The sequence below is a fragment of the Sphaerochaeta sp. UBA5849 genome (assembly GCA_002432715.1).
Taxonomy (GTDB): Bacteria; Spirochaetota; Spirochaetia; order Sphaerochaetales; family Sphaerochaetaceae; genus Sphaerochaeta.
The window spans coordinates 1-42,896 of the sequence record DJGJ01000022.1 but is presented as its reverse complement, the minus strand read 5'-3'; the positions used below and the strand labels follow the sequence as shown (position 1 = coordinate 42,896).

Below are 42,896 nucleotides of genomic sequence, written 5' to 3'. Positions count from 1 at the left end.
GAGGGCTTGGTAGCGGAAAGCAGCTACGGGGATCCCCAGTCCCCGCTGAGGTGGACAACCAAGAGCCTGAGGAACCTGAGTGACGCCCTGGGGGGAAAGGGCTTTGCGGTTTCCTTCTCGAAGGTCAGGCAGATGCTCAACGACCTCGGCTACAGCCTGCAGCTGAACCAAAAGATGCTTCAAGTGGGAGAACCCCATCCTGACAGGGATGAGCAGTTCCGGCATATAAGCGAGACGGCCAAGGCGTTCATGTCCGAGGGGCTTCCGGTAATCTCCATCGATTGCAAGAACCAGGGGGCCGAGTATGCCAAGTCAGGACAGCCTGTGAAGGTCGCCCCGTACGGGGTGTACGACATAGCTGGGAACGAAGGGTTCATCAACCTGGGCATCAGTTCCGACACGGCCAGGTTCGCAGTGAATTCCGTCAGGCAGTGGTGGTACGAGATGGGGATGGCCCGGTACCCTGCGGCAAGCAAGCTTTACACCGCCGACGGCGGGATGAGCAACGGGAGCAGGCACGGCAGATGATGGGGCCTTTTGCCTATGTACTATACCCGTTTCTTTGGCTCTGCCAGCACCTGCTGTCCGGCCGGATGTCTTCTTTTGAAGCTGTGCCGGCCGTCATCGCTTTTTCAAGGACAAGATATCCAATCCAAAGGTCAGGGATATCACAGCAACCCAAGAAGCCCTCTTGTCATTACAAGAGGGTAACAGATAGGCTACAACTCTTGGAAGAGTGTAGAAAAACATGCAACTCACGGTTGCAACCCAAGCCAAATGCGATACAATGGCAAAAGGCAAACGCCGGAGGTTCCCATGATTTCAGTCCACCCTGTATCCACCAAGCATGATTGGAAGCTCTTCTTTGACTTTCCCAATCGTTTATATACAGACAATCCCTACTATGTCCCAACCTTGTTGCTTGATGAGAAGTGGAACTTCAACCCCAAGAAGAACCCTGCATTCGAGTATTGTGAGACCATTGCTTTCCTTGCCAGGAAAGACGGCAAGGTTGTCGGCCGGGTTGCCGGCCTTATCAACCACAAGCTCAACAAAATCAAAAATCAGGCATACATGCGCTTCACCCGCTACGATGTCATCGACGACATCGAGGTCAGCCGGCTTCTCTTCGATGCTGTCTTGGCCTGGGGCAGGCAGAAAGGCATGAATACCGTCATCGGCCCGATCGGTTTTTCAGACTTGGACAAGCAGGGCCTGCTGGTGGAAGGGTTCGACCAAATCGGGATGTTCATCACCCTGTACAACCATCCCTACTACCATGAGCATCTCACACAACTGGGATTTACCAAGGATATCGACTGGGTGGAGTACAAGGTTTTTGTACCCCCGAAGCCGGACCCCCGCATCGAGCGGATATGCGAATTTGCACAGAAACGGCACGGCTATCGACTGCTCTCCTTCTCAAAGAAAAAGGAGGTCATGCCCTATGCCCACCAGATGTTCCATATGTACAATGAGTCGTTTGCAAAGCTCTACGGCTTCTGCCCTCTCAGTGATGGACAGATTGATATGGCCATCAAGCAGTTTTTCAGCCTGATCAGCCTGGAGTACATCTTCGTCGTGGTCGATGCACAGCAGTCGGTCATCGGCTTCGGCATCATGGTGCCGTCCCTCTCAAAACCCCTCCAGGCCTCCCGGGGACGGATCTTCCCCTTGGGATTCCTGCATATTCTGAAAGCCTTGAAAACACATCAGGTACTGGACATGTATCTCATTGCCGTTAAACCGGAGTATTTTGGAAGGGGCGTCAATGCAATCATCATGAACGAGGGCATCAAGCGAGCCATCGCCAACGGTGTATTGTATGCGGAGACCGGCCCTGAACTGGAGGACAACAACAATGTACAGACGCAGTGGAAGAGCTTTCATACCGAGCAACACAAGCGACGAAGGTGCTATATTCGTTCCCTTGACTGAGAATTTGGTACACTGAGCACTCAAGAAGCGATATTTCCCTGGAGTTTATTTTTTTACTTCTTACAAAACTTGCCGTATACTACAGCAAACAGAGGGAGAGGAAAGGTGAAAATTCAGAAACAACAGGCTATGCGAACAGTCCTTTACGGGCTCGCACCGCTTTGCGTTGCCGCACTCTATTTTTTTGGTTGGCGGTTTATCGCCACCCTTGCAGTCGTTACCGCCACAGGACTTGCATGCGAATGGCTTATGTTCAAGCGATATGGATTCAAGGTGACCGAGTCGCTGTTTGTATCCTGCACGCTGTTCGCGCTTTCGCTGCCTCCGACCATACCCCTTTGGATAGCAGCCACGGGTATCGCTTTCGGTATCATTTTCGGGAAAATGGTCTTCGGAGGCTTTGGAAAGAATATCTTCAATCCCGCCATTACCGCCCGGGCATTCGTCTACATCAGCTTCGGCTTTCCCATGACGGCAGCTTTTGTCGGAAATGCCGTTTCCCTCGGTTTCTTCCCTGCAGGGTTGGGATCGTGGCTCAGCAAGGCTGACAGTGTCTCTGCTGCAACCCCGCTTGTCACCGGGAGCGAATCGCTTCTTGACCTGTTTTTGGGCTTTACCAGCGGCAGTTTTGGTGAAACCAGTGCGGTGTTGATACTTCTTGGAGGCCTGTACATAGTCTACAAGAAGGCCGCAAACTGGAAAATAGTCGCCTCCTCACTGATTTCGTTCATCCTGCTGCAAACCATCTTCTGGGCAAGCGGACTGCAGATTGCAACCGAGCACGGCTTGGCATCGGTCTCATCCCCCCTCACAGCCCTCTTCTCGGGCAGCTTCCTCTTGGCAGCCTTTTTCATGATCACCGACCCGGTGTCGGCTTCCCAGTCGACCGATACCGGCAAATGGATCTACGGAGCACTCTTCGGCTTTTTGACCGTATTGATACGCACCTTCTCCACTTGGATCGAGGGCGTGACATTTGCCATTCTCATCGCCAATATGTTCGCCCCCCTGCTTGACACCATGCTTAAAAGTGCAAAAGCAAAGAAGAAGCAGAAACGCGCACAGGGAGGTGCTGCATGAGTGTGCAAAAAACATTTTACAAAGATCGCATCTACCCTCTGCTGTTTATGTTCCTGATTACCTTTTTCTGCATTCTGTTGACAGCAGGCATTCATCTGGCAACACAGGACCGGGCCAACGCAAATGAACTTTCCTTTACCAGGAAAGCCGTTCTCGATGCAGCCGGAATCACCTATGTGAACACTACGGCCGGCATTGAGGAAGCTTACCTGAAGCGTGTTGAGGAAGCCGACGGCTATTTCACAACCTCAGGCTCCGACGGCAAACGGTTCATAATCCCGCTTGAAGGACCGGGGCTGTGGGGTACCATCTCCATCATGGTCGGGTTCGAAGAGGACCTGCAAACATTCACCGGAGTCGCCATCGTAAGCCAGAATGAGACACCGGGTTTGGGAGCCCGCATTGAGGAGCCTTGGTTCACAGACCAATTCAGAGGCAAGCGGCCACCTTTTACCTTGGTGGAAGAAGGGACTGCAACAGCCTCCAATGAAGTGGATGCAATAACCGGTGCAACCCGCACCTCGGAATATTTCAGGAACCTTGCAAACCAGGCTGCAGATGCCGCCAAGCGCATCGTAAGAGGAGAGTGACATGGCCAAGAACAAAGTACGGAAAACCTTCCTGGAACCACTGGGGAAAAACAATCCGGTGTTCGTCCAGATATTGGGCATCTGCTCCACCCTCGCCGTAACAAACAAGCTGCAGAACACCATGGTCATGACGCTGGGCGTACTGTTCACCACCGCCCTTTCCAGCTGGACCATTTCACTGATGCGCAACCATATCCCATCACGAATCCGCATGATGGTGGAAACCATGGTCATTGCAACGTTTGTCATCATCGTCGACATCGTGCTCAAGGCTTTTTATCCGGAGATGTGGAAACAGCTTGGACCTTATGTCGGACTGATCATCACAAACTGCATCGTCATGGGCCGTGTTGAAGCCTTTGCGCTGCAGAACAAGCCCATGCTCTCTCTTGTCGATGGCCTTGCATCCGGTCTGGGGTACGCGTACGTGCTGCTTGCCATCGCCTTTGTCAGAGAACTTTTGGGAACAGGAAGCCTCTGGGGCTACAGGATTCTGGGAAGTTGGTGGACGAACTGGTCGATCATGATCATGCCCCCGGGAGGGTTCTTCGTCCTTGCCATCCTGATTTGGATCATTCGCGAAACAATCATGAAGGAGGCCAGCCATGCATGACGCTCTACTTCCTCTGTCCGTATTCTTTGCCTCGATTTTCACCAGCAACATCCTGTTGACCAATTATCTGGGCACCTGTTCGTTCCTCTCGGTCTCAAAGGAGATGAAGACCTCGTTGGGGTTGGGGGTCGCCGTCATATTCGTCATGGCCACCACCACACCGCTGAACTGGCTGGTGTATGAGTACCTGCTGCTTCCTTTTGGGTTGGAATACCTTCGCTTCATAGTGTTCATCATCGTCATCGCCGCCTTCGTGCAGCTCACCGAGATGGCCATCGAGCGATACAGCGAGCCGCTGTACCAATCATTGGGCATTTTCCTGCCCCTGATCACCGTCAACTGTGCAATCCTGGGTGTCAGCTTGTTCATGGTCATTCGAGAGTATTCATTCTTTACATCCTTCGTATTCGGACTTGGAAGCGGCATCGGTTGGTTTGTCGCCATCATCGCAATGGCCGGCATCCGGGTGAAGCTGAAGAACGCCAAGGTTGTGCCCGCCTTGGAGGGCCCCGGCATCACCCTGATAATCGCTGGATTCATGGCCATGGCATTCATGGGCTTCTCCGGCATGATCGCCGTATCATAAGGAGAAGCGTATGGTCATCACCCTTCTGATAAGCATCGCTGTCATCAGTCTCATCTCGGTGTTCCTTGCCCTCTTGATGGTCATCGCCGATGCCACCATCGGCAACTACGGAATCGTCAGGATTTCCATCAATGATGGAACGAAGGAGCTTGAGGTGAAAGGCGGCCAACCGCTGCTCAAGGCATTGAACCAGGAAGGCGTGTTCATTCCTTCGGCCTGCGGCGGACGGGGCTCCTGCGGCTTGTGCAAGGTTCGCGTAGTCCAAGGAGGCGGAGAGTATCTGCCCACCGAGCTGCCCTTCATCAGCGAGGATGAGAAAAAACAGCAGGTCAGACTCTCCTGCCAGTTCAAGGTGAAGGCGGATGTCGCCATCGTCATTCCCGAGGAGCTGTTCTCGGTCAGGGAGTTCATCACAAGGGTCGAACGCATCCGCGACCTCACCCATGACATCAAGGAGGTGACGCTGCGCCTCAAGGACGGTGAGACCATCACGCCGTTGGCCGGCCAATACATCCAGTTTAAAGTTCCTGAGTATGAGAACACCGAAGAGAGCGTGTATCGTGCATATTCGGTTGCATCGCCACCGGATGACAATACGAGGGTGGAACTGGAAATTCGCTTGGTTCCCAATGGGATTTGCACCACCTACGTGCATACAATCCTCAAGGAAGGTGATGAGGTGACCATCAACGGTCCATATGGTGAGTTTTATCTGCGTGAAAGCGACCGGAACATCATCTTCATCGCCGGAGGATCGGGCATGGCTCCTATCAAGTCGATTCTGATGGATATGGCCCAAAAAGGAATCAACCGCAAAGCCATGTACTTCTTTGGTGCCCGATCAAAGCGGGACCTCTTTCTCCTTGATGAGATGCATGCCTTGGAGCAACGTTTGCCGAACTTCACGTTCGTGCCCGCTCTCAGCGAGCCGGCTGCAGAGGACAATTGGGAGGGAGAAACCGGTCTTATCACCGATGTGGTCAGGCGCATGGTCAAGGACGGCCCCAACAGCGAGGCGTACCTGTGCGGAAGCCCGGGGATGATCAACGCCTGTATGGCTGTTCTCACCGAGCTGAACGTAGCGCCTGAGAACATTTTCTACGACAAGTTCTCATGACAAGGAGCCGATGATGAAGCAGACGCCCGAGTATGATAAGATTCAGCAGCAGATGAAGAAAGGTGTCATCACCTTGGATGGGTTCCTCGGTGATGATACGCGCAACCTTGTCGATATCATTGCCAGCGACAGCATGACGGTCAGCAGATTGAAGACAACCTGCAAGGCAATAGCCGAACGCATGGAGTATTTCAGGGAATTGGGCCTCGGAGGGCTCGGCGAGTTTATCTCTGTAGATAATGCGTTCGATGTGAAGGTTGATTCCGTACGAGGTCTTCTGCCCTCCCCCTTCGGAGGAAAAGGCATGTACGGGAAGATCAATACGACGGTTGTGAACAAGAAGACCGGCAGATCAATCGTCTACACCGACCTGCACATCCACTTCATCGCCGACCATTGCTTTTTTGAAGGCAAAGGGTCTCCATTCAGGCTTGAACCGGAGGACTTGGTGGAGATACTCGAGGTGCCCGAAACAACAGAATAGGCTATGCGAGAAGCGAGATCTGGGGTCCTGAATTGATAGGCAAACGCCAACCAATGATTGAGAGCGTTGCACAAATCTGGTACGATGCAGGACGGAGGATTCAATGAACAATTTGGCAGTCATTTCACTTGGAGGATCCATCATTGCACCGGACAAGGTGGACACCGCCTTTCTCAGGCAGCTCAATGAGGCTCTCAGAACATACTTGATTGAAGACAGGAGCAGGAAAATCATCTTGGTATGCGGAGGAGGATCCCCGGCAAGGGTGTATCAGCAAGCGATGAGGGAAATCCGGGAGGATGTCGACAGCGAAGAGCTCGATTGGCTGGGTATCCGTGCGACCCACATCAACGGCCAGCTGGTCAAAGCGATGCTCAGCGAGTTTTGTACAGACAACCTCATCACCGACCCGACCGGACATATTAATTTCCGGGGGCAGGTTTTGGTTGCCGCCGGTTGGAAGCCCGGCTTCTCAACCGACAACGATGCGGTCATCCTGGCGGAGCGCTTTGAAGGCAGGCTCATCATCAACCTCAGCAATATCGCCAAGGTCTATACCGACGACCCGAAGAAGAATCCCGATGCAAAGCCTCTGGATTCGATCAGCTGGGCAGACTATAGAACGATGGTGGGTAATCAATGGACTCCCGGCAAAAGCACTCCTTTCGATCCGATTGCCAGCAAGCGTGCCGAAAAGATGCACATGAAGGTTGTCTGCGCCGACGGAAGGAACATCCGGAACACCATGGACATTCTCTATGGAAGGCCGTTCCTGGGTACGGTTATTGGTGACGAGAACGCTTAAGCGACAAGAAATACGGCAGGGGTGATGCAAAATCCTGCGGGAAAGGATTCTCCTGGGTAAAATCAGGTATCCAGGAGACATTCTCCCCCAACTCCTGTACAAAGCCTTCCTCGATTCCCAAATTCTCAAGTGCCGAGAGCAGAGCATCATACTCTTCTTCACTGATAGGGGGGAATGATGCATTTCCCAGGGGAGGCTCAAACTGCACCATCAAGGAGAGATAGGCACACTCCTTCAACTCCCGGGCAAAGTACTCAAGGACGGTAAAGCTGGCCTGTATGGCTGTTGGAAAGACCAAATGCCGAACCAACAAGCCTTTGAGGTTGCCCTTCTCATCCACATAGGTGGCAGGATGCCTTTGCTTGAGAAATTCCATGACCGGCAGAATATCATCGGCATAACGTCTCAAACCGCAGAAGGTTGCACCAACATCAGGATCCAGGGTTTTCACATCGATCAGATACACATCGACATAGGGATCGATCAGGGCCAAACCCTCAATCGACTCGAACCCTGAACTGTTCCATACGACATCCAGCTCCAAGCCCTTTGAACGGGCAAGGCGCAGTGCCTCGATGATTGAAGGGATGAAATGAGTACCGGTTACCATGTTGAGGTTGGTCGCTCCCATCCCCTGCAGCTCCAGCATGATGACAGCCAGCTCCTCAATGCTCAACTCAATGCCTATGGGCTGTGCTGCAGTGGAAATCTGATGATTCTGGCAGTAGGCACACATGAGGGGGCAACCGCTGAAGAAAATCATGCCGGACCCCTTCTCTCCGGTGATGGGGGGTTCCTCGCCTTTGTGCAGCCCTGCCCAAGCCACCCTCACGTCGGATGTCTGGCTGCATCTTCCCTTCTGTTTTGCAAGTCTATCGACCTTGCACCTAATCGGGCAGAGAGTACAGGGCCGGTACGCGCCCATCACCTGTTTTTCCATCACCATATTCATGAACGCAGTGTACCGAAAAGGCAACGTTCATGCATAGAGTCCCTGCACCGCCATATTTTTTATATCCCTCTATATTATTCCGTATTAGGACTGGTTATATCGTATAGTATAGGTAAGTAATGGACAGCTGTATCGAAACGCTTGACCCAACAGCACAAATTCATCACTCTTATGGCATGGCATTACGAGATTTCCTGAAACGCACTCCTCTACAAAACAAAGAGGAAGAACGTTACATCCTCTCCATCGATGGAGGCGGGATGCGCGGGATTGTACCCTCGGTTCTGCTTGCCAAACTTTCGGCCTTGCTAGAGGAGATGGGTGACAACCGACCGCTCTATGCCCATTTTGATTTGATAGCAGGAACTTCCACCGGGGGCTTGCTTGCCCTGGCCCTCAGCGCACCGGTGGAAAGGACCAATTTGATTGCCGACACCAGGTACATCTCCTATATCTACCGGCAGGAAGAACAGACTTTTTTGCAGCGACTGCGCAGGCAGCGGGGAAAGGAGAGCCTTTCTGGAACACTGCCGTTTGGAGTAGATACCAACACCCTCCAAACCCTGTACCTCAAACATGGCAAGCAAATTTTCCCTAAAAACCAAGGACGGATTTTCAGCCAGATTTTCATTGATAAATATGATTGCGAGCCTTTGGAACGGTTTTTAAAGCAGACGTTCAAGGATATCCCGCTCTCGGATGCCGTCGTACCGACCATGGTGATGTGTTATGAAGCTTCCACCGGAAGGCCCTTTGTCATGAGCTCAAGCGATTCGCACGGCTTTCTGTTTTGGGAAGCAGCAAGGGCGACCAGCGCAGCCCCGACTTTTTTCAGGCCCGCATACCTGTACGACCGTCAGGAACTCACCATGCAGACCTTCATCGATGGCGGCGTAGTGGCGAATAATCCATGCCTCTACGCCTATACGGAGGCCAAGCGTCTCTACCCGAATGCCAAAAAGTTTCACATCCTCTCCTTATCCACAGCCAGCAGTGATTTCACCTTTACCGTCAGCGGTGCAGGTACCGGCGTGATAGGCTGGATCGACCCTGCAAAGGGAGCCCCCATCCAGAAAATCTATGCTACAGCACAGATGCAGGTCGTCGACCACATCGCCCGGCAGATACCGGACCTTTCCTATACCAGGATCCATGGAAAGCTTGGTGAAGAGTACAAGCTGGATGCAACCAGCACGCTCGCACTTGCCTCAATGAGCAAGGGAGCCGAAAAAATCTACGAGGAGCATCAAGAGAGCATTCGCGAATATGCCAAGCTTTTAGCAGCAAGAACAAGCTTCGACCAGCTCACACTCGGTCCCAAGGAAGTCGCACCGCCCCAACAGCAGCTGCCTTCCCCGCAAGAGCCACCCGTTGATGACAGTCCAGCACTGTCCTCCTACTACTCGTTTTTGCAGCGCTACCAGATTGAAGAAACCCCGACACGGGAGCGAACCGTATGAGCTCCCACCCCAAGCAGATTGAGCTTGAGGCAGTCCTGCGCAGGTTGTGCGACGACCTTGACCACTATCTCGAGGATACCTACGGAGACCGCTATCCTTTGCATCCGAACAGGCCGGCAAGGGGAAAAGCGGCAAGCGTCGCCTACGACGGGCTCTTCTCCACCGGGACGCAGTTCACCCTGGGCTATGGCAGCGACCACGGCCGCGGCTACTTGGTTTCGGTGGAAATCCGCACGCTTTCGACAGTCAAGCAGGAAGACCGAAAGGCCATCGAGCGATCGGCCATAGCGTATCTGCGCTCGATCATCCCCACCTATTTTCCCGATCGGAAGATCGAGGTGAAACGGGACGGCAACGTCTATAAGCTCGTTGGTGATTTCTCGCTGGGCAATTCCAGCAATTGAGCCAAACCCATCCGCAAACATTCGTCAGCCTGCCTTACAAAACGCTTGAAGTCCTTTGGGCGACGGCCAAGCCCGTCATCGCTGACTACCTTGAGAATGCTGCAAGACAATCCAAGCACCTGGCATGCCCGTGCAACAGCAAAGCCTTCCATATCGCTTGCCTGAAGGCCCAACTCTTCAGAGAGATATGGATTCTGTTCGCGATAGGAGCGAAGCAGAAACCGGTCCGCCGTGCCCAAAACCACTTGCTTGAAACCGGACAGCGCTGGAGCATAAAGATCGATGGTAGAGGCCGCAACCTTGGAATTTTCATCGAAGGTCTGGCCTCGCTGAAGAGCAAAGGCGCGAAGGTCCAAGTCGTACTGTACCACCTTTGTCGCTACAAACCCATCCCCGATTGCCAGTCCTGCATCGATCGCCCCTGCATACCCGAGCAGCACAACCGAAGAGGGAGCATAGGTATGGACAGCTTGCATGGCGGCCAGGGCGCTTTGCACCTTTCCCACACCGAGGGTAAGCCCAACAACTTCACGGCCGGCGAGCACAAGCGGCTCACCCAGCTTTGTTAGCACTCCTTCCAATTCTCGTTTTGTTGCACCAAGCACCAGGACATCAGCTTTCATATGGCTTTCTATCTTTTTGCCAGTTCGACAAGTACAGGTGAAACAGAAATCCCATGACGCATCTCATAGCCCGCCTCTATTGTTCTTTCAATCGCCTTAGAGGTGAAAGAGACGGCAAGCTCGACAGCACTTTGGAAGGACTCCTTACCAAGCAGGAATCCCAAGAGCAGGCTGGCGAACAAATCCCCGCACCCAGGGTAGGAAGCATTGAATCTCTGGTAGGGCACCACGTATGAGGCTCCGTCTGCATAACAGGCAACCACGTTTGCCTCCCGGCAGGGAACACTGGTGATGGCAACCTTGGAACCAGTGGCAAGAGCAAGTTCCCTTGCCCACGCCAGCGCGGTCCCTGTCTCGAATTGTTCTTGATACGGACGGCCGAGCAACAGCGCCGCTTCGGTGGTGTTGGGGGTGATGACGTCGGCACAGCAAACCAACTGCTGCATGGCCGTCACCTGCTGGTCGGTAACCGGTCCATACAAACTTCCACCGTCGCCGAGAACCGGGTCGACAAGGGTCAGGGCAGCAGGCTGGTCCTGAATGAACTGCTTGATCAAAGCGACCTGGCCGGCGCTCCCGAGAAAGCCTGAGTAGATTGCATCAAAGCGCAGGCCAAGATTTTTCCACGCATCGAGAATCCCCTCGATGTCAGCACTCGTATCCCTGAAATAATAGGAAGAAAACCCATCGGTCTGGCTGGACAGCAGGGCGGTGGGAAGCGGACACGCTTCAACTCCCATCACCTCTAGAACAGGCAGGACAACGGTCAGCGAGCTCTTTGCATAACAGCTCAAATCGTGGATGGCGGCACAGGTGGGTTGCATGAATCCACACTACCGCACATCTGCAAACTAGGCAATATATGCTATACTCGGCGTAGTGGAGGTATCTATGCTTTTCTATGACAGTATGCATCATATAATCATCGCCGATGACCAGATCAATCCTCTGGCCTTCCCCCTGCCTTCCCAAACAGAGTTGCACCAAGAACTATCGACCATGATTCTTTCTTCCTCGGGATGGCGGAAAGTATTTGCGAAAAGCGGCGATGAAGAGGATGCAGGCTGTGAAGTAAGCAACCCTTCTGCGATGCTGACTGCACTTGCAGCGCTTGCCCTTGCCCGCAAGCTCGGTGTGCCCTCTGCACAGAAGGAAGCGGTACGTACCGGAAAATATGCAAATTCCGAGATACAAACAACCATTCTTGTCGGCCTCGATGCCAGGCCTACAGGTCGAATCCTTGGTGATATCGTCTGTCGCACGCTCACCGCCTTAGGGTGCAAGGTGCGCTATCTGTTCATCTGTGCAGCCCCCCAGATCATGGCGGACTGCAATCTCCATCCAAACGAAGCCGACGCATTCTTCTATGTCTCGGCAAGCCACAACCCGATCGGGCACAACGGCTTCAAGTTCGGCAAGGATGGAGGAGTATACTCCCTTGCAGAGGCTGATGAGCTCGCCGAAATCTACAAAGACATACTGACACAGGAGAGCGGAGCCCCATCTTACCTGCAGCACCTTACCGAAACCATGGATCCAACGTTGTATCGGAAGGTCTTGGAGCAGGTGGATTATGAACGTACAAGGAGCCTTGAGCGCTATGAGACATTTGTCCTGACCACGGCGGCCAAAAGTACGGATGCTTCGGACCACGACCGCTTCCGCCAGGGCTTGCTGCAGGCACATCAGAAGGAAGCGCTCTCGGTACTGGGCGAGCTCAACGGCAGTGCACGATCTGCCAGCATCGACAAGCATCTGCTCTCCTCTCTTGGCTTGAAGGTCATGTTGATCAACAATCGGCCGGGGGATGTGGTCCATGCCATCGTCCCCGAAGGCGAAAACCTCGAACTGTGCAGAACCACCCTCGAAGAGCTGTATGCAAAGGATCATTCATACCGTCTCGGCTATGTACCCGACAACGATGGGGACCGAGGCAACCTTGTATATATCTCAGAGCAGAGCGACAAGGCACACATCCTGGAAGCCCAAAGCGTATTCGCCTTGGTGGTGCTTGCAGAACTCTCGCAGACGAGGTTGCAGAATCCGGAGAAGCTTTTGGCCACCGTAGTGAACGGACCGACTTCCATGCGCATCGAGCACATCGCCCAAGCCTTCGATGCGGAAGTCTTCCGCTGCGAAGTGGGAGAGTCGAATGTTGTGGAACTTGCCAGAATGAAGCGGGAGCAAGGGTATCTGGTACCGGTGCTTGGGGAAGGCTCGAACGGAGGGAATATCACCCACCCGGCCAAGGTTCGCGATCCGTTGAACACCCTGCTCAGCTTGGTCAAACTTTTAAGGAACCGCGATATCGCCAAGCTTTGGTTTCTCGCTCTCGGCAAACAAGTCCCCCGATTCATCACGCTGGACAGCCTGATCGCCAGCCTTCCGGTCTACACCACTACAGGCTCCTTCTCCAAGGAAGGGAAAATGCAGGTAAAGCAAAGCCATCGGATTCTCAAGAATCGGTACGAGGTCTTGTTTCTCAGTGATTGGGAACTACGCAAGAACGAACTATCAGCGATGGGTATCTGCTCCTACACCATCTTTCAGACCGAGGGAACGAACAGCTATGAAGGGATGGGTGAAGCCTTCCGCCACGGTGCATTCAATGGAGGGTACAAGGTGGCCCTCAAGAACAAGGATGGAGTGATCACCGACTATCTGTGGATGCGCGGCAGCAAGACCGAACCGGTGTTTCGAGTGGTTGTCGACTGTCAAGGGGATGATGAGAGCCGGTATGAGTATCTGCTTGCATGGCATCGCAGCCTGATCCAGCGAGCCGACGAAGCCTAGCCTTCAGCCTGCCAGATCTCATTTGCAAGACCCAAAAGTGTCTCCTCCCTGCGGGCGGGTGGTGAAAGTTCACACTCCCAAACCACCAATACGTGGTACCCCATCTGAAGCAGTGATGCAAGCACATATTGGTCACGCTCCCTGTTTCTCAGAAGCTTTTGTTCCCAAAACGGACGGTTTGTCTTGGGAAGTGTGAAATGCTTGCATCCTTGATGGGCGTGCCAAAAACAGCCGTTGATGAAAATCACGGTCTTGTATTTGGGAAGTACAATATCAGGTTTCCCTGGTAGGCGGGTATCGTGGATGCGATAGCGAAACCCTTGGCGGAAAAGGAAGGTGCGCACGGCCAATTCCGCCTTGGTATCCTTTGCCTTGATGCCGGCCATGATCCTGCTTCGTTTCTCGACGGAAAAACAATCGCTCACGACCGGCCTCCCGCTACAGGCTCAAGCCGGCGATGGCAGCCCCGATGATAGGAGAGTCGTCGATGCGCACAAAGCGGTAGTAACGCTTGTGCTCAAGCTGCAGATAGGTGTGCAGGTAGTATTCGGTATACTGTTTCAGATACTCGGTCTTGTAGAAGGTGGTGCCGTCTGCATTGATGCACACCGGCTTTCTGGGATCGGTTCCCGCTCCGCTCTTGAGCACGGTGGCGGCAAGATTTGCAGCAGTGAGTTTGGCAGCACGGGCAATGACTGCGTCGATGATCATCCACAAGGCGATTGCATCGTCCTCGTTGCCATCAGTGCAGGCAACCAAGGCATAGTTCGTATTGAACGGCATTTCAAGGTAATTGCTCATCACCGTCGTACTGACCGTACCCAGTTGCTCGAACCGCTTGGCAAACGTTGCACTGAGCACGCCTTCGGCGATCGCCTTCTGAATGACCAGGGTGCTCAACGGACCGAGGTAGGCTCCGCTGATCATCTTCTCCAGATGATACTGTTCGGGCTGCTTGGTGGAGTCAAAATATTCACGGTCGAGCCTGCCGGGGCAGAAGTCGAAATTCCCCGACTCGATGTTGATGATCTGGTTCTTTCCATCAAACAGTCCGAGCTTGGAGATATTGCTGTTTCGTTCTACATAGGCGGTATTGGTGCCGGTACCAAGGATGAATCCGATGAAGCCGCTGTAGGGGATATCGCCTGCAGCACTCTGGCCGGCAAGCAGGGTGGCGACCGTGTCATTGAGAACCGCCACCTTCTTCCTTGATACATCGTAGCCGCGTCTTTCCAGTTCAGCGAGCATGCCGGCCCCCACCTTCTTTCCGATTACCTCGGGCGCCTTGATCTCCTTGGAGAAGACCAAGGGGATTCCATCATGGTCTTGCGTGATGGCGGCTGCATAGGAGAAGCAAAATCCAATCTTGTCGCTCTTGTCGATCAGCCGCTCCACCTCATCGGCAAGGGTGCTGAAAAACTGCCGGGCGCTCACCTCTTCCTTCACCCCGGGCATCGAAACCTTCTTGAAATCCTCAATAAGAGCCTTGCCCTGTGCATCGAAGGTGACCAGACAAGTCCGTAAATTCGTTCCACCTGCATCCAGGACGATCACAGGCTCGCCCTTGGCTAGCGTGAGCGCCACCTCGGTGTAGGTTGGAATCATTTTCAGGGAGCTGCCGCTCTCCTGCTCAAGACCCTTCTCCATCTCGCTCAAAAATGTTGCGAGCAATGTCTTCATATCGACTGATGCAGGATCTATTCCCCACTTGGTAAGAAATGCTGTGGTCTTCTGGACGCAATCGGACATGATCTCTCCTTTTTGGAGATGAGGGCGGACCTACACACCCTTCTCCTCACCATTGATTTTTAATGCGAGCGGTTTTACCGCAAAGTATCCCTCTTCGTCGGAGTGTAACATAAAAGTACCCTCAACACGAACAGGGGTGCTCACTCTTCTTCCTTGTACCGTCACATCGGTCACCACGGTGATGGCCGGAATTTTCCCGCTGGTCACCACATCGGCCATCAGGCTGGAAAGGTTTGCCCCTTCACCCCACTGGGTGACCATCGCTCCTTTGAGGACTGCATGACCCACTTCCCACTGATGAACTGTCAGATACTGAATCGCTATATCATTGAGCGGCCCTCGTGCAGAGTTGAGCAGGCTTGTAAAGAAGGAAGGGTTCGGTTGGCGGGTTCTCATGAATACCGCAAGATAGGTACCGATATCCGAATTCTGAAAAGTCAAAAGATTGGGAAGCGATTCATTGGCCCTGAAATGCAAGGTGGAACCCGGCAAGTCCAAGGGCGGTGAGTTCAAGAAGGCTGCGATGTTGCAGATGGCGGAGTCGGTAATAGCCGCAATGGCCACGGTAACATCATTGGCGGTAGGATTCTTCGCTCCCAACGGCATTGCTAGACTTATCAGAATGAGAATCAGGGCTGCTTTCATGATTGTCCTTTTTTGGTATCATAAGCTACGGATACAAAGAGAACAACCAGAACAGAGAAAAAAGACAGAGCGAGGTGAATGTGGTACAATCAGTGCATGAGTTACCATTCGAACCAAACAACCATCTTCTGGTATGACTTGGAAACCTTCGGCCTGGACAGCAGGTACGACCGAATTGCACAGTTCGCAGGCCAGCGTACCGATCTCGACCTCAATCCTATCGGGGAGCCCATAGTCCTGTACTGCAAACTCAGCGACGACTACCTGCCCGACCCGCTCTCCTGTACCATAACCTCGATCACGCCGCAGGAGGTGAACAAGAAAGGCCTCTGCGAAAGTGATCTGATCGAGCGCATCAATGCCGAGTTTTCCAAACCCAACACCGTCACAGCAGGTTTCAACACCATCCGATTTGACGATGAGTTCATCCGCAATGCCCTCTACCGTAATTTTCTCGACCCCTACAAGCGTGAGTGGGACAACAATTGCAGCCGCTGGGATATCATCGATTTGGTGCGTGCGGCATACGACCTCAGGCCCGAAGGAATCACCTGGCCTCCCCGCAAGGAGGAGACCGGCAATCCAACCTTCCGCCTGGTTGCCTTGACCGAAGCCAATAATATCGAGCAGGTCGGGGCCCATGACGCCCTGGTCGATGTGCGGGCCACCATCGCCATTGCCGCCCTGATCAAGGAGAAGCAGCCCAAGTTGTACAACTATTATTTCGCCTTGCGAAAAAAAACACAGGTAAAAAAGATTGTGCAGACTCCGTTCGGCGATCCGGTGCTCTACACCGCGGCGTTCTTCAGCAAGAATGAGGGTTGTTCACGTCTCATCACTCCCATCACCCACATGAAGAGCAACGCAAACGCCATCATCTGTTTCGATTTGAGCAAGGATACTGCTCCTTTGCTGCAGGCAACCGAAGAGACGCTGTTGAAAACCGAAGGTGTGTTCACCCTCTCGATCAACAAGTGTCCGTTTGTCTCCCCGTTGAACGTCCTGACCGACCAACTGGCCATCAAACTGGGAATCGACAAGAATCTGGCCCTCTATAGGCACCAGCAGATCATCAATCAACCAAAACTGCTCATGACAGCCCGAAATGTCGTCGAAACGTATGAGGGCGTCGACGATGTGGACTTCCAGCTCTACGACCGGTTCTTCGGTGATGCCGACCAGAAACGGTTCAACATCATCCGTCAGGCAGAGCCCAAGGAGAAGCTTTCGTTGCACCTTGATTTTGAAGACAGCCGGGTGGCACCCATGCTGTTCAGGCATGTAGGACGCAACTGGAGTGAAGTCCTCAATGATGAGCAGAAACGCAAGTGGAGAAGTTTTTGTGCAAATCGCACCCTCAACCCGCCGGGTAGCATAAAGATGAACTGGAATTTCTTCAAGCGAAAGATTGAAGAAAAATTGGCAAGTACGGAAATCTCAGCCGAGGAGAAACGCGTACTTGCCGATTTGAAGAGGTATGGGGAAGAACTGGAGCAACGGATCTTCGGCTAGAGCAGCTTCATCTGTTTGGCTACCGACACGAAGGCGTCGACGGCTGTCTCAATATCCTCTTGGGTATGGACGGCCGACAGCTGCACCCTGATCCTCGCCCTTCCCTGGGGAACGACCGGATAACAGAATCCAATGACGTAGATACCCCGCCCAAGCAGGGCGTCGGCCATAGCAACCGCCTTGTTCTCATCATATACCATGACCGGTACAATGGCGGTCTCTCCTTTGACCAGGTCAAAACCCGCTGCTTCCATGAGGGTGCGGAAGTGCCTGGCATTGCGCATGGTCAGGTCCTTATAGGAGTTCCCCTGCTCCAGGATATCCAAAACCTTGAGCGTCCCGCCGCAAATGGCAGGAGCGAGCGTGTTGGAGAACAGGTACGGCCGGGCTCGCTGGCGATAGAGGTCGATCAGCAGCTGGTTGCCTGAGATGCAACCACCGCTCGCTCCTCCGCAGGCTTTCCCGAAGGTGGTGGTGATCAGGTCCACCTGGCCTTCCACTGAGCACAGTTCCACACTTCCACGTCCTGTAGGACCCAAGTATCCCGTTGCATGTGAGTCATCGACCATCACCAGGGCATCAAACTCCTTTGCCAGTGCACAAATGTCTGCGAGTTTGGCGACATCCCCGTCCATGGAGAACACCCCGTCGGTTGCAATGAGGCGGCGCCTGCATTGCCGGCTCTGCTCGAGGCACTCTTTCAGGCTTTGCATATCGCTGTGCTTGTACACAAAGCGCTGGGCCTTGCACAACCTGATGCCGTCAATGATCGATGCATGGTTCAGCTCGTCGCTGATGACTGCATCCTCTGCGCCCAACAGCGGTTCGAACAGGGCGCCGTTTGCATCGAAACAGGAGGAGAACAAAATCGTATCGTCGGTTCCCAGAAAAGAGCTGATGCGCCTTTCCAAATCCTTGTGTAATGCTTGGGTGCCGCAGATGAACCTCACCGAGGAGAGTCCATAGCCCCACTTGTCCATGGCGTCCTTGGCAGCTTGGATGACTTCCTTGTTATCAGAAAGGCCGAGGTAATTGTTTGCACAAAAATTCAAAACCTTTCTTCCCTGAACCTCGATGCTGCGGCCTTGGGGGCTTGCTAGCACCCGTTCCTTCTTGAGCAGTCCCTGACGTTCCTGCTCTGCAAAGAACTGCTGTAGTTCCTGTCGCACTGATTCGTTCATACCCCCCTCCTTTGGATGGTAGCCAGCATGTCCGCTGTCATGGTTGCCAGGTCGTATCGGGGTTTCCAATCCCACTCAACCCGGGCGGCATAGTCTTCCAGACTGTCAGGCCAAGAGTCGGCGATGGCCTGCTTGACCGGATCGATATCATAGCTGATGGTAAAATCAGGAATATGCGTACGGATGTAGGCAGCCTGTTCTTCGGGACAGAAGCTCATGGCAGCGATGTTGAATGCATTGCGATGGCGCAGCCTGGCGGGATTGGCTTCCATGATCTGGATGGCTGCTTGTACCGCGTCGGGCATGTAAATCATATCGAGGTAGGTGTCTCCGCGAAGAAAACACGTATAGTGGTGGTTCTTGACCGCCTCGTAGTAGATTTCTACTGCATAGTCGGTGGTTCCTCCTCCCGGGGGTGTAAGATTGCTGATGACCCCGGGAAAGCGGATGCCACGGGTGTCGACATCGAATTTGTGGTAGTAGTAGTCACAAAGAAGCTCGCCGGCGACCTTGGTGACTCCATAGATCGATGTCGGCCGCTGGATTGTATCCTGGGGTGTAAACTGCTTGGGGGTGGTCGGGCCGAAAGCCCCGATCGAGGAGGGGGTGAAAACCGCACAACCGTTGGCTTTGGCAACCTCGAGGGTGGCGATCAAGCCTCCTATGTTCAGATTCCAGGCATTCAGGGGATCTTTCTCCGCCCTTGCAGAAAGTACTGCAGCCAAATGGTAGATGGTGTCGATATCATGTTTCTTGACAATCGCATCCACACTCTGTCCATCGCGGGCGTCAACAAGATAGAAAGGCCCGCCTTCCACCAAAGGTTTGTTGACATCATTGCGGATATCGGTCAGTACGACATGGTCATCGCCGTATCGTTTGCGACACTCCAAAGCTATTTCAGAGCCCAATTGGCCCAATGAACCGATGATCAGGATGTTCTTCATAGCGACCTCCGACGAGCGCTTTTCTTGACAAGGCAGACAACCCGGCTTACAATGAACATGTTCATTATAATAAACCTAATTCACTATGTCAAACTTTTTACCCAGCAGGAGCAGTGAGATGGAAAACCCTCCGATGATCGGCAAAAACATCCAACGGATACGCAGCAGCCGCAAACTTACCCTCAATGTGCTCTCTGAGCGTTCAGGTGTCTCCAAGGCCATGCTCAGCCAGATAGAATCCGACAAGGTCAATCCTACCGTAGCTACCGTTTGGAAGATAGCCCGCGGCCTGAATGTTGAGCTCAACGACTTGCTCGATACCGACGACCAGCCCAAGAGGGTGTTCAGTCTCAATCCCGCCGGCGACGATGCCCCCAAAATGGAGACCCGTGACAATGGAGTCTCCATCCGCATCCTCAGTCCCTTGAACATGGTCGAGGAGCTGGAGATGTACCTGCTCACCTTCGAACCTCACAGCAAGCTCGCAAGTGAACCCCACTACCCCGGCACCCAGGAATTCTTGACCGTAGTAAAGGGAGCTGTGAAAGTACAGGTCGGGGAGAATGTCGCCGAGATCAAGAAAGGTGATTTTTTGGTCTATCACTGCGATATCGAACACTCTATAACCAATGAGAGCAACCAGCCGGCAACCGTACACATGGTGGTGCGATTCACAGTCGACAAGCGATAACCCTCTTTTGCTTTGACACACCCCTCTCTCTACGGTATAAGGAAAAGAAGAGGAAGGGCATCACATATGGTCAAGAAAGGCATCATGGTCTCCTACGGGATGGGCAAGTTCATCGCCGAGTTTCTCACCGGGGCGTTTGGATCGATTGTATTCATGTTCTATGAGACCGAAGTGGGCTTGTCAGGTGCGTATGCCGCCCTGGCTACAGTGATTTATTCGGTTTGGAATGCCGTCAACGACCCGATCATCGGTTATATGACGAACAAGACGGCACCGTTGTCCAAAAAATTCGGCAGGCGGTTTGTCTGGATCATGGGCGGCTTGGTGCTTTGCAGCCTCGCTTTCATCATGATTTTTTCAGTGCCCGCATCCTGGGATGCAAAAAAACAGCCTTTGCCCGTCTTTCTGTGGATGGTCATCACCATCTGCCTGTACGACGGCCTGTATTCCCTGTGGGAAGTCAACTATCAGAGCTTGTATCCTGACAAGTTCCGCACCGACAAGGAGAGGACCACCACAGCCGCCATCGGAACGGGCATCGGCGTACTGGGCATTGCCGCCGGGTTCATCATCCCACCGCTCTTTTTCTCCTATGGAGTAAGGGCAAGTTATCAAGTTTGCGCCATCGTCATTGCAGCAATCAGCATAGCGTGCACCTTGGGTTTGAGCTATGGTGTCTCTGAGACCAAGCAGATGATCAACCGGTTTTCCGAGCAACACACCAAAGAGGCTCCTCCCTTTTTCAGCCAAATGCGCAAGGCACTGAAAAACCGCAATCTGCTTGCTTTCGTAATCCTCTTGTTCTGCTACCAAAGCGGGTGCATGCTGATGACCGCCAGCGTCAACTATGTGGTCAAGTATGTACTGGGAGGCAAAAGCACGCAGGCCACCCCGATTTTCGCCGGCATGCTTGTCGGCACCCTGCTCTCCATCCTTTTGTGGACCCGTATCGCCAAGAAGATCAAGAACAATCAGCGCATGCTCATTCTCTCCAGTTTTGCCCTCGCCCTCTTTGCCCTGCCGCTCACCTTTCTTCCCAATGCTGGTTCCTTCATCGTTGGCATGACACTCTGGGGTCTTGGTTTTGGCGGGTTCTGGACCTTCATGAGCCCGGCCATGGCCGATGTCATCGATAGCCTGGTAGTTGAGCAAAAGCGCCGTGATGATGGGGTCGTCTTGGGTATCAGGGCATTTTTCATGCGTTTCAGCTATGCAAGCCAGGCCATCGTATTCTTTGTGGTGCACAAGCTCACCGGCTTTGACGACCAGCTCATAACCGAGTCGGCACGGTGGGGAATACGACTGCATATGGGACTCATTCCCGCCGTGTTTTTCCTGCTGGGAGGATTGCTCTTTCTTAGGATGAACCGGCTCGATGCCGACCAGATCAAAAAGAATCGTCTTGCACTCTCCCAACTGGATATCTAGCAACGCTATGCAAAGAGCCAGCGGTTTTGTATACTTTACTTGTAGGAGAGACGAATGCTGAAGAAACTGCCCGAGTATGAGAAACAACTCGCAGAAATAGACGATAAACTAAGCCGTCCTGAAACCATGCAGGACATGAAACTTTATAAAAGCCTCAACCAGGAGCGATCGCATCTTGCTCCCATCATCGACCAGTTGAGGTTGATGCGCTCATTGAATACCCAGATCAATGAAGCACATCAGCTCATGAAGGATGAGACTGATCAGGAAATGCTGGAGATGACCCGCGAAGAACTTCATGAGCTTGAAAAGGAACTGGTCGTGTGCGAACAGAAAACCAAGGTTCTGCTCATACCCCCCGATCCCTTGGAAGGCAAGGACATCATCATGGAAATCCGTGCCGGAACCGGTGGCGAAGAGGCCGCCCTGTTTGCTGCGGACCTGTACAGAATGTATTCTCATTATGCCGATGCGAAGGGTTGGAAAATGGAGATTCTCTCCTCCAATGAAACCGGTATCGGGGGATACAAGGAGCTGGTCGTTTCCATCAGTGGAAAGGATGTCTATGGTTCGCTGAGGTGGGAAAGCGGGGTGCACCGTGTCCAACGAGTCCCCGAGACTGAAAACGGGGGAAGAATTCATACCAGCGCCGTCACCGTTGCAGTCCTTCCCGAAGCGGAAGAGACCGATATTGAAATCCGCCAAGAGGATTTGAAGATCGACGTCATGCGTGCAGGAGGCCCCGGCGGGCAGTGTGTCAACACAACCGACAGTGCAGTAAGGATGACCCACCTCCCCACCGGATTGGTGGTTATCTGCCAGGATGAGAAGAGCCAGATCAAGAACAGGGCCAAGGCCTTGCGGGTGCTTCGCTCACGCCTCTATGACCTGGAGGAAGAGAAGAAAAACCGGGAACGGGCCGAAGCTAGAAAGAATCAAGTCGGCAGCGGTGACCGCAGCGAACGCATCAGGACGTACAATTTCCCCCAGAACAGACTTACCGATCATCGTATCAACCTTACACTGTACAAGCTTGAGCTCATCATGGCAGGTCAGCTTGACGAGGTGATCGAAGCGCTGAAAATCGCCGCCGGTGAGGCTGCCTTGAAGGAAGGTTGATACAGTGCAGACCATCCAAGCGTGGAAAGTTGAAACCGCCGCTTTGCTCAAGACGGCGGGGCTGGGTTCCACGTGCGACCTTGATGCACGACTTCTGCTCCAGAAGGCAACGGGTTTGGACCAAGCCAAACAGATTCTTCTCTACGATCGAAAGCTTTCCGATTCCCAATTGGAAGAACTTGCCTCGATTCGTGACGAGCGTCTCCAGCACAAGCCGATGGCCTACATCCTCGAAAGCAAGGAGTTCTTCGGGCGTGACTTTTTCGTCGATGAGCGGGTGCTCATACCCCGCCCCGACACAGAAACCCTCATAGAGGCAGTCATCGGGTACTCCAGGAAAAGGTATCGCGCACCTTCAATCATCGATGTATGCACCGGCAGTGGATGCATCGGCATAACCTTGGCACTTGAACTGGACGCCGAGATAACGCTCTGCGACATCAGCGAAGGGGCCTTGTCCGTCGCAAGGGAGAATGCAAAGCGCCTGCTCACCAAGCCAGTGACAATCTTGCAAGGGAATCTGCTCTCCCCTACCGATGCAAACTATGATATCATCGTCAGCAACCCACCCTATCTCACAACCTCGTGGTGCGACGAAGTTTCCCAAGAGGTACGGTGGGAGCCAAGGCTTGCTCTTGAAGGCTTTCATGAGGACGGGCTTGCTCTCATCAGGACGCTGGTCGACGAGAGTGTGAACCACCTTGCGGCCGGTGGAGCCTTGTTCTTGGAGTGTGATTATCGGCAGGCGGAGGATGTCGCGGCACTCCTTGCTTCACGTCGATTCAGCGATGTAAGAATTGAGCGCGACTTGTCAGGGCGCGATCGAGTCGTATGGGGGGTCCTTGCATGTACGAACAGCTGATCGAACGATTCATCCAAAAAGCCTTCAAGTATTCCAAGACCGACCAAGAGAAATTCCTGGCTGCCGCCACGTTTGCGGCGGGCAAACATGAGAACCAGAAAAGAGCCAGCGGGGAGCCCTACATCATCCACCCCTTGGCTGTAGGGGAGATCCTGATTCAGTTGAAGATGGATGCCGATACCATCTGTGCAGGACTTCTCCACGACACCCTTGAGGATACCGCCACCACCTATGAGGAACTGAAAGAGCTTTTCGGCCAGAGTGTAGCCGATATGGTCGAGGGTGAGACCAAGATAGCCAACCTCAAGACGATGAATAAGAGCTTGGCCGAGGCTGAGACCATCCGCAAGATGTTCTTCGCCATGAGCAAGGACATCAGGGTCATCATCATCAAGCTTGCCGACAAGCTTCACAACATGCGTACGTTGCAGCATCTCAACCCGGAGAGAGCTCGGGAGATCGCCGGCGACACGCTGGATATTTTCGCCCCGCTTGCCGACCGGCTCGGCATCTCCTGGCTCAAGGACGAGCTTGAGGACCTCAGCTTGAAGATTCTCAAGCCCGATACTTTCAACTACATACAAGAGTACCTGCTCTCCAAAAAGAGCGAACAGAAAGCATACCTGAGCAGGATTGAGAAATCCATATACCGAGCCTGCGGTGATGCAAACCTCAGTGACATCATCGTCACAAGCCGTGCAAAGCACACCTACTCGATCTACATGAAGATGAAGAAGCGCAAGAAGGAAATCGATGAGATATTCGATATCCTCGGCGTTCGAATCCTCTGCAACACTGTCACCGAATGCTACACGATCCTCGGGGTTGTGCACCGCCTGTGGCCCCCGATTGAAGGGCGATTCAAGGACTACATCGCCATGCCCAAGGCGAACAACTACCAAAGCCTCCATACAACCGTCATGGCGTTGGACGGCAAGCTGCTGGAAATCCAGATCAGGACCAAGGAGATGCATTTCACCGCCGAGTACGGTGTCGCCGCCCACTGGTCCTATAAGGCCGAGACAGGCAGCGACAGCGGTTCGTGGTCCAAGATGGACAACGAGCAGTTCTCCAAGATCATCAGCAAGCTGAAGACCTGGTCGAATGAAATCGAGACCAGTGAATCGTATATGGATGACATCAAGGGAGAACTGCTGAAAGACACCATCTATGTGTTCACCCCGCAAGGCCACATTGTCGAGCTTCCGGCCAACGCAACGGCGTTGGACTTCGCCTATCAGATTCATACCGAAGTCGGCAATCACACCACCGGGGCGAAAGCCGATGGGTCGATCATCCCGCTCAACGCTCCCCTTAAGAACACCCAAGTCATTGAAATTTTGACCAGTCCAAACGCGAGACCCCACCTGCAGTGGCTGCGCTACGCCCAAACAAACAGCGCGCGCAAAAAAATCAAGGCGTGGCTGAACAAGTATGATGAAAACATCCTCATCGACAAGGACATCATCGCCAAGCGCAAGGTAGTGGAACCGCCTGGAAAGCTCGAGCCGCAGCCGCCCGTCACGGTCATGGATGACGAAACCATTGTACGCCAGGTCGTCGATGCGAAACGGATGAAGTTCCGTGTCGGTGATGAGAAGAATATGATGATTCACATCGCACAGTGCTGCTCGCCTGTCCGAGGCGATGACATTGTGGGATACATCAGCAGGGGACGGGGCATCATTGTACACAAGCGCGATTGTCCGAACCTCAAGAACATGAGCGAAATCGTCGACCGTTCGATCGAGGTGGAGTGGGAGACGGAGTTTCCCAAGCTCACCAAACGCTTCAGCGTAACCAGCAAGCGCACCTACGACTTGTTCGGAGAAATCGAAGGTACGCTGCGCAAGTTCAAGGGCCACCTCATTGAAGGACGCCTGTTCGATGACGAGGAAGGCAAATTGATGGGCACCTTCACCATGGAAGTCGAGCGTGAGGAAGACTTCAAGAAAATCATCAAGAACCTCAAGACCATTCCCTCGATCAACACCATTGCGGAGATCAAGTAACCCTACTCCTCCAGCACCCGAAGGATCTCCGGCAGGAGCTGCTTCTTTCGTGACAGCACCCCGGAAAGCAGGAATTTTCCTTCGCTCTCCTTCTTGTAGGCAAGTTTGCGCTCAGCAATCGGCATGCTCGTCATCAAGAGGACGCTGTTCTCCCGAACGACGTCGGTTATCAGGAACATCGCCCAATCGAGGTTGTGCTCAACCTTCAGCTTGTCCAGCTCGGCAAGATAGGAAGCCTTGTAGTCATCCACATCACTGAGGGTGGTGACCTCGCACTGACCGATTCCGAAGGTTACGCCCAGTTCCCTGTATTTCTTGAAATCGGACTCCAACATCTTGCGGGGATTCTCCTTGGCAAGGGAAGCACCGCTTGCAAACATGGTTTGTCCGAAGCTCACCATGTCGGCAACTTGTGCGAGGGCCAGCAAGTCCTGGACTGCAGTGTAATCCTCGAACGTGGTGGTCGGGCTCTTGAGCATGATGGTATCGCTGATAATGCCGCTGAGCAGGACTTTTGCCACCTCGGTCGTGATGGGGACGCCGTTTCGGTTGAAGAGCTTGTATATGATGGTACAAGTCGAACCGAGTGGTTCACAATAGATGAAAATAGGGTTGCGTGTCTTTGCCGCGCCGAGGCGGTGATGATCGATGATTTCCACCACCTCCGCCTCCTCCAGTCCCTCCACGCCCTGCTCGGTCTCATTGTGGTCCACCATGATCAGCTTGGTTTTCGGCTTGCGCAAAAAACAACGGCGTGTGACAAACCCTGTGTAGGTCTTTCCATCAAAAACAGGAAGGCCGCGGAATTCACTCTCGGCCAGGATGTCCCTGGCTTCTTCGAACAGGGTGTCGGCCTGAAGGCTTGGGGGATCTTGGACCATTAGCTGGACCACCGGGACGCTCAAGCGCAGAAGCCGCAAGGTTTCGGCAGTATCCAATGCACTTACGAATACCGTACCACGGTAGGAGTCCCAATCGACATTGCTGGTGACTTCATGTTCGATACCAGTAAGAACAATAGCCGGAATTTGCAGTTCGATAGCTTTTTTAATATGGTCTTCCCTATCACCAACCACCAAAATCGGAGCTTGGCCTTGAAGGGCCTCCATATGCCTGCAGAACACCACATAGCGCATCGCTCCGACCATGATGGGTGCCGAGAAGCTCTTGCTCTCTCCTTTCCTTAAAAAAGAACCCTTCAGCACCTTGGGGAAATTATCAACCACGAAGTGGTACAGCGGCCGCTTGCCGCTGTTCTCCTTGAGGATGAAACTGCTTACCTCGTCGACGCTGAGCAGGCCGCGATACTTCTCACCCTCCATTACGGGAACGACGGAAGAGCGGCTGGAAGTCCCATAAAAGGAGACAAGGGTATAGACCGGGTCGTCGACCTGCACCACCGAGTCGGCTTTCCTGGTGACGCTGCTCACCTTCGTGCGAACATCCTTGATGAAGGGAGGAGGAGCGACACCGAGTCTTTCAAACTGTGCCTTGGTGGCATCATTGAGACTTCCGCAACGAACAGGGATATAGGTGTTGCCAGGATCGACCTTATTTTTCAGATAGGCATAACTGTAGGCAGCGCAGATGCTGTCCATATCGGGATTCCGGTGCCCGATCACATAAATCTCAGCCACGTCACACTCCTCTCGATGCCACATCTTACCCTAGTTGTGCAAGACTTACAACGGAAAACACGCTAGCCAGAAGCTCCCGAATGGAGTACCATCAGGTATGGAGGATGACGAACATGCCAAGTGTAGTACTAGCAAATGATCATGGGGCTGTTGAACTTGCAACCATTTTTGATGATTACCTGAAGAAAATCGGGTACGAGGTCAATTACCTGGGTGTCAAGACCAACGACTCAGTCGATTATCCGGATATGGCAAAAGCTGCCTGCGAAGAGTACAAAAAGGGAGGCTATGACTTCGGCATACTCTTGTGCGGAACCGGGATAGGCATCTCCATCAGCGCCAACAAGGTCGAAGGAATCCGATGCGCCCTGCCGCAGAACAGCTATGCTGCAGCCATGGCCAAAAAGCACAACAATGCAAACTTCATCGCGTTCGGCGGGAGAATCAACTACGGCGAGGATCCGGTGGAAATGCTCGATGCCTTCATTGAAGCGAGCTTTGAGGGCGGCCGCCATCAGCGAAGAGTGGATAAGATAATGGCTCTTGAACAGGGTTGCTAACGGTAATCCTTATAGGACCCCACCACGTAGAAATCGAACTTCAAGAGGTCGAAAAGAACCCCTACTTGCTTTGTATGCAGGTTGTAGGCAAGCGTGACGGTGAGAGCCCTCTCGCGCTTGCCGATTACCGGGCTTCCAACGGTAAGCGGAGTCAATGAAACCAGAAGGTGGGACAGCGTTGTTCTCCCATCGAGGGTATACGGCGATAGCATCACTCCAAGGCCAACCAACGAATTGATGCCCATCCCGGCAGTTTGTCCACCGGTGGAACGCTGGCCCAACAACGCCCTCTGGATGAGAAATGAAACGGAAGTGGTATCGAGGAAGGTGGGAACCAACTGGGTGTTGGCTTGTATGTCCAGCTCCCAGACATCGGTCAATCCAATCGAGGCTCCCCAAGCCAGTTTCAACCGGCTCGGATCAAGGTCCTTCTCACCCAGATGGGCATTGGTGCCGAGGGTGATCCCTACATCAAAAAAGCCTGCAAACGCAGGAAAAGCCAGCACAAGCACTATGATCAACAGCAATACTCTCTTTTGCATACGAACCTACTTCAAGAAATATGTGAATCGGATGATATTGAAACCCCAGCTATCCATCTCACCCTTTACGATGTCATAGAGGAAGAAGGGGCTGAGCACCTCGTACCAGAAGTCCTTCTGGATCAACTTGAACGGACTGACTTCCAGAGCCAGCAATGCAGTATCCCTTCTCGGGTCGAATGCGTAGGAGACTCCTATCATCGGCGAATAGGCAATGATATTGTGGGCCAGAAAATTAAATGGATGGCGGGTCGTCCGGAAGAGGTCCAGACCCAAGCCAATTTGGAGGTATGGAACCCTATACGCCCCATCTTCAAGGGTTCCCAATGCAGTCCTGCCGATAACCGACGGATTTGCAAATGCCAGGTTGAAAGGCTTGTAGACCAGCGAAAACTCGGCACCGCTGGAGGTCAGCTCGGAATCGGCTTCCACACTCTGTCCATAATAGCCCAGAGCGTATCCTACACTGCGTGCAGAGAGAGAACCGATGAGAAGCAATCCAATTACCAGGAATACAAGAAGACGTTTCACGCTCAACCTCCAATAAACCCGAAGACGAAGCGTGGATAGCTCGAAAACTTTTGCCATTTCTCTGCCATCTCCTCGGTGATGGGCATGGTATTCTCATACAGTGAGTCAAAGTGAGCTTCAACCTGTTTGGCCAACTCGGGGCTGTCGATGACCAGTGCCGTTTCATACGCCAGATTGAAGGAGCGGTAGTTGATATTCGTAGATCCTATCACCACATATCGGTCATCGACGATCATCAGCTTCTCATGCAGAAGCCTCTGACTCGCATCGCTCTCTTTTTCTATTCTCAGATTGATGCCCATGGTCAACAGGTCTTGTGCCATAAACTCGATTCCTTTCCGGTTACCCACCCGTTTATCGAAAGGAACAATAATTGTAACATCCACTCCCCTCTCCTGAGCCCTCCGAAAAGCCTCCATCATATGCTTGTCCATGAACGGCAGGAAGGGCAGCACCTTTATCTCATGCTCGGCTTCGTTGAGCAGTGAGCCGAAAAGCAGGCTCAGCTTATCCGACTTCGGATGTTGGTCCACATAGAAGGCATCGTAGGTTTTCAGACCATCGGCTGCCTGCCAGTCAACGGGAAAGTCCTCCCGATTGATGGTTTCCCAACTTTGCTCGTTCCACCAGGGAACAAAGTGATCGAGCATGGTTGCAGCAAGTGAGGGTGAGTAAAATTCATACATGCTGTCACGTTGCAGGTCCTCTTCGGAGGCTCCGATGGAGATATAATTCAGATTCATTCCGCCGACCGCCAAATGCTTGCCGTCAATGATCAGGAACTTTCGATGGTCCCGGTACAGTAGGTTGATTCCGCTTACCAGGCGTGCAGCCGACATGGGACTGTACTCCAAGAGGTGCACCCCGCTGTCGCGGAGGAACTTAAGGGGTATCAGGTGGAAGCGGGTCTCGGTCATGTCAAACGGGCCGGTACCGTCCACTACAAAGTAGACCCGTACCCCGCTTTCTGCTTTACGAACCAAGGCGGCATACAGGCCTTCCAGCTCCTCGGAACTGGATGCAAGGAACGCCGAGGTTATCAGATAGTCCTCGGCCCCCTCGATCAACTCAATGAGGCGGTCGCGCCATTCAAGTCCGTCATAATAGACGGTGGGATAGGTGACCTGGACCTTGGGGATGTTGAAGGAGAGCAGTTTCTCCTCCAGCGGCAACGTATCATCAAGCACCTTGGGACTCAACATATGACTGGTGGATGAACAACCTAGGGTGAAGAATAGAAACAGTACAAGAAGGAATAAAAGACACAGTCGTTTCATCATGACCTCATGCTCGGGAAAATAAAGGGATGAGGGAGCAGTTCGGAAAAGGTGTATATGCTATGAGCGCCTTCCCTTCCCTCGGCACAGTGTACATCGACAAGATGGATTTCGGTTTCCGGCTTTGAGAATTCTGCAAGCACCTGCAGACACTGGGCGCAGGGAGGGGCAGGAGGAGCATCCTGACTCACCACCACCAACAACTTGATGCCGACGACCCCCTCATTGGCTACGGCATTGAGGATGGCATTGCGTTCGGCACAGATGGTCGCACCATAACTGGAGTTCTCAACATTGCAGCCGCTGTAGACACGGTTTGTCTTGGCACTGACAACCGCAGCTCCCACCTTATAGTGGGAATACGGGGCGTAGGCATTCTTGCGGGCCTTGGCTGCTTGCTCGATGCAGAACTCCAACAACGCTTTCTCTCCCATCATTGCCTGTCCGGCTTCCAAAATCTTGTTTGCACCATATACAGTGCGTTCGTCATTGCCGTGATAAGAATCCAAGAGGGCATTGAACTGCCCGATGGTTGAGAAATCCTCGAAGGCATCAAGACTTGTGAGGATATAATCCGCTCCGGCTTCAGCCAGTTCAGAGACGGTGAATGATGATTGCAGTGCGCACACCGAGCAGCCTGCAGCCTTACCGGCTTGTACGCCGTTGAGGGCATCCTCTACAACCAGGCACTCATCGGTAGCTAGACCCATCGAAAGGGCCGAAAGCTGATAGATGTCGGGATTGGGCTTGGTCCTCTTCACCAAGTCACCGGTTACAACCGTATCGAAATCCTCAAATCCCAATCCGATCGCCTGGAGGTTGATCGCAGCCTTCATGCGCAGTGCACTGGTGGCGAGGGCCAGCTTGAGTCCTGCCTTGCGGGCATTGGCGATGAACCGATGGACGCCGGGCATGGGCCCACGGTCGTTGGCAAACCGGCGGTAGTAGTCGAACAAGGAGTGCTTGGCTTGCTCAAAGTCGATTGATACCCCGTACTTCTCACCGACACCGCACAGATACCGCTTATCACCCGTACCAATGAAAGGGATGAAGTCCTCTGGCCGTGCCGTAACCCCGATATCTGCCAGATACGCGATTGCAGCTTGCAGGATTACCGGTTCCGAGTCGATGAGAACCCCATCCATATCAAATAGTATTCCTCTGATCATGGCTATACCTCGCCGTTAGTGTAGTGAAAACAACTGATTGTGACAAGAAAGGCAGAGAAAAATACGGCAGCCTGCTTGGCTGCCGCTCATGGTGCAATCCATCAATGCATGATGGTTTTCCCTCGCCCTACTTCACGCTGGGGGACGAAGGTTCCGTTGCCTGGAATCCCTAGATACATCCCATCGCCCATCACCAGGCGGCCGCGCAGATAGGTCATCAGGGGTTTTCCTATTACCTGCATGCCCTCATAGGGCGTGTACTTGCTCTCTGAATGGGTGGTCTCCTTGCTGATCGTCCATGCATGATCGGAATCGAACAGAACCAAGTCGGCATCACTGCCCACCCTGATCGCACCCTTGCGAGGATAGAGACCGAATGCCTTCGCGACAGCGGTCGAAAGAAGATTCACCACCTGTTGCACCCCGATTCTTCCACTGTTGGCAGCAAAGGAGTAGACAAGACTCAGCAGCTCTTCGGTTCCAGGGATGCCGGGCAGGATGGTTCGGCAATCATCACTTGCCATTTTCTGCTGTACAGTGAATGAGCAGTGGTCGGTGGCAATAATCTGTATTTCACCATTGAGCACCGCTTCCTGCAGGGCCTCATTGTCCTCAACGCCTCTCAGGGGGGGAGTCATGACATACAGGGCCCCATCAGGTCCTTCAAGCTTTGATTTATTCAGGAACAGATAGTGGGGGGTGGTCTCCACAATCACCCTCAATCCTTTCGCCCTGAGTTCGCGGACCTTCTGCAGTCCCGCCTTGCTGGAGAGGTGCACCACATACAAAGGCATATCCAGCTCCAAGGCAACTCTGCCTACCGTGTCAATGCCACGGGCTTCCGCTTCGCTGGGTCTAAGCAGGGCGTGGGCGGGTGGATTGTAGTCTCCAGTGTACTCCGCTTCAACCTTTTGAATGGTTGCATCGTCTTCACAATGGACACTCACCAAAAGGTCAAGCTTCTTGCACAGGGAGAAAATCGCCTTCAGTTCCTCACGTTTTTCCACCAGGTACCCTACATTGCGGTAGGTGGTAAACATCTTGATTACTTTCACCCCGGTCTTTTTCAAGCCTGCAAGCTCTTCCTCAAGCCCCTCACGATAGGAGTAAAGGCCTTGATGCAGGGAAAAGTCTACCGCCATTTGCGCCTGCATGGCACTGATGCGCTCTTGTGCACAGGAGGCAAGATTCCCCTTCTTGTCGTCATCAGCGAAATCAATGACGCACGTCACCCCTCCGTAGGCTGCACAACGGCTGCCTTCTACGAAGGAGTCGGCGGTAACCGTACCCCGGCTTACCAAGTGGAAATGGGTATGGGCATCGATGATTCCCGGCAACACACACAAGCCTTCGGCGTGTATGATCTCAGTTCCCTCAGGAACCTCCGAAGCTTCAATCGATGCAGCGATACGCACTATTTTCGAATCTTCCACCAAGATGTCTGCATGCCTGGTCCATTCTGTATCAACAAGCAGTCCGTTTTGAATCAGTAGTCTCTTCATACCTAAAGGATACTCCACGAATGAAGAGTCTGCAAAGTAAAAAGTGAAGGCCGATCAATATCGAAGATCAGGCTGCTTGACAGCCCTCACCTCGTCGAGTCTTCCCACAACGGTGGTATGGGGGGCTGTCTTGAGGCTTTCAGGGTCCGTCTTTGCACGCTCTGCAATCGCCAGCAGGGTATCGACAAATGCGTCCAAGGTCTCCAGACTCTCGCTCTCCGTCGGTTCGATCATCAAGGCTTCGCTTACCAGCGAAGGGAAGTACATCGTAGGCGGATGATAGCCCTCATCAATCAAGGCTTTTGCCACGTCCTGGGCCGAGACCCCGTACTGTTCTTTCAGATGCGCACAGCTGAGTACGAACTCATGCATGCACCGTTTCCCATAGGGAATCGGAAAAGCCGGCTCAAGCCGGGCCGCCACATAATTGGCATTGAGCACTGCATGCCTGGCAGCCGCCCTGATGCCTTCGCTGCCCATCCTGAGGATATACACATACGCTCTCAGAAGTACCAGGAAGTTTCCCCAGAACAGGCTGACCTTGCCGATCGAATCCTCTTCATCCCAACGATAGACATACCCGCTGTCGGTCAATTCGATATCTGGTTTCGGCAAAAACGGGCGCAGAGCATCACTACACATCACCGGTCCGCTGCCCGGCCCGCCACCTCCATGCGGAGTGGAAAAGGTCTTGTGCAAATTGAGATGAATTACATCAAAACCCATCTCTCCCGGGGTGGCCATACCCATGATTGCATTCAGGTTCGCCCCATCATAGTACAACAAGGCTCCGCTTGCGTGGACCATTTCCGATATCTTCAGGATGTTCTTCTCAAACAACCCCAAGGTATTGGGATTGGTCAGCATCAAGGCTGCCGTGCTTTCATCGAGTTTGGAAGCCAAATCCTCAAGATCGACCATGCCCTCGCCATCACTTGCAATCGGCACCACATCAAAGCCGTTGACAGCCGCACTTGCCGGATTGGTACCATGGGCACTGATGGGAATAAGCACCTTGGTGCGTTGGCTCTGCCCTTTCTTGACTAAGTAAGAGCGAATCATCTTCAGGCCGGTATACTCGCCATGAGCCCCCGCACACGGCTGAAGGGTTCCCCAGCTCATTCCCGTAATCGAGGAAAGATCCTCCAACAGGTTGTACATGACCGAAAGGCACCCTTGCGAGGTGGAAACATCCTGCAAGGGATGGATCTGGGTGAATTCGTGCATGCCGGCGATATGTTCGGAGAGCTTGGGATTGTATTTCATCGTGCACGATCCAAGTGGATACATACCGTTGTCCACACCATGCACCAGATTGGAAAGACGGGTGAAATGCCTTACCACATCCAACTCGGCCACCTCGGGAAGACGGGCGTCCTTTTGGCGTACAAGATTCTGCGGCAGGGAAGGCAGTGCTTGCTCGAAGCCGCGGGGAAGGTCCAACGGAGGGAAGCAATATGCCTTCCTCCCCTTCTTTGACAAATCAATCAACAATGGTTCGCTCATTTCATCACCCTCCGTGCAGCGGCCAGATACATCTCCAGCTCCTCTCGACTGCGCTTTTCGGTAACGGCCACCAAGAGGACCAGTTCATCCCTGACCTGGCGGGTTAGTGCAGAAAGCCTCACTCCTGCAAATATGCCTTCGTTTCTCAGCTCCTGCAGGAACTTGCGCATCCGCTTGGCATCGGAGAACACCAGGGGAAACTCACACCAGAACGGCTTGTCCCAAATCAAGGTGATCCCCGGCAGTTGTGCCAGATGATAGGCAAGGTAATGGGCTTTTGCATAGCTCTGGTTGGCGGCTTCAACCATGCCGCCCCAGCCAAGGGAGGACAAGTGTATCGTGGTCATCAAGGCCGCAAGGGCCTGGTTGGAGCAGACATTGCTTGTAGCACGTTCACGCTTGATGTGCTGCTCACGTGCCTGGAGTGTCAGCGTGTAGCCTCTTCGTCCCTGTCCGTCGACCGTAGCTCCGACGATACGACCCGGGATTCTCCTGAGAAGCGCTTCCTTGACAGCCATATACCCGCACGACGGGCCGCCGAATGCCAGGGACAGGCCCAATGATTGGGTGTCTCCGATTCCGATATCGGCGCCCCATTCCGCCGGGCTCTTTTGGATGGCCAGCGAAAGAGGATCGTTGGAGATTGCAAAGAGACAGCCCTTCTCGTGCAGAAGGGAGGCAACATCGGTATAGTCTTCCAAGAGTCCGTAGCGGTTCGGGCTCTGCACGATCAAACCCGCACAGAGGTCGTCCAGCAAGGAGGCAAGGCCGGAAAGATCAACCACCCCGTCCTTCTCAGCTATCAACTTGATGGTATGCTCGGTTCCCTTCGCCCATGTCTTGAGCACCTGCAGCGTGAAGGGATGCAAGGTTTCGGAAACCAAAACGGTGGTGGCTTTGCGCTTGGCGCCGATCATCAACGATGCCGCCTCGCTGGCCGCATTCGCCCCATCATACAGCGACGCATTGGCAACATCGAGTCCGGTGATTTCACACACCATGCTCTGGAATTCGTAGATGGCCTGCAAAAGACCTTGGCTCATCTCAGCCTGATACGGTGTATAGGCTGTTACGAAGGAAGGAAGCGAAGAGAGCGCCTTCACCGTCGCAGGAATAATGTGGTCATAGCAGCCGCAACCGAGAAACGGGATTCCCCTCACGTTGCGCTGGGCTATGGAATCTATCATCCGCTGGACCTCATCCTCGGTCCTCCCATGACTGATGGGAACCGAATCAGCGAGCAGAAGGTCTTCTCCCAACCCATCAAAGAGTTGGTCCAATGAATCAACACCGATGGCCTTCAGCATGTGCTTTCGGTCCTCATCGGTATGGGGAATATAGGGGTAAACCATGGGTACCTCCGAGTACTTGGACAGAACAACGCCGCCATATTCGGCGGCGGCAAACACGATCCTTACAGTGAAGCGAGGTACGCTTCGTAGCCTTTTGCATCCAACAAGGCGTCATAATCCTCTTTGCTGAATGAATGAAGGACATACAGGTGATGCTGATAACAGTCCTCATTGATGAGTTCAGGCGAACCATCAAGTTCCTCATTTGCTTCGCAGACTACACCTTCGACCGGATTGAGGATTGCAGAGGCGGCCTTGACGCTTTCAACAGTCGAAATTTCCTCACCCTTCCCGTAACGCTCCCCGAGGGGAGGCAATTCTACAAACACAATCTCTCCGAGTTCATGCTGGGCATGGTCGGTAATTCCAACATATGCCTTTTCACCTTCAAGACGGACCCACTCATGGTCCTTGCTGTACCGAAGCCGCTCTACAATCTTACTCATTTACAACCTCCAACCATCGTCAATGCTACCATCACCTCTGCTCGTTGTCGAGAGGAAAGTACTTCTGAAGGAAAGCCAAATCCAGCTCTGGGTAGAGTTTGAATGTTTCCAAGAGAGCAAGCACCCTTCTCTGGGCCTCTTGTTTCACTGCCGTGGCCGTTGTTGCCTTGGCTTTGCTCTGCTGCCCGGCGTTTTCACCTTTGGTAAGAATCACCGGCTTGGTGTTTTTCAAAACAAGGGCGATGATCGAAGCTATCTCCTTCATATGAACAGGGCCCATGCCCAACGTGGTTACTGCAGGAGTCCCGATCCTCAGACCGCTCGTATACCAAGGTCCATTGGGATCGAAGGGAAGCGCATTGCGGTTGAGGGTTACACCACACTCACGCAAGGCGGTTTCCGCCTGTCGACCGTTCAGGCCGAAGGAGCGTACATCCAGGAGCATCAGATGATTGTCGGTCCCTCCGGTGGCGACCGTGATACCTTCGCTGCGGCACGCGGCAGCCAAAGCTTCAGAATTCTTGACAATGGCTTGGGCGTACGTTGCAAAGGATGGGTCCAGTGCTTCCTTGAAGGCTACTGCTTTGGCAGCCATGACATGCGGCAGCGGTCCTCCGATTACCAATGGGCAACCCTTGTCAACGCTCTCCGCGAATTCAGCTTTGCAGAGAACCATGCCGCCGCGGGGGCCTCGGAGGGTCTTGTGGGTGGTTGTGGTGACCACATCCGCCCAGAGCACGGGATTGTACTGGTCGGAAAAAACCTTGCCTGCAACCAAGCCGGCGAAATGGGCCATATCCACCATGAACACAGCCCCAACCGAATGAGCGATGTCCGCCATCCGCTTGAAGTCGATCTTGCGTGGATAGGCGCTGTAGCCGGCCAAAAGGATCAACGGCTTGATTTCCTTTGCCTGCTGCTCGATTGCATCATAGTCAAGCAAGCCGGTTTGTCGATCCACCGAATAGCTATAGGCATCGAACATCTGTGCTGAGACATTCTGGCGGTATCCATGGGTAAGATGTCCGCCGCTGTAATAATCCAATCCAAGGATTCTTTGGTTTCCAAGCTTTTCACGAACCTGGTTCCACATCTCCCTGCTCATCTCACTGGGATTGGTGACGCCCAGTTCTGCAAGGGTGGGTACCTGCACCCGTGCATTGAGAATGGCCCAGTAGGCAACCAGGTTGGCATCAGCACCGCTGTGCGGTTGCACATAGGCATGCTCCGCTCCGAAGAGCTTGCAGGCATAGTCACAGGCGATGGCTTCGATTGCATCGACATTGTCGCAACCTGCATAAAAGCGGTGATAGGCATAGCCTTCGCTGTATTTGTCAGTCAAGAGGTTGCCCATGGCAAGCTGGCTGGCGATGGAAGAGAAGTTTTCACTTGCTATCAGCTTCAAGTGAGTCCTCTGATCATGCAATTCGTTGACGATGCGGGCGGCGATGGCGGTGTCAACATCCGCAATTTGCTGCAAGGCTGCTGTATAGGCTACCATTGCCTCATTAACCTGTTCATGCTGTTGCAAATATGCTTGCAATGCTTTTACGTTGGCCATTCTTTTCACCTCTTGCATGTGTTCTTAGCTCGTATCTTGCCCCTGCTTGGCTCCTCTGTCAACGGACTTTGCCCGCTTTGCACATTTCTGTTGCAATTTTTCCTGTCATCCTACTACAATACTCCGATTGTCTTTTTACAAGACAGTTTCAAACACAAAAAAAGTGAGAGTAGTCGGTTATGAAAGAGACAAAAGCACGTGAGACATTGGCCAGCAGACTAGGGTTCATCCTCCTATCGGCCGGGTGCGCCATAGGCCTTGGAAATGTATGGAGATTTCCCTTTATCACCGGCAGGTATGGCGGAGCGGCTTTTGTACTCATTTACATCCTGTTTTTGATCATCCTCGGGCTTCCGGTCATGGTCATGGAACTGGCCATCGGAAGGTCGAGCAAGAAAAACATCGGCTTGGCTCTCAACACCTTGACGCCCACAAAAAAGCCTTGGCATCTCTATGGCAAGCTTGCAATCATCGGCAATTACACCTTGATGATGTTCTACACCACCATCACCGGTTGGTTGCTTTCGTATTTCGTCCACATGATCAAGGGAGATTTTGTCGGACTTGATGCAGCGGGAGTCGGTGCTTTCTTCGGGGGGATGCTGGAAAATCCTGTATCCATGGGCATTTGGATGATCATCGCAGTGATCCTTGGCTTTTTGCCTGTCGCCAGAGGACTGCAAAGCGGTGTTGAGAAGATCACCAAGTACATGATGATCGGCCTCTTGGCCTTGATGCTTATCCTTGCGATCAACAGCCTCACCCTCGAAGGAGGATCGGAGGGGTTGAAATTCTATCTCATCCCTGACTTTGCAAAACTTGGAGGCAACTTCTTCGAAGCTGTGTATGCCGCAATGGGGCAGGCATTCTTCACCCTCAGTTTGGGTATCGGCAGCATTGCCATCTTCGGCTCCTACATCGACAAGAAACACCGCCTGACCGGTGAAGCCGTCCGCATCATCAGTCTGGACACATTTGTCGCCCTATGCAGCGGCTTGATCATCTTCCCTGCGGCATTCGCCTTCGGAGTACAGCCCGATGCCGGTCCGTCGCTGATTTTCATCACCCTGCCCAACATCTTCAACCAAATGGCAGGCGGTCGGTTCTGGGGAACGCTTTTCTTCCTTTTTATGAGTTTTGCAGCCCTGAGCACCCTCATCGCAGTCTTTGAGAACATCATCAGCTTCTGGATCGATGCCAAGGGTGCAAGCAGAAAGAAAGCGACCTTGATCAACGCTATTGCAATCTCCCTGTTGAGTATTCCCTGCGTTCTCGGATTCAACGTGCTAGCAGGCTTCCAACCGTTCGGACCCGGTACCGGAGTCCTCGACCTTGAGGATTTTATCGTCAGCTCAACATTGCTGCCTCTCGGTTCCTTGATCTTTACTCTCTACTGTACCTACAAATATGGCTGGGGATGGAACAAATTCATCACCGAAGCCGACAGTGGGGAAGGACTTAGGTTCCCCTCTGCTCTTCGCGTGTATTTCCAATACATCCTGCCTGCAATCATTCTCGCTATCTTCATCAAGGGCTACTGGGACATCTTTGTAAAGTAGCGTCAGGTTGACACGCACTCATCTAGTGCATATAATTTCCTAGCTTTCAAGCAGATATTTGGAGGATTTGTGGCCAAAGAAGAAGCAATTGAAGTAGAAGGCGTCGTTCGCGAAGCGCTTCCCAATACGATGTTCCGCGTGGAACTACAGAACCAGCACGTTATCCTTGCCCATCTTTCGGGCAAAATGCGCAAGCACTATATCAGGATTGTTCCTGGTGATACCGTGCGTGTTGCACTCTCCCCGTATGATCTGACCAAGGGCCGCATCATCTATCGCGAGCGCTAATCCCATCATACCAGTGAAGGCCGGATTCCCTGAAGAACCCGGCCTCTTTCATGCCCTCATCGCCCTCTACTCACCGGCTTTCAAGATAACCCAAACCACTCCGCTTCCACCATGCATGGCTTTCGGTGTGTACGCTTCGCGCACCACCTTGCTCAACCTGATCTGGGAGAGGGCTGCTTCCTTGAGCAGGGAGTAGCCCTTGTCATTGTGCAGGCCTTTGCCGGTGATGATGGCTACCTTGATCAGGTGCTTATCCTTGGCAGCCCGCAGGAAATCAGAGGTGGCCTTCTCCGCCTCAAGCACTGTCATTCCATGCAGATCCAAGGTTGCCTCAGGTTCCAACGCCCTGAGCTCTCCGATGGTGCGCTCTGTGACCTTGGTCTCCTTCTTCTCCTTGCGGGCCTTCTGGATTGCTGCACTTTCGTCAGCAATCTCATTCCATTTGCGGTAGGTATCTGCAAAAGACCAGCTCACCGAACTCTCACGTTCGCTGTCCAGCTCATCCTTTTCCCGAAGGGCCTGCTCGACTTCAGGGGTGGGCGCCAAGGGAGTTTTGGAAACAACTTTCTCAGCAGGACGGGTATCAACACTCCGTTTCTTGGGAACCTGTTTTCCTTCGAACGCATCCAAAAGAGCTCCGAAATCCTTGGTTGGAACATAGCTGTCGCTTTTCTTGATCGGCTCAATCTCTTTGTTTGCAACCTTCTCACCCTCCCACTCGGCAAGAATCTCGGCAAAGGATTTCTCAACCTGAACCTTGCTGTGACTTTTCATTCGCTTGGTGACCCCGTCAAGCTCTCCGGTTGCTTCCCAGCTTTTGAGAATGTCACCAAAGTTTGCCTTTGGGTCGTAGCCTTTGATCAAAGGCTCCTTGCGTTCACTGACAGAGCTCTTTACCACCTTGGGTTGCTCTTTCTTGATTATCTGTGGTTTGATAGATTTGATATCCTCAAACGGGTGATAGCCATCAGGCTCAACAGGAAGACGGCTGTTTCCAGCCGTCTTGCTTAGTTCCGAGGCCTTCTTTTTCTTCTTAGGCACTCAAACCTCCCTCACATCAAGCAGCTGGGATACAAAGGGCTTGATGATCTCCACCACCTTGCTGATCGGGGCTCCCTGCACCTTGATGGTACAAATTGCGTTGGTCGGATCGGTTCCCATGAAGGTACCGAAGGTGATGATGTCGATGCCCTGCTCACTGAGAGCCTGGCTGATCTTTGCAATGGTTCCCGGTTTGTCTTCAACGATGAAGGAGACCCTGACGCCGAAATGACGGGCTCCAAACAGCTCAAGAAGAATCTTGAACATGTCGCTTTTCGTGACGATTCCAATCAACTTATCGCCTTCAAGAACAGGAAGGCTCGATAAGTCCTGATCGACCATCATGCGGGCTGCTTCTTCAACGGTGGTATCCTTGCTGATGGTCACCACATTCTTGCTCATAAGCTTCTTGACCGTCAGCTTGCTGAGAAGATAGGCCATTTCATGAATGGAGAGACTGCTGGCCGGCGAAGGAGAAGCGTATAGGATGTCTTTCTCGGTTATGATTCCAACCAGCTTCTTGTCCTTGTCGAGAACCGGGAGGCGGTGGACCTTTTCCTGTTTCATCAAGGCCGAAGCTTCGGCAATTGACATATCCGGAGTAGCCGTAACAGGATTGCGCGTCATTCTTCGTTCGATAATCATTTGAATCTCCTACCTACTCTACTCACACTATAATTCAAGAGAGCGCTAATTTCCAGTCATTATTCGCCCAGATACGCCGCCCTGACCTGTTCATTCTCAAGCAATGCCGAGGATGCATCATGCAATACAATCCTGCCATTCTCCATGACGTACCCCTCGGTGGATGCTTTCAGGGCCATGCGTGCATTCTGTTCAACCAAGAACACCGTGACCTTGTCCTGCTTGTTGATCATATCGATTTTTTCAAAAATGTCTGCAATGACCAGCGGAGCCAGTCCCAGTCCGGGTTCATCAAGCAGTATGAGTCTTGGTCCGCTCATAAGAGCACGGGCGATAGCCATCATCTGCTGTTCACCACCGCTGAGCGAGCGGGTTTTCTGCCGTCTGCGCGCTCCGAGTATCGGGAAAAAGTCATACATTGCCTCCTTGCGTTCAGCAATCAGAGTATCATCACGCACCAGGAAGGCACCCATATCAAGATTCTCTTCAACAGTCATATCGGCAAAGACCCGCCTGCCCTCCGGAACCAAGGCAATCCCCTTGGCTGCAATAAGGTCGGTAGTCAGATGCCTGCCGCGTTTCTCACCCTTTACCACTACGGCCTTCGCCCTGCAAATCTCCTCGCCATCGAAAGAGATGGAACCTCCCACCAAAGGCTCCTGACCGACAATAGCTTTTAAAAGCGTACTTTTCCCACTGCCGTTGGCACCGATCAGACAGACGATGTCCCCTTCATTGACATGCATGGAGACATGCTGCAAAGCCTTGATGTTTCCGTAGGAGACACAGATGTCGTCAATGGTTAGCAACTCTTTCATTCTTCTTCCTTTCCAAGATAGGCTTCAATGACGCTCGGATCGCGCTTGATCTGGTGAGGTGTTCCCTGGGCAAGCTTCTGTCCATAATTGAGAACCGTGATGGTGTCACAAATGTTCATCACCAGCTTCATATCATGCTCGATCAAGACGATGGTAACACCCAAATCCCTGATCTTGCGGATGGTGGCCATCAAATGGTCCGTTTCCTGGGGATTCATACCGGCAGCCGGTTCATCCAAAAAGAGCAGTTTGGGATCGGTTGCCAGAGCACGGGCGATTTCCAGCTCCCGCTGTCTTCCGTAAGGAAGATTCTTGGCAAGCTCATTCTTCATCGAACCCATATCAAAGAAATCCAACCAATCACTTGCTCTTTCGTAAATTTGCTCTTCCTCGGCCTTGAGGTGGATATAGCTGTTGATTGCATTGAGGAAGCGCCCTTTGGTCTCACTTTTGCCGGTCTTGAAATGCCTGCCGATCATCACATTTTCCACCACCGTCAACTCCTTGAAGAGACGGATGTTCTGAAAGGTCCTGGCAATACCCATCCTGCAAATCGAGTGGGCGGGATAGCCGGTAATATTTTTCTGGTTGAAGAAGACTTTGCCCGATGAGGGAGTATCGAGTCCGGTAATGTTGTTGAACAGGGTGGTCTTGCCCGCCCCGTTCGGACCGATCAGACCGGTTATCAAGCCTCCTTCAACCGTAAAGTCTACTTTATTGACAGCTATGACACCGCCATAAGCACGGGTCAATGCTTCAGTTTCCAAGAGAATCATTGTGCACCCCCCTTGCTTTTCCCGGATGCACTGCCATACCGGCGGGTCTCCCTTCCAAGAATTCCCTGGGGACGCCAAATCATCATAACCACCAG

At 53.0% G+C, this 42,896-nt stretch carries 43 protein-coding genes; 21 read left to right on the top strand and 22 right to left on the bottom strand.

The window, feature by feature from the left end:
- The 9 genes from B3K89_RS03635 to pyrH form a co-directional block, all read left to right on the top strand.
- On the top strand, window positions 1-528 hold a 528-nt coding region (locus B3K89_RS03635), incomplete at its 5' end, for an ISAzo13-like element transposase-related protein (RefSeq protein WP_414712337.1).
- Between the two features lie 288 nt (window positions 529-816).
- Complete coding sequence (locus tag B3K89_RS03630; protein ID WP_293894561.1) at window positions 817-1,938, top strand: hypothetical protein; 1,122 nt, start codon at window positions 817-819, stop codon at window positions 1,936-1,938.
- Window positions 1,939-2,043: 105 nt separating this feature from the next.
- Window positions 2,044-3,018: an RnfABCDGE type electron transport complex subunit D gene (locus B3K89_RS03625; protein WP_293894564.1), complete on the top strand. Its 975-nt coding sequence runs from the start codon at window positions 2,044-2,046 to the stop codon at window positions 3,016-3,018.
- Entirely contained in the window at window positions 3,015-3,608 is a 594-nt protein-coding gene (locus B3K89_RS03620) for an FMN-binding protein (protein WP_293894567.1), read from the top strand. Before B3K89_RS03625 ends, B3K89_RS03620 begins: the two co-directional genes overlap by 4 nt.
- A 1-nt stretch (window position 3,609) precedes the next feature.
- Complete coding sequence (locus B3K89_RS03615) at window positions 3,610-4,221, top strand: NADH:ubiquinone reductase (Na(+)-transporting) subunit D (protein ID WP_293894570.1); 612 nt, start codon at window positions 3,610-3,612, stop codon at window positions 4,219-4,221.
- Window positions 4,214-4,807, top strand: coding sequence for an NADH:ubiquinone reductase (Na(+)-transporting) subunit E (locus tag B3K89_RS03610; protein WP_293894573.1), 594 nt, complete (start codon window positions 4,214-4,216; stop codon window positions 4,805-4,807). Before B3K89_RS03615 ends, B3K89_RS03610 begins: the two co-directional genes overlap by 8 nt.
- 10 nt (window positions 4,808-4,817) lie before the next feature.
- Window positions 4,818-5,924, top strand: a complete 1,107-nt coding sequence (locus B3K89_RS03605; protein ID WP_293894576.1) for an NADH:ubiquinone reductase (Na(+)-transporting) subunit F — start codon at window positions 4,818-4,820, stop codon at window positions 5,922-5,924.
- 13 nt (window positions 5,925-5,937) lie between these two features.
- Window positions 5,938-6,408, top strand: a complete 471-nt coding sequence (locus B3K89_RS03600; RefSeq protein WP_293894579.1) for a hypothetical protein — start codon at window positions 5,938-5,940, stop codon at window positions 6,406-6,408.
- A gap of 103 nt (window positions 6,409-6,511) precedes the next feature.
- Window positions 6,512-7,213: a UMP kinase gene (gene pyrH / locus B3K89_RS03595; RefSeq protein WP_293894582.1), complete on the top strand. Its 702-nt coding sequence runs from the start codon at window positions 6,512-6,514 to the stop codon at window positions 7,211-7,213.
- Here pyrH and B3K89_RS03590 read toward each other — a convergent pair.
- Window positions 7,191-8,165 (bottom strand): radical SAM protein, encoded by a 975-nt coding sequence (locus B3K89_RS03590; RefSeq protein WP_293894585.1) that lies wholly within the window; start codon window positions 8,163-8,165, stop codon window positions 7,191-7,193. The genes pyrH and B3K89_RS03590 overlap by 23 nt on opposite strands.
- A 176-nt stretch (window positions 8,166-8,341) precedes the next feature.
- Here B3K89_RS03590 and B3K89_RS03585 point away from each other — a divergent pair, with 176 nt between their 5' ends.
- On the top strand, window positions 8,342-9,625 hold the full coding sequence (locus B3K89_RS03585; protein WP_293894588.1) for a patatin-like phospholipase family protein: 1,284 nt from the start codon (window positions 8,342-8,344) through the stop codon (window positions 9,623-9,625).
- Window positions 9,622-10,029 carry a hypothetical protein gene (locus tag B3K89_RS03580; protein WP_293894591.1) on the top strand — a complete coding sequence of 136 codons (408 nt, stop codon included), beginning with the start codon at window positions 9,622-9,624 and terminating at the stop codon, window positions 10,027-10,029. Before B3K89_RS03585 ends, B3K89_RS03580 begins: the two co-directional genes overlap by 4 nt.
- Here the strand turns inward: B3K89_RS03580 and B3K89_RS03575 are convergent.
- Together B3K89_RS03575 and B3K89_RS03570 are read right to left on the bottom strand one after the other, a co-directional pair.
- A complete protein-coding gene (locus tag B3K89_RS03575; protein ID WP_293894594.1) occupies window positions 9,984-10,652 on the bottom strand; it encodes a 5'-methylthioadenosine/S-adenosylhomocysteine nucleosidase in 669 nt (222 codons plus the stop codon). The genes B3K89_RS03580 and B3K89_RS03575 overlap by 46 nt on opposite strands.
- 8 nt (window positions 10,653-10,660) lie before the next feature.
- The gene (locus B3K89_RS03570; RefSeq protein WP_293894596.1) at window positions 10,661-11,476 is read right to left on the bottom strand and encodes a pyridoxamine kinase; all 816 of its coding nucleotides are present in this window, start codon (window positions 11,474-11,476) and stop codon (window positions 10,661-10,663) included.
- Between the two features lie 67 nt (window positions 11,477-11,543).
- On the opposite strand from B3K89_RS03570, the gene B3K89_RS03565 reads away from it, so the two are divergent.
- Window positions 11,544-13,445: a phosphoglucomutase gene (locus tag B3K89_RS03565; RefSeq protein ID WP_293894598.1), complete on the top strand. Its 1,902-nt coding sequence runs from the start codon at window positions 11,544-11,546 to the stop codon at window positions 13,443-13,445.
- Here the strand turns inward: B3K89_RS03565 and B3K89_RS03560 are convergent.
- The 3 genes from B3K89_RS03560 to B3K89_RS03550 are packed head-to-tail and all read right to left on the bottom strand — an operon-like array spanning window position 13,442 to window position 15,839.
- Window positions 13,442-13,870, bottom strand: a complete 429-nt coding sequence (locus B3K89_RS03560; RefSeq protein ID WP_293894600.1) for a very short patch repair endonuclease — start codon at window positions 13,868-13,870, stop codon at window positions 13,442-13,444. The two genes, B3K89_RS03565 and B3K89_RS03560, sit on opposite strands and share 4 nt — an antisense overlap.
- Window positions 13,871-13,883: 13 nt before the next feature.
- Window positions 13,884-15,194 carry a hexokinase family protein gene (locus B3K89_RS03555; RefSeq protein ID WP_293894602.1) on the bottom strand — a complete coding sequence of 437 codons (1,311 nt, stop codon included), beginning with the start codon at window positions 15,192-15,194 and terminating at the stop codon, window positions 13,884-13,886.
- Window positions 15,195-15,224: 30 nt separating this feature from the next.
- Window positions 15,225-15,839 carry a hypothetical protein gene (locus tag B3K89_RS03550; protein WP_293894605.1) on the bottom strand — a complete coding sequence of 205 codons (615 nt, stop codon included), beginning with the start codon at window positions 15,837-15,839 and terminating at the stop codon, window positions 15,225-15,227.
- A 96-nt stretch (window positions 15,840-15,935) separates the two neighbouring features.
- Between B3K89_RS03550 and sbcB the strand changes: the two genes are divergently transcribed.
- Window positions 15,936-17,351: an exodeoxyribonuclease I gene (gene sbcB / locus B3K89_RS03545; RefSeq protein WP_293894608.1), complete on the top strand. Its 1,416-nt coding sequence runs from the start codon at window positions 15,936-15,938 to the stop codon at window positions 17,349-17,351.
- Here the strand turns inward: sbcB and B3K89_RS03540 are convergent.
- Window positions 17,348-18,532, bottom strand: coding sequence for a glycine C-acetyltransferase (locus B3K89_RS03540; protein ID WP_293894611.1), 1,185 nt, complete (start codon window positions 18,530-18,532; stop codon window positions 17,348-17,350). The genes sbcB and B3K89_RS03540 overlap by 4 nt on opposite strands.
- Window positions 18,529-19,479: an NAD-dependent epimerase/dehydratase family protein gene (locus tag B3K89_RS03535; protein WP_293894614.1), complete on the bottom strand. Its 951-nt coding sequence runs from the start codon at window positions 19,477-19,479 to the stop codon at window positions 18,529-18,531. The genes B3K89_RS03540 and B3K89_RS03535 overlap by 4 nt, the downstream gene beginning before the upstream one ends.
- 118 nt (window positions 19,480-19,597) lie before the next feature.
- Here B3K89_RS03535 and B3K89_RS03530 point away from each other — a divergent pair, with 118 nt between their 5' ends.
- The 5 genes from B3K89_RS03530 (at window position 19,598) to B3K89_RS03510 (ending at window position 25,591) form a co-directional block, all read left to right on the top strand.
- A complete protein-coding gene (locus B3K89_RS03530) occupies window positions 19,598-20,170 on the top strand; it encodes a helix-turn-helix domain-containing protein (RefSeq protein WP_298502863.1) in 573 nt (190 codons plus the stop codon).
- Between the two features lie 66 nt (window positions 20,171-20,236).
- Window positions 20,237-21,598, top strand: coding sequence for an MFS transporter (locus B3K89_RS03525; protein WP_293894619.1), 1,362 nt, complete (start codon window positions 20,237-20,239; stop codon window positions 21,596-21,598).
- A gap of 54 nt (window positions 21,599-21,652) precedes the next feature.
- Complete coding sequence (gene prfA / locus B3K89_RS03520) at window positions 21,653-22,717, top strand: peptide chain release factor 1 (RefSeq protein WP_293894623.1); 1,065 nt, start codon at window positions 21,653-21,655, stop codon at window positions 22,715-22,717.
- Between the two features lie 4 nt (window positions 22,718-22,721).
- The gene (gene prmC, locus B3K89_RS03515; protein WP_293894625.1) at window positions 22,722-23,579 is read left to right on the top strand and encodes a peptide chain release factor N(5)-glutamine methyltransferase; all 858 of its coding nucleotides are present in this window, start codon (window positions 22,722-22,724) and stop codon (window positions 23,577-23,579) included.
- On the top strand, window positions 23,564-25,591 hold the full coding sequence (locus B3K89_RS03510) for a RelA/SpoT family protein (RefSeq protein ID WP_293894628.1): 2,028 nt from the start codon (window positions 23,564-23,566) through the stop codon (window positions 25,589-25,591). The genes prmC and B3K89_RS03510 overlap by 16 nt, the downstream gene beginning before the upstream one ends.
- A 2-nt stretch (window positions 25,592-25,593) precedes the next feature.
- Here the strand turns inward: B3K89_RS03510 and B3K89_RS03505 are convergent, their stop codons facing one another.
- On the bottom strand, window positions 25,594-27,228 hold the full coding sequence (locus tag B3K89_RS03505; protein ID WP_293894630.1) for a putative manganese-dependent inorganic diphosphatase: 1,635 nt from the start codon (window positions 27,226-27,228) through the stop codon (window positions 25,594-25,596).
- 113 nt (window positions 27,229-27,341) lie between these two features.
- On the opposite strand from B3K89_RS03505, the gene B3K89_RS03500 reads away from it, so the two are divergent.
- On the top strand, window positions 27,342-27,788 hold the full coding sequence (locus B3K89_RS03500) for an RpiB/LacA/LacB family sugar-phosphate isomerase (RefSeq protein ID WP_293894633.1): 447 nt from the start codon (window positions 27,342-27,344) through the stop codon (window positions 27,786-27,788).
- Here the strand turns inward: B3K89_RS03500 and B3K89_RS03495 are convergent.
- From B3K89_RS03495 to B3K89_RS03455, 9 genes are all read right to left on the bottom strand, one after another.
- Window positions 27,785-28,330, bottom strand: a complete 546-nt coding sequence (locus B3K89_RS03495) for a hypothetical protein (protein WP_293894636.1) — start codon at window positions 28,328-28,330, stop codon at window positions 27,785-27,787. The genes B3K89_RS03500 and B3K89_RS03495 overlap by 4 nt on opposite strands.
- 6 nt (window positions 28,331-28,336) lie before the next feature.
- A complete protein-coding gene (locus tag B3K89_RS03490; protein WP_293908592.1) occupies window positions 28,337-28,861 on the bottom strand; it encodes a hypothetical protein in 525 nt (174 codons plus the stop codon).
- 2 nt (window positions 28,862-28,863) lie between these two features.
- On the bottom strand, window positions 28,864-30,138 hold the full coding sequence (locus B3K89_RS03485; RefSeq protein ID WP_293894642.1) for a phospholipase D-like domain-containing protein: 1,275 nt from the start codon (window positions 30,136-30,138) through the stop codon (window positions 28,864-28,866).
- On the bottom strand, window positions 30,138-31,307 hold the full coding sequence (gene cdd, locus B3K89_RS03480; protein WP_293894645.1) for a cytidine deaminase: 1,170 nt from the start codon (window positions 31,305-31,307) through the stop codon (window positions 30,138-30,140). Before cdd ends, B3K89_RS03485 begins: the two co-directional genes overlap by 1 nt.
- 101 nt (window positions 31,308-31,408) lie before the next feature.
- The gene (gene hydA, locus B3K89_RS03475) at window positions 31,409-32,809 is read right to left on the bottom strand and encodes a dihydropyrimidinase (protein WP_293894648.1); all 1,401 of its coding nucleotides are present in this window, start codon (window positions 32,807-32,809) and stop codon (window positions 31,409-31,411) included.
- 54 nt (window positions 32,810-32,863) lie between these two features.
- A complete protein-coding gene (gene gcvPB, locus B3K89_RS03470; protein ID WP_293894651.1) occupies window positions 32,864-34,315 on the bottom strand; it encodes an aminomethyl-transferring glycine dehydrogenase subunit GcvPB in 1,452 nt (483 codons plus the stop codon).
- Complete coding sequence (gene gcvPA / locus B3K89_RS03465) at window positions 34,312-35,667, bottom strand: aminomethyl-transferring glycine dehydrogenase subunit GcvPA (RefSeq protein WP_293894654.1); 1,356 nt, start codon at window positions 35,665-35,667, stop codon at window positions 34,312-34,314. Before gcvPA ends, gcvPB begins: the two co-directional genes overlap by 4 nt.
- A 62-nt stretch (window positions 35,668-35,729) precedes the next feature.
- Complete coding sequence (gcvH, locus tag B3K89_RS03460; RefSeq protein ID WP_293894657.1) at window positions 35,730-36,113, bottom strand: glycine cleavage system protein GcvH; 384 nt, start codon at window positions 36,111-36,113, stop codon at window positions 35,730-35,732.
- 31 nt (window positions 36,114-36,144) lie between these two features.
- Entirely contained in the window at window positions 36,145-37,674 is a 1,530-nt protein-coding gene (locus B3K89_RS03455; RefSeq protein ID WP_293894660.1) for a glycine hydroxymethyltransferase, read from the bottom strand.
- Window positions 37,675-37,853: 179 nt separating this feature from the next.
- Between B3K89_RS03455 and B3K89_RS03450 the strand changes: the two genes are divergently transcribed.
- Together B3K89_RS03450 and infA are read left to right on the top strand one after the other, a co-directional pair.
- Entirely contained in the window at window positions 37,854-39,233 is a 1,380-nt protein-coding gene (locus tag B3K89_RS03450; protein ID WP_293894662.1) for a sodium-dependent transporter, read from the top strand.
- A gap of 69 nt (window positions 39,234-39,302) precedes the next feature.
- On the top strand, window positions 39,303-39,521 hold the full coding sequence (gene infA, locus B3K89_RS03445) for a translation initiation factor IF-1 (RefSeq protein WP_013607767.1): 219 nt from the start codon (window positions 39,303-39,305) through the stop codon (window positions 39,519-39,521).
- 66 nt (window positions 39,522-39,587) lie between these two features.
- On the opposite strand, the gene B3K89_RS03440 is transcribed toward infA, so the two are convergent.
- Genes B3K89_RS03440 through B3K89_RS03425 form a run of 4 tightly spaced genes read right to left on the bottom strand, consistent with a single transcriptional unit; the run spans window position 39,588 to window position 42,801 of the window.
- Window positions 39,588-40,562 carry a Smr/MutS family protein gene (locus B3K89_RS03440; RefSeq protein WP_293908930.1) on the bottom strand — a complete coding sequence of 325 codons (975 nt, stop codon included), beginning with the start codon at window positions 40,560-40,562 and terminating at the stop codon, window positions 39,588-39,590.
- On the bottom strand, window positions 40,563-41,207 hold the full coding sequence (locus tag B3K89_RS03435) for a CBS domain-containing protein (RefSeq protein ID WP_293894676.1): 645 nt from the start codon (window positions 41,205-41,207) through the stop codon (window positions 40,563-40,565).
- A gap of 59 nt (window positions 41,208-41,266) precedes the next feature.
- Complete coding sequence (locus B3K89_RS03430; RefSeq protein WP_293894679.1) at window positions 41,267-42,025, bottom strand: ABC transporter ATP-binding protein; 759 nt, start codon at window positions 42,023-42,025, stop codon at window positions 41,267-41,269.
- Complete coding sequence (locus B3K89_RS03425; RefSeq protein WP_293894681.1) at window positions 42,022-42,801, bottom strand: ABC transporter ATP-binding protein; 780 nt, start codon at window positions 42,799-42,801, stop codon at window positions 42,022-42,024. The genes B3K89_RS03430 and B3K89_RS03425 overlap by 4 nt, the downstream gene beginning before the upstream one ends.
- Window positions 42,802-42,896: the final 95 nt, after the last annotated feature.

Coding starts and splice junctions, on each gene's coding strand:
- B3K89_RS03630 (WP_293894561.1), top strand. CDS start 817: ATGATTTCAGTCCACCCTGTATCCACCAAGCATGATTGGAAGCTCTTC.
- B3K89_RS03620 (WP_293894567.1), top strand. CDS start 3,015: ATGAGTGTGCAAAAAACATTTTACAAAGATCGCATCTACCCTCTGCTG.
- B3K89_RS03615 (WP_293894570.1), top strand. CDS start 3,610: ATGGCCAAGAACAAAGTACGGAAAACCTTCCTGGAACCACTGGGGAAA.
- B3K89_RS03610 (WP_293894573.1), top strand. CDS start 4,214: ATGCATGACGCTCTACTTCCTCTGTCCGTATTCTTTGCCTCGATTTTC.
- B3K89_RS03605 (WP_293894576.1), top strand. CDS start 4,818: ATGGTCATCACCCTTCTGATAAGCATCGCTGTCATCAGTCTCATCTCG.
- B3K89_RS03600 (WP_293894579.1), top strand. CDS start 5,938: ATGAAGCAGACGCCCGAGTATGATAAGATTCAGCAGCAGATGAAGAAA.
- pyrH (WP_293894582.1), top strand. CDS start 6,512: ATGAACAATTTGGCAGTCATTTCACTTGGAGGATCCATCATTGCACCG.
- B3K89_RS03590 (WP_293894585.1), bottom strand. CDS start 8,165: ATGAATATGGTGATGGAAAAACAGGTGATGGGCGCGTACCGGCCCTGT.
- B3K89_RS03585 (WP_293894588.1), top strand. CDS start 8,342: ATGGCATTACGAGATTTCCTGAAACGCACTCCTCTACAAAACAAAGAG.
- B3K89_RS03580 (WP_293894591.1), top strand. CDS start 9,622: ATGAGCTCCCACCCCAAGCAGATTGAGCTTGAGGCAGTCCTGCGCAGG.
- B3K89_RS03575 (WP_293894594.1), bottom strand. CDS start 10,652: ATGAAAGCTGATGTCCTGGTGCTTGGTGCAACAAAACGAGAATTGGAA.
- B3K89_RS03570 (WP_293894596.1), bottom strand. CDS start 11,476: ATGCAACCCACCTGTGCCGCCATCCACGATTTGAGCTGTTATGCAAAG.
- B3K89_RS03565 (WP_293894598.1), top strand. CDS start 11,544: ATGCTTTTCTATGACAGTATGCATCATATAATCATCGCCGATGACCAG.
- B3K89_RS03555 (WP_293894602.1), bottom strand. CDS start 15,194: ATGTCCGATTGCGTCCAGAAGACCACAGCATTTCTTACCAAGTGGGGA.
- B3K89_RS03550 (WP_293894605.1), bottom strand. CDS start 15,839: ATGAAAGCAGCCCTGATTCTCATTCTGATAAGTCTAGCAATGCCGTTG.
- sbcB (WP_293894608.1), top strand. CDS start 15,936: ATGAGTTACCATTCGAACCAAACAACCATCTTCTGGTATGACTTGGAA.
- B3K89_RS03540 (WP_293894611.1), bottom strand. CDS start 18,532: ATGAACGAATCAGTGCGACAGGAACTACAGCAGTTCTTTGCAGAGCAG.
- B3K89_RS03535 (WP_293894614.1), bottom strand. CDS start 19,479: ATGAAGAACATCCTGATCATCGGTTCATTGGGCCAATTGGGCTCTGAA.
- B3K89_RS03530 (WP_298502863.1), top strand. CDS start 19,598: ATGGAAAACCCTCCGATGATCGGCAAAAACATCCAACGGATACGCAGC.
- B3K89_RS03525 (WP_293894619.1), top strand. CDS start 20,237: ATGGTCAAGAAAGGCATCATGGTCTCCTACGGGATGGGCAAGTTCATC.
- prfA (WP_293894623.1), top strand. CDS start 21,653: ATGCTGAAGAAACTGCCCGAGTATGAGAAACAACTCGCAGAAATAGAC.
- B3K89_RS03510 (WP_293894628.1), top strand. CDS start 23,564: ATGTACGAACAGCTGATCGAACGATTCATCCAAAAAGCCTTCAAGTAT.
- B3K89_RS03500 (WP_293894633.1), top strand. CDS start 27,342: ATGCCAAGTGTAGTACTAGCAAATGATCATGGGGCTGTTGAACTTGCA.
- B3K89_RS03495 (WP_293894636.1), bottom strand. CDS start 28,330: ATGCAAAAGAGAGTATTGCTGTTGATCATAGTGCTTGTGCTGGCTTTT.
- B3K89_RS03485 (WP_293894642.1), bottom strand. CDS start 30,138: ATGAAACGACTGTGTCTTTTATTCCTTCTTGTACTGTTTCTATTCTTC.
- cdd (WP_293894645.1), bottom strand. CDS start 31,307: ATGATCAGAGGAATACTATTTGATATGGATGGGGTTCTCATCGACTCG.
- hydA (WP_293894648.1), bottom strand. CDS start 32,809: ATGAAGAGACTACTGATTCAAAACGGACTGCTTGTTGATACAGAATGG.
- gcvPB (WP_293894651.1), bottom strand. CDS start 34,315: ATGAGCGAACCATTGTTGATTGATTTGTCAAAGAAGGGGAGGAAGGCA.
- gcvPA (WP_293894654.1), bottom strand. CDS start 35,667: ATGGTTTACCCCTATATTCCCCATACCGATGAGGACCGAAAGCACATG.
- gcvH (WP_293894657.1), bottom strand. CDS start 36,113: ATGAGTAAGATTGTAGAGCGGCTTCGGTACAGCAAGGACCATGAGTGG.
- B3K89_RS03455 (WP_293894660.1), bottom strand. CDS start 37,674: ATGGCCAACGTAAAAGCATTGCAAGCATATTTGCAACAGCATGAACAG.
- B3K89_RS03450 (WP_293894662.1), top strand. CDS start 37,854: ATGAAAGAGACAAAAGCACGTGAGACATTGGCCAGCAGACTAGGGTTC.
- B3K89_RS03435 (WP_293894676.1), bottom strand. CDS start 41,207: ATGATTATCGAACGAAGAATGACGCGCAATCCTGTTACGGCTACTCCG.
- B3K89_RS03430 (WP_293894679.1), bottom strand. CDS start 42,025: ATGAAAGAGTTGCTAACCATTGACGACATCTGTGTCTCCTACGGAAAC.
- B3K89_RS03425 (WP_293894681.1), bottom strand. CDS start 42,801: ATGATTCTCTTGGAAACTGAAGCATTGACCCGTGCTTATGGCGGTGTC.